The organism is Streptococcus sanguinis (assembly GCF_900475275.1).
Classification (GTDB): domain Bacteria; phylum Bacillota; class Bacilli; order Lactobacillales; family Streptococcaceae; genus Streptococcus; species Streptococcus sanguinis_N.
This window is the reverse complement of the sequence record NZ_LS483364.1, coordinates 2,202,501-2,257,501: the sequence shown is the minus strand read 5'-3', so window position 1 is coordinate 2,257,501 and position 55,001 is coordinate 2,202,501. Positions and strand designations below refer to the sequence as shown.

Here is a 55,001-nt window from a genome sequence, read left to right as displayed (position 1 = left end):
AACAACAATGCTGGTGGCGCTACTCCATAATCATCAAATCATCTAAACATAGAGATTTCTCTACTCCGACTGCTTTAGCAGTCGGATATTACCAAAGTAGTTGTCAGACTGTGACAACTATTTTGGCAATATCAAAAGTAGAAATATTAGGAGAAGACTAAAATGAAAGGAAAAAAAAGACAGGGGTCTACGTTGCCCATGGTTATTGTGACCATTGTGATTCTGGTCGCTATGATTGGTATTTTAGCATCTATCGTAGATACTGGGCAAACCCAAACTCAGCGCATGTTTAGCTACCTAAAAGCTAAGTACACAGCGACTTCTGGTACGCAGTTGGCTTTAGGAGCTTATTTTGAGGATGAAGATGCTTCTCCTTTGAAAGCTGAATTCAAGAAGAGAGCAGAGGGGCAGCCGAACTCAGCAGGTCCGATTAGATCAAAACATAAGTTCAAAGATGGTGGTGAGGCAGAAATCGAGATGACTGGAGCTTTTGTAGGAGCTACTAGTGGACCAGAAAATTACTACATTACGATTAAGTCAAGGTCTAAGCTCCCCAATAGTGAGGACTATTATGAACATATCGTTAAATTTAATTGGGCAAGCAGTGGTATCCGTTCAGAAGAAGGCCACTTGATTTCGTCTAAGAAATAAAAAATAGGTAGGAATGATGAAACAAATACAAAAAGGTTTTACCCTAGTGGAGATGATTATGGCTATTATGCTCATGAGTATGATAGCGCTCATCATCGGAGTTATATTTAACACTATGTTTTCTGGTCGGGAGCTCATTGAGCGTGAAGCAAGCATTCAAGCGGAAATGCGAACGTCTATGCAGCATGTTGACCGTACCATTGGCAAGGCAACCTCAGTCTTTATCTTGGATGATAGCAAGTACAAGGGTAGCAAGGAAGGCTTGACTAAGGAGTGGAGCTATATCGGTCTGTCAGCTGACGGGAAAAAGGTTCTTAACTATGTTTGGGATAAGACGAAACAAGATTGGAATGTCAGTGAATTAGGAACAAAATCCCTTTATAATATGAAGCTGGACTTAGAATTTAAAACTGACGGTGCCTATCAAGATAACCGTCTAATTAATTACAATCTGACTGGGAAATATCCAGATTCTAATAATAAGTTTTCGATAGATACAGCCATGTCAGCCCTCAACAGTAAGCAGGTCTTTTCAAAAGTCGGTAAAGGGAAAAAGGGCATCGCTCTGGCTTATAGAAACGATCCGATTGAAGGACAGGTGAATGTTGCTATTTCTTTTGTTTTTGATAGTTCTGGCTCGATGGAAAGAGATATGAAAGGTAGAAAAACGAATGTAGTAAAGGATCGACGAATTAGCATTTTGCGAGAGAAAGCAATCGAAATGGTGAAAGAACTGAAAGAAATAGGCAATGTTAGTGTTAACTTATCAGGTTTTTCACATTATGGTTTTTATGTTCAAAAAGATTTTTCTCAACTAGATAAAGGAACAGAACAAATAGAGAAAAGTATTAACAGTTTACCGACCCGAGGAGTTACTAACCCTGGTGATGGTCTCCGTTATGGAATGGTTAGTTTGCAGCAACAGCATGTCCAACTTAAGTATGTCGTTTTACTGACAGATGGTATCCCCAATGCTTATATAGTAGACCCTAGTGCTAATTATCCTGGAAATAAAGTATGGATTCGAGGAGGAGATATAGTAGATTACCAAAATCCAATATATAATTTGTCCACGAAAGTGGATAATTTCCAAGTTGGTTATTTAGACGGTGCTAAGTACAGTGAACAATTTTCTAGACTAGCTTATGATCAAGACTCCTCTGACAGTGCTTTTCGAGCTAAGACAATCGGCTACGCTGGGGAAGTATCTAAAAAGTTTGGCAAAGACATAAGGCGAGTTAATCTTATAGGGTTTTCTGGAGTAAAGCAAGAGGTTGCATATGGTGAAGCTCTAACAGAAGCTATTCGCGAAGGTGTTGTGGACGCGCAATATGTGTCGGCTACTGATGCTGAAGAGTTAAAAAAGACTTTTTCAGATATTAAAAAACAGATTCAGCAAGATCTTTGGTTTGTTTCTGGTCCATAGAAAGGAGAAGAGATGAAAAGATTACAGAAACGTAAGGGTATAACGTTAGTTGAAGTATTAATTTCTCTTATTCTAATAGGTGTCATTGCTGCGGGACTTTTGACATTCTTTGCCGGCAGTTATCACAATATTCTGGGGCAACGCAAGCAAAATACTATCAACTTTGATATCCAACAGGACTTTGAAACTCGCTTGTCAGAAATTAAGAAGAATAGCGGCAAGGGGACAGAGGTGGAAACTTTCTCCTACCGGATTGGAAATGGCTCTTTGCAGAATATAAAAGTGACAGGTCAGACTCTTTCTTATAATAAAAATAACCAAACTAAAAATATACATCTTTTTGCAGCAAATGCAAAAGAGAGTGTTCTTCAAATTCCAGAAGATTTAGATGTAAAAGTTCCAGATTCTAAAAGATTTTATTATATTGGGGAAACTACTAAACCTGGCTCCGTTGGACTTGCTGATAGTCAGCAAGGAAGCAAAGCGAGGATTTATACAGAGTCTGGATGGTTTCTTAGTGATCGTAGCATTGGGAATGGTCTTCCTGGCATTGTACCAGTTGGGACAATTGGTCAAGTTGGTGATACAATCGGTTCCGCGACCGTTCTTCCTGAAATGCCTACTGACTTTCGACAACTTTCTAAGAAAGGAAATGGAGTTTACATTACTGATAACATGCGAGGACGCTATCTAACCTTTGCGGCACGGGTTATTAACTCCTACGGTCGTGTCGGTAACTACCAAGAAGCTGAGCGTATTTGGGTTATGGGACTGCCTGTAACAAATAATTTAGATATACATACGGACGCCGATTTAGCGCTTCTGAAAAAAAATAGCACATTTTCAATGCTACCGAGTGATGCTCAAATTTACACCAATACGGACGTACGTGACTATGCTCATGATAAGTCTTTGGATTCACTTAAGATTTCTAATGTGCCTGTTCTTAATTATTATGAAGATGTGATTCGTCAATCAAGACAGTTTATAGCACCTCGCGATAAGTATTCGTTGACTTTTGAAAAACGAGATTTTAGAAATGGGAACTCAAATACGACATCAATCTTAATTGGGAATAGAACGCAAATAGGCTCGTTGTTAACTTATAAGTTGGATAATACTTTAAGTTGGGCAATTAACTTGGAAGATAGCGGTAAAATTGCAATAAAAACAGTAGATAATACTGCAGCTAATAATGGTGGTCAGCAGTATGCAAATGCTAAACTAGATTTTACAAAAGATAATTCTATTCAGGTTCGTAGTTCTACTAAAAATGATATTCTAACACTTGAAATTTTTGTCAACGGAGCATTGAGTCATACACAGCAACTATTTTTGAATCAAAATGGTGTTCGTCATAATGTTGAAACAGGTCAAATTGTATTTGGTGGAAACACCTATATAAATGAGTTCGCGATTTATAAAACAGCGTTAAACGACGGTGATATACAAAAACTTGCTAAATATTTTAGTGAGAAATACAAGGCAAGTGAATAAAGAAAAAGTTTTAGAAAAATATGGGAGATTAGGAGATTATGGCAAAAAATATGTTTTCGTCCAAGGGGCGCAGAAGAGCTCTGGACGAAGAAGACAATGAGAAAAAAGGCTCATTTTTAGGAAAATTAAATAAACCGCTCTTCTCATCAAAAGGGAAACATAAAGAACACTTATCTATTCAAGGAGTTCAAATCAAGTCAGATCGTCAAGAAGACTTTGACGATGAGGAAAAGTCAACGGCAAAAGGGAGCTTCTTAACCAAGCTCAACAAGCCGCTCTTTTCTAAGAATAGTGGCAGTGATGATATGCCTGCTAAGTCTGGAAATCGTTCGCTCTTTGCTAAGAAAGGCAGTGGTGCGGCGAGCCAACCGGTCACTAGAATGCATGCACCTTACACTATGTTTGGTAAACCAATTAAGGGCAATCTGATGGCTATTGACTTCACTGACGAATCAGTCTATCTGGTTGTTGCTAGACAGAAGCGCAATGAGCTGGAGATTATCAAGATGGCATCTGCCAATCTGCCAGAAGGTGTTGTACTGAATAGTGAGATTATCGACCCAATTACTCTCAAAAACATTATCAGTGACCTGATGGAGCAGCATGCAATCACTGCTAAGTATGCATTCTTTGCACTTGGCAATACCAATATCATCGCCCGTTCGGTTGATGTAGCCGCTAGTGTGCAGAATGATGAGGATATTGAGGGCTTGGTATCTTACGAGCTCCAGCAATATCTGGATATCGATCCGACTTCTTATGTTATTCAATTTCAAGAGCAGGAGTCTAATTCAGCTTTTCCGCTTGATGAAGATACTCGCTCACTCATGGTCTATGCTGTGCCAAAAGGCGTGGTAGAGCAATATCTAGGCTTGGCTGAGAATTTGAAGCTGACACCTTATGTCTTTGACCTTCAGTCTAATACCTTTGAAAAATGGCTGGAACGCGTACAAGCGATTAACAATCGCGCCAAGAAGCTGACCAAGGAAAATGTCGGCATGGTACATCTGAGCAAGAGCTTCATCGGTGTTTATCTCTACTCAGAAGGCAAGTTTGTGACCAGCAACTATCTCAACCGTGGCTACAAGGACATCCTGAGCTATGCAGACGACGCTAGTCTACTGCAGAAGCTTCCAGCAGTGGCTTCAGATGATCTGGATACAGGTCTCTTGAAGAGGGCCTTGGATGAGTGGGTGGCTGATGCTAAGAACCACATTCTCAATACTGAAAACTTCTTTAGCGGATCAACCGGTCTCAACATTGACAGTTTCTACGTCTTTGGTGACCAAGATATCTGTTGGCAGTTGGCAGCTATTCTGAAGCAGAGCATGAATCGGGAATTCATCTCAATTGATAACGTAGATTATGAGAATGTACTGTGGGAAGGTTCTGCCGAGTTTAATGCGGAGTTCATTCCGGCTACAGCCATGTTGATTAGGAGAGCAAACTAATGCGGAGAGATTTAAACTACTTTTCAAAATATCATGTGGCACCGGCTAAAACCAGTCCACTAAAACTTGCTGCTATTTCCGCTTTTGCTGGAATTGCAGCGATTATGATTGTGCTGATTGGCTTCTTCCAGTTTAGCGCTATGCACCTCCAAGGCGAGATTGACCGAGCGGAGCAGACACTCAAGAGTCCAGAGATGGCTCAAGAGCTGAAGGCAGTCTCTGAGACTGAAGATAAGATTGTTACGGTCAAGAATGACGAACTTCTCTTTACCAGCCTGGAAGGTGACTTCCGCCGCCTGCATCGAGTAAACAAAGCCTTTATGGACTTCCTTAATAAAAACGTGACACGGAACCTGGTCTTTGACGATATCAAGATTAATAACGACAATGTAGAAATCAATGGTTCGTCTCAAGAGCATCTTTCTATCGCTAAGTTTGAGGAAGAGCTTCGTAAGTCTGAGAAGTTTAACCATATTTTTGTGGACAACATTACTCGCGAGGAAAAGGATAACAATACAGTGTACAAGTTTAACATTAAAATTTTGACGAAGGATGTAGATTTCAATGAAGAGCAAAAATGAGAAAGAAAAGAAAAAAATCCTGAGTAATTTAAATGAGCGTGACAAGAAATTGTTGGCCTGTGTCGGAGGAGTAGCGGTCCTTGCTGGTGGAGGGTATCTGGTAACAAATTCTTATACACGGATGGCGCAGTTAGCTGAAGAGCATGCAACTATCTCGACAGAGTTGGAAGGCAAGAATGCCAAGATTAGTCAGAGAAAGTCTCTTACCAAACAGCTCCAAACTTTGAATGCTAAGACTCTGGATCAGGCTAAGAAATACTATGGTACGACCAATCAAGGGGAGTTCATTTTCTTGATTGATAAGTTGGTCAACGAAAGCGGTATTAAATTCAAGTCTGTCAACTACACTGAGAGCACAGAGTTGGAACTCCAGCAGGAGGGATTGGCTGCGACTTCGTCCAAGGGGCAAAACTCCAATTCTTCTGGTACGACTAGCAGTTCAAGCTCAAGTGAGACGTCTTCTTCATCCAGTGCGACTTCTAGCTCGTCTGGTACATCGTCCTCATCTTCATCTAGCAGCAGCTCTTCATCAGATGCGAATACTGCAACAACAACTGCAGCTAATACAGCGACACCAGGGAACGGAACGACCAATAATACCAACATCACTCAGATGACAGCGGATATTGAGTTCGAAGGAACTTATACACAGGTTCTGAAATTGTTGGAATTGATTGATGGCAATCAACAAAAAATCGTTTCCAGCGAACTGGAATTGGGCGGAAAGAAAAGTCTATCTAGCACAGAGGAAAACAAAAACCCTGATCTAACCAGTGGTAAAATCAAGCTGCGTTTCTATCAAGTTAAAGACGTCGAGCGCTATGTGACTCTGGAGAGTAATGTCGATAAGACGCCTATTCAGTTTGCTAACTGGGAGTCTCCATTTGCGATTCCGACTTGGCAGGCAGGCTCTATATCTGTAACAACAGCTGGTGGCGGCACAGATGCAACCGGCAATAAGGGCAGTTTGGGGGCCGCAACAACCAATACAACTAGCAGCGCGAATGCTAACAGCAGTACCAATCTAGCTCCGTCTTATCTGGAGCAGCTTAGCACTCAGTCTAGTCGGAACGATGGTCTGTCAGCTTATTACAATTCATCAACTATCTACCGCTTTGAATCACCACTGAAGCTGATTCAGTCAGGCGGCAGCAATCAATATGATGTGACAGTTGACAATACGGACTTTCTTGAGGGTTCAGGTTCCAATGTGGTTAAGATTCCAGCAACCAAGTCTTCTACTATGTATGAAATGGAATTTGCAGCACCGTATGTATCCTTGAACAATAAGCCTGATGCTATCAGCTTCTCTCTATCTCTGTCTAATCAATGGCAGGGCAAGATTGGCTTGATTGTCAAGAATGCCAGCGGGCAGAAAATTTACCTTCATGTCATTCGTCCAAACAGCTGGACTGGCTGGCGCGAAGTCAGCTTCGATCCTGAAAACATTCCAGGATTCAGCTATCCAATGACTATTGTGGGTTACTACTTTGAAACTCCGAGCGGAGAAAGCCCTGAAACAACTATGAAGCTGGATAACCTATCTGTGAATAACTTGGTAGTTAGCTAAAACACTTTGAAAAAATACCAAATCAGTCTATGATTTAAAATTTCAAGAGCATGACTAAATTTTTTCTTAAAAAAATGCTAAAAACCAAGTTATTAGACTAGTATTCACGGTGCATTTATAGTAAACTAAAACATAGAGATATTTGAAGTATAATACAAGCAAACTCAGAATAGACGCCCGAGTCTATTTTGGGTTTTAATGGAGTTTATGGAAAAACAAAATCAAGACTGGTTTTGCATTGAAAAAGTTTAATATCATTTAGAAAGTGGGGGGTGTCGAAAATACTCAAATGGCATATTTTTTACCTTTTGGAGCAGGGCTTATAGCGCTGCATACGATTAGCATTTTATTTGTTTCTAGGATTTCTTTAATAAAGCGCCTTTTTCTCGTAGTATGGGTCATGCTATTTGCGATTGGTGCTCCATTCCTCTTTCAACAAGTTCCCGGCATAGCCTTTGTTGGACTCTGTGCCTTGGCCTTGGCTGTCTATATGGTGCTGCTCTTTTCACAGGAGCTAGCTCCAGTCAAGAAGAGAGCAACTGCTTCTGCGCGAAGCAGAAGCCAGAAGCACGCCAAGAGCACACGCAAGAAAGTGGAAGCGACGAGCGCAGGCTTGTCATCTGCTAGAGATTTGAACTTTTCCAATGCTTCAACCGGTAGGATGAGAAAGGAAAGTAAAGAAAGGGTTCAGGCTGAGGAAAGTCCGGCAAGGCAGAGAGTATCTGCTTCTGGTCGCACTCTAGCAGACCGTTCTATCAAAAAAGATATGACAAGATTTGAGAAAGTAAAACCTCTCTACCCTGTTGATAACTTGGCTACAGCTCCTGCCTTTGGAGAATATGAGCCAAACAGTCAGCTAGCGGCAGCTGAGGTCGGTATGGTGGGTATGGACCACAGATCACAAAAGGCCAATGATGAATTTTTGCAGTCTCTGCTTCATCATCGCAAGGGCTCTACTAAGATTAAGGTGGCCAACTCTCTGATTCAGCCTACGGAAGCAAATGCAGCCGGCAATCAAGGCTATACAGATATAGATGATCCAGCCTTTGAGACAGCTGTTCTGTCTAAGATTAGACCGATGTCCTATACTGAGTCTAGCTATGGCAACTTCAGACCGCAGGCGGTTGAGGTGACAGGTGTTGTTTCTCAAGATGAGGAAGAATTCTTCACTGAGCAAGAACAAGCTCAGCAGCCAGTGGCAGAAGAAGTAGGCAACAGCCTGGAAGATGTTTTTGCTGCTACGGGAGATATCAAGCCAGTTAGAGCAGAAGAGTCGAGAGCAGCAAACAGCTTAGAATCTCTCTTCTTTGCTGAGTCGGATGTTGAGCCACAAGCTAAGATGGATTCCGCCTTCAGTCAAGCAGCTGCAGAGCCAGAGTTTTCTGCTTCTGAAGAGTCTATGGTTAGCCGTGATCGTGCTGATATTCAGGGTTATCAAGATATTCTCAGTCAGATTCAGCATGATTTGCTGGGATCTGAAGAGGAAGATTTGACTGCTGAAGTGGCAGAGACTTGGGAGGAAGAAAGTAACTTCGCACCTGCAGCAGAAACGTTTGAGTTTGAAGCAGCTGCTGAACCAACAGTTGTTCAATCAGTTTCTGAAGACGCTCTTTGGACACAGGCTGAGCCTGTTCAAGAAGCAATTGCAGATGAGACAGAAGAAGACCTGCTCAAGGGAATTGCTGACATCCTCAAAGCTGAGGAAGCACAAATCAAAGCAGCTCCGGTCGTTCCGGCTACAGATGAGACAGAAGAAGATTTGCTTCAGAAAATCACTGACATCCTCAAGGCTGAGGAAGCAGCAGAAGCAAGACCAGCTGCAGCAACTGCGGGAGATAAAGAAGTCTATTTCCAATTCCTTCTACTGGAAAGTCAGGAATTATTGGCTTCTAATGCAGTTCAAGAAGCTGAGAGTTATCTGAAAGAAATTGTCCAAGGCAGCTCAGATCAAAATCTTCGTCAAGAAGCGTTCAACATGTTGGACAAAATCGTGAAAAATTAATACTATATAAACATACAATTGATTGTAATCAATTAGAAGGGTTTTAGGGGAAATTATGAAAAGTTGTAAAACAATCACAGGGACCGTTGTCATTGAGATTGAAAAAGGGATGGGACTGGGTGAAGTCCATGAAGTCTTTGTTGACGAGGGGGTCAATCTGACTTTTGTCATTAAGTCAAAGCAGTCTGAACAGCCTTTTGCCTTGCTGTCTAGCAAGAACATCCAAGGCATCGGTGACTTTGCGGTCATGGTAGAGAACAGCTCAGTCTTTCAGGAACTGGAAGAGGCAGATCTGAAGGTCTTAAACGACAAGCAGGGTAGCGTCTTTGACGAAATCGTCATCACAATTGATGGAAACAAGGTGGGAACTGTTGTTGACTATCATATTGACGAAAAGAATGAAATTGGTTACTTGGTGGTTAATTCTGAAGATGCCAGCGAGGAAATTCAGATTCCTAAATCACGCATCTTGATGATTGGTAAAGAGTACATCATCCTCAATGATGAAAAAAAGACAGCTCCTCATCTTGAAGCAGATGTAGAAATGGGCCGTCTGGCTGCAGCAGATCTGCTCCATGAGACTGAAGCTGCAAAACCTGCCGAAAAAATTGAGGAAGTAGTTGCTGAAGCACCTGTATTCGAGCCAGTTGTAGATGAAAAAGTAGATGTAAAAGAAGAAGCTGCGACAGATTTGACAGAGGCCTTGGTTGCTGTAGGTCTAGGAGCTGCTGCTCCTGAGTTGGAGTTTTCTGAAGCAGTCGTAGAGACAGCAGAAGAACCAGAAGTTCAAGACTTGGTACAAGAAACAACAGCTCCAGCTGAAGAAGAAGTTGAAGAAACAGATGCAGCGCTGAGTCTGGATGCTGCTTTGGAAGAAGTATTGGCAGCCCCTGCTGAGGAAGTAGAAACAACTATCAGCACAGCTCCAGTTGCTGAAGAAGAATCAGGAGCAAAGAAAGCTGTTAACGACTTTATCGATCGGCAAAAACGTCTTTTGGTAGGCAAAACACTGCAAAAAGATCTTGTTAATGCAGATGGAGGAGTTATCCTGAATGCCGGAGATACTGTTTCAGATGACATCATTGATTTTCTTCGCCGTATCGACCGTAAATTCCTTATCCGCTTAGCTGAATGCGTAGTATAAGGTTGGGATGAGATTCATGTCAAGAAGAAAAAGAAAGGTTTCATCAAAATATCAAAAACTACTTCCAGCAGCGACACTTGCTGCCTTTCTGCTGGGTAGTTTATTTTATGTCATTTTTGTCTTTAATCCAACGATTGACCTGAGTATCAATGGCCGTCCCTCTATGAAGGTACGCTCTCGGAGCGAAGCTGAGATTGAAGTTTACAGAGAACTGCCCTATAAGGCTACATTTCAGCTGTCTACAGGGCAACACTTCTCTGTAGATATGCGATTTTTAGGACTGAGCTATTTCACAGAAGAAGAGCTCAAGCGGCTGGATAATATCTCAGCTAAGACCGTCTGGGATAAGTTTACACCGTTTTTCGATACCAAGGAAAACCTGCAGATTTCCATCTATCCTAATCGTCTTTTTTGGCTCAGACCTTTAAATGATGTCTTGGCTGCCCATCCTGATGTTCTCAGTCAGCTTCCAACGACCAATCATCTGGTCATGGACGGCGAGTCTAATGTAAAGGTGGGAGACAAGTCTAATGGCTATAAGATTGACCCTGCTGCTTTTATCCAAGCATCTGAGGAGATTGCCAAGACTGGTAAATTTGATGATGTCAAGGTTGAGAGTACGCCTGTTGAAGCAGAAGATCAAAGTGAGCTTCTGAGCCAATATACGCACTTTATAGAGCGTAAGGAAGTACCACTGCCGACTAACGCTGCCCAAGCTCAAAACATGAAGACAGCCTTTTACAAGCTGCAGAATGTTTACTTGGCTCCTGGCGAGACCAAGTCTATCTCAGAGTTGCTGGGCGCTTTGAATGCAGAGTCTGGCTATCTGCTAGTCAAGGGTAAAGATAATAAAGAAGTTTACGGTCAGGGTGCTGAGCAGATTGTAGATGCCATTCAGCAGCTCGCCTTTTCACGGACCAATGTTATTTCCTATCGAGGACAGTATTTCAACATCGGAACGCCTGCTGAAGGTTTGACCGAATTGACCATTCAAAATAATACAGAAACAGATATGGTATTTTCATTAAGTTTGGAGGAGGGGCAAGTATCCATCATTCTGGCATCTAAGTGATACTCAAGGGAGGTCGAAGTTTGACATAGTCACCTGAGATTTTCAAAGAGTATAAAAAGGGAAAAATTATGATTGCAAGTTTAGTATTTATATTAGGTGTCGTATTTGGGAGCTTTTTCAATGTCGTCATCTACCGTGTGCCACTGGAAAAGAGCATTGCCAAGGGTCGATCTATGTGTCCGTCCTGCGGTCATGTCTTAACTTCGGTGGAGCTGATTCCGGTTGTGTCGATTATCATGCAGGGCTTTAAATGTAATCACTGCAAGGAGCCGATTTCACCGCGCTATCTCATTGTGGAGCTCCTGACGGGTATGCTCTGGCTGGCCTCTTATCTGATCTTTCAATATCAGGGGCCATGGATGGTTGTTTCAGCCTGCCTCTTGGTGTCGCTTTGTCTCATCATCGGTTATATCGATTTTGATACTCAGTACATCTCGGACTCGGTTCTGCTGGTTTTCTGGCTGGGCCGCATGGCTGTTACGTTTTTTACCAGTGAATTCAATTGGGAACTGCTCTTTTCGCTGCTAGTCGGCGCTGGACTCTACTCTCTCATTTATTTTGGGGCCAAGGCTTATTACAAGAAAGAAGCTTTCGGGATGGGAGACATTCTTTACTTGGCTGCCCTGAGCAGTTGGTTTAGCCCCTTGAATACGCTGATTTTGGGATATGGTTCTTTCTTTGTAGCTGGAGCGATTCTCTTAATCGCAACCATCTTTAAGAAATTCAAATTTAAGTTGAAAGAAGAAGTCCCTTTTGGTCCTGCTATGAGCATCATGGCAGTCATCCTATATTTCTGGGGAGGAATCTAGGAAACCAAAAGCAACAATAGAAATGGATAGAAAAAATGTTTAGGAAGAAAAAAGTTATCATAGCATTAGCGACAGCTACTGTCCTTTCAGGCAGTGTGCTGCCTGTCAGCCGCCTAGAGGCAAATGAAAAGGCCAGTCTGGATCCGTCTTTAGTGCAGGTGTCAGATCAGTTTCAGGCCAAGAAAACAGGAGCAGTCGTCTTTTCAGAAGATGTAACAGTGCCTAGCACAGTGTCAGCCGATTTCATTGATAGTCGTTTGGCTGGCACGCCGATGGCTGGATTGGGAAAAGCTTTCAAAAAAGCAGAGAAAGATCATGGAGTTAATGCAATTTTTCTCGTAGGGCTGGCTATTCACGAATCGGATTACGGCCGCAGTCAGATTGCTCAGGCCAAGCACAACCTGTTTGGTTTCATGGCTTATGACTCCAGTCCTTTTTCCAGTGCAGGAAATTTCGCAACATTTGACGATGGTATAGATACAGTTGCCCGCTATCTCAGCGAGCACTATCTCAAGCCTGGCGGTCAGTTCTACAATGGTAAGAGCATGGCTGCTATCAATGTAAGATACGCATCTGACAAAACTTGGTCAAGCAAGATTATGATTCGTATTCGAAATTTTTTGAAAAAAGGTTAAGGAGGCTGGGACAATCATGTCTCAGCTTGCTTTATTATAGAAAGAATTTCTTTTGGTGAGGTGATTGACGGGGTTTTTCTTGTTCTCTGGGGCTCTAAAAATTCCTAATCATCCTCTCAGGACTAAAAAATAAAAGCTTGCTTCTGCGACATCGTCTTTTATGGCGAAAAGGACTTAATTAGGGGATTTATGAAAAGAAAGTTTGACGTAAGCGATGTGTTAAAGGAAGCCTGGGGACTGACTGTTGATTACTTTTTTGTATGGACAGCAGGGCTTGCTATCATTCAACTGCCATTTTTTATTCTGGGGCTGTTAATTCTATTTTTTTCTCCATTGACTTCTACATTTCTTCCGAGTATAATTCTGCTGGGATTTCTATGTTCTTTTGTGATTGCTTATATCCATAAGTTTTCCTTGACCATGGTTCGTAATCCGCAGATGGTGCGAAGAAACTTCTGGAGGGCTGTTGGCTACAGTATTTCTGATGGCTTTTTTGGGCGTTTGCTTTCTATGTCTATTTACGTATTCATGTTTGTCTTGGCTATGTTACTTCTTTTTGTATACTTCTATAATGCCTTGATGTCAGATGCAAATTTTCGAGAGAATATGGGAACTTGGATGATTTGGGTTGCAAATAACCAAGAGAAGATGGCTAGTATGCTCTTCCTGCTTTTTTTGATAGCACCAATGTTTAACTTGTTATTCCATTTGTTTTACAGTTATTTTATCGTCTCTCACTTCTTCTTGTTGCCTTATATTATTCAAGATACCAACTCCTCTGATAACCTATTGCGTCCTCTATCAGCCTTTGGCAGCTTGCGCAAGTCCTTTTCTTGTATTAATGGTCAGAGGGGGCGTTACTTACTGGTAGAGCTTGTCTTAAAGCTTATTCCTGTAGTATTGGGTCTGATAGAAATTTTGAGTTTACTTTTTAGTGCTGCTGTGTCTAATATTGTGGGAATGATTGTTAGTATGATAAATGGCTTTTTGCTGATTTATGCCTTGGCAGCCCGCTCGGTTATGGCTGACATCCTGATGTCTTATGATCGGGAAATAGTTAATTTTGGGGATTAATATTTATGAAAAAAATTAGAAAGGGTTTTAGGATTTAGGATAATGAACGATGAATGATGTAAAAGTAACAAGGGTTTTCAGAGAAGCTTGGATTTTTGTTACAGAATATTATTTTGTCTGGCTGAAAGGCCTTTTGCTGGTCGGAATCCCGCTTGCAGTACTGGGCTGGTTTCTTTTTCCGCTGGTTTCGAGTTGGTCTTACCGGTCCATTTTAGTCTTGACCTGTTTGGCATTTATAATTGCTTTCGGTTTTGCTTACGTCAATAAATTTGCCTTGACAGTGATACGAAATCCGCAGATGGTTAAGCTCTATTTTGGCTATGCGGTTTGGTACAGTATCTCAGATGGCTTGCTTACTCGCCTCTTTTATTCCTTCATTGTCAGTGCAGTCCAGGTTCTGATTTTGTACATGGGTTGGTCGGCAATCGGCATCAATCTTGGGGTGGCTAGTCTCTTTGCCTTTTATCGGAGAGCAGTAAGTCCAGAGGCCATTGTGATTTTCCAGTTTCTCTTTCCTTTCTTGTTCATGGTCTTTTACCTGCTCTTCACTTATCTGGTTGATTCGCACTTCTTTTTGTTGTCCTATATCATTCAGGATACTAGCTCAAGAGACAATCTGGCCAAGCCGCTTTCTTTTTATGGCTGTTTGAGAAAGTCAGTCCTACTGATGAAGGAGCGCAGGGGTCGTTATGTTCTGCTCAGCTTTTTTCTCGCTTCTTTTGGTGGGTTGATTGGCTTGGGTACTCATCTCCTGATGGATCTGATAAGGCAGTATATTGGTCCCTTGCTGGGGGAACTGGATGATTTACTTGGCTTGATTCAGATGATTCCTGTCCTAGTTTTCAGTAGCTTTTACTGTGTATTTGTTCTGGTTGTTCGGACAGTTTTTGCTGATACTCTGATGGAAAATGATGCAGAAGTGGTGGATTTTGGTGATTAATTTAGGAAGTAGCAAGACCAGACAATACTTGATAGAAACAAGAGGAAGGATATGAAATCAGTAACAAGAATCTTAATAACAGCTTTGGTGCTAACTGGGATTGGCTTTATTCCTCTCCCTTATGAATTAGAGACCGTGAGGCCGGCTTTGAATGCCAAAGACTTTGTCCAAGTTCAAGGAGGAACTGATAAAGGAAAAGGTAAAATCTATGTCATGGCTGTTGGTGTTTCCAAGGCCCGAGTGTTCAGTCTCTTTTTGACTCTGCTGCCTAATTACAGGCTGGAAACAGAGTATGTCTCTGTTCCTGAAAACTATTTCGATAAGGAAAAGGGACGGGAAGAGCGAGAGAACAGCACTATGGGATCTTCCCATCTCAATGCCTTGCAGGTGGCTTATCAGGCTGCTGGTCGTACAGTTGAGATTAGGCATAAAGAGATTTACGTAGGTGGCATCAGCAGCGAGACGCCTCTGTCAAAGGAGTTGCAGCGAGGCGATGTGATTTTAAAGATTGACAATCAGACTTACACTAGCCCATACGACATCGTTGATCAGATGGAACAGCGGACAGTCGGCGATGTGGTATCAATTGAGTACAGTCGTAATGGTGTAATCGGTTTGGCTAGCGGTCCTGTAATTGTGGATGAGACAACTGGTAAGCCTGGTTTGGGAATCGAATTGGGTTCTAAAGCCAGTGTTGCCATGAATCCTCTGACGGAGTTTAAGAGCAACGGTGTAGCAGGTCCATCTGGAGGACTCATGTTCAGTCTGGAGCTTTACAATCAGCTCGTGTCTGAAGACATTACTAAAGGAAAAACTATTGCTGGTACTGGAACGATTGACCACAAGGGAAATGTTGGCCGGATTGGCGGGATAGAGATGAAGGTCATGGCTGCAGATAAGGCAGGCGCGGAAATTTTCTTTGTTCCTGATGATACCATTGACGCCGATATTGCCCAGTACAATCCCAAGTTGCGCTCTAACTACCATGAGGCACTTCGTGCTTCTATCAAAATCAAGAGTAAAATGAAAATCGTCCCTGTCAAAACCTTCAACGAAGCTTTGAACTATCTCAGAGAGATGGAATAAGGGACTTTGCTATTCTTGAATAATCAATAAAAACATAGGACCTTGCTGGTTATTTATCTGGCAAGGGCTTTTATTATAGAATTTTTTCAAATAATTGCCACCTTAGCACATAAATACTTGATTTATAAATCGCTGTGTGATATATTTATAACATAAAGGGTGTTAAATATTTCTAACACCAGGAAAGGAGTCTATCATGAAAAATAGTCAAAAAACGGGTGGTCTCATTGCGATGATTGCCGCAGCTCTCTTTATTGATTTTACTGTTTTATTTGGTTCTAATCTTAGTTGGGGACCCAAGTTGATTATTGTTGGTATTTCAGTATTAGGTCAGATTATAGCTATTTGGGGCTGGCTACACATGAAACCATGGCCGGGGAAGAGTCAGAAAGGTAAGGAAAAGACTATTTTTGACTTGTCTGCTAAGCTGTACACGATGCTTCTGTTTGCAGCAACCATTTTTTATACAGTAGGGATTTGGGTTGCGACCCCAAGCGTAAGATCTGGCATTAAAGAATGGATTTTGGGAGTTGGTCTCGTTATTGAAGTGATTGTATTTGGTTTTTTCTCTTTGAAAAATGTCAAGGAAACTCCAGATGAACGTTTCTATGCTAATCTAGCTAAGGCAGCTAGCTTGATGTTTGTCTTTATACTAGGCGCACTGATGATCCTAGCAGTTATCATTGGATACATGGGGTCTCTCACTCTTTACATGGGCCAGATCTTTATTAGCATAGCTGCCTTGATTTGCATCTTTGCAGTTGTCTATCTTATCTCAGAACGGAGAGGATAACTATGGCCAAAGAAAGCAAGATTGTCACTAATCTCAAATCCATTCGTGAGTCCAAGGGCATGACCCAGCAGGAGCTAGCCGACCGCATCGGCATGAGGCGAGAGACAATTCTGCACTTGGAAAATAACCGCTACAATCCATCGCTGGAAATGGCTCTCAAAATTGCTCAAGTTTTTAATCTAAAAGTAGAAGACCTCTTTGAACTCAGACAGAAAGAGGAGGCATAATTCTTTTGAGATCTAGTATTAAGTTTGTTGTTTAGCTAGGGCTTGAAACAAAAAGAAAAAAACCTTTGAAACGTTGATTTCAAAGGTTTTTTGTTATATAAATTACTTAACTTCTGTAAACACAACGTGCTTGCGAAGTTTTGGTGAGTATTTCTTCAATTGAAGACGGTCTGGTGTGTTGCGCTTGTTTTTAGAAGTAAGGTACAAGCGTTCACCAGATTCTTTGTGTTCAAGTGTGATATTTACGCGCATGGTAGCTCCCTTCTATTATTCTGCTGCAGCAGCTTTGGCAATCTTACGGCCCTTGTAGTATCCTTTAAGGGATACACGGTGAGAGCGTGAGTAATCACCAGTAGTTTCATCAAAAGTTACAGTTGGAGCTGTCACTTTGTAGTGAGTGCGGCGTTTGTTTTTCTTCGCTTTGGAAGTGCGACGTGCAGGTACTGCCATTGTTTGTTTCTCCTTTTAGATTGTGAATTCGATTCAATTTGATGATTTTCATCAACTTTAATAGTATAACAAAACTTTTTTGTAAAGTAAAGTTACTTGACAGATTTTTTTAAATCTTTTCTGCTTAGGTTTTTAAAAGAAACCGGTTTTTCCGTATGCTATAATAGGAACAAAGGAGGCGGACTATGAAAGCAGCATTAAAATTACTTGGTCTATTCTGGCTGGGAATCATGTGTATTGTTTTAATCTTTTGGGGAGTGAAAAGTTTTCGTGATTATCAAACTATGAAAGATGTGGAAAAGCATTTGACTATGGATTTCCAAAGAATGGGATACAAGGGGAAAGTGACAGTCAAAAACTACGATAGACCGGCAGGTTATGGGGAGACCATGGACTTTAACTATAAAGAAAAGATTGATGGAAGACTTTTGACCTTCTCAGATAGCGTGGATTATGATCCGACAACTAAGCAATACGAAGCTTCAAGATTAAGTCCCGTACCTGAGGAAACTGAGACAGGCTTAGATGATAGCATTCAGTTGGAAGCCATGTGGCAGCAGCCTTATGTTCAGAATCAGTTTAAGAAAATGAAGTCGGTCTTCAAAAAGCTAGAAGATGAGGATCTGACTTTAAAAGAAATTTCAGGTGAAACAATAGAAGTGCTTCGTCAGGATGACAATCAAATAACCTCAGAAATGCTGGATGCTGGGCAAGCAGAGCTAGTTCAGGATTTCCAAAAGAACAGGCAGAAAGGCCTGCCTCTCAATGGTTATTATAATGTTGATGTCAAGTCTTATCTGCAAAAACATACTCTGCAGCTTCGAGTGAACTATGAGTTATTGGTTGATGATTTATATGATGAGAAAGCTATAGATAAGTACCCCGGAGTCTTTTTCCAGAAGCTTAAAAACTTAGACTACAGTCATTTTTGGGATGGTTATTACCTAGTAGGCTATGATTTGAGAGAGCGTTCTGGTAGCGGTATAGACGGGAATTCTGAGGTGATTGTGTTGGATATCCGTGGGGGTAAATTGGTCCGGACTTTTAGTGTTTTTTAGAGTTTGACTATTTTTGAGAAGAATTTGTTTGTTTCAGGAATTAAGCTGATAAGTTTTAATTGCTTGGGATTTTTGAGGAAAATTCATTTTTGAATCTTCTGAAAATTTAAAAATTTTCCTCTGTAAAATACAGCCTAAGTGTGGTATAATAAAGCACAAAGATTACTGCAATGAAAGGGAAAGATATGACAGATAAGGATATTCGTCACAGAAGTAAGATTTATGACAGTATGGTTAAATCTCCTAACCGTGCCATGCTTCGCGCGACGGGGATGACTGATAAAGATTTTGAAACGCCTATTGTTGGGGTGATTTCCACTTGGGCGGAAAATACACCCTGTAACATCCACTTGCATGACTTGGGCAAGCTGGCCAAGGAAGGTATCAAAGCAGAGGGTGCTTGGCCTGTTCAGTACGGGACTATTACGGTTGCGGACGGGATTGCCATGGGAACGCCAGGCATGCGCTTCTCTCTGACCTCACGCGACATCATCGCAGACTCCATCGAAGCTGCCATGGGCGGGCACAATGTGGATGCCTTTGTAGCTATCGGGGGCTGTGATAAGAATATGCCAGGCTCCATGATTGCCATTGCTAATATGGATATCCCTGCTGTCTTTGCCTACGGCGGAACGATTGCACCGGGGAATCTGGACGGCAAGGATATTGACTTGGTTTCTGTCTTTGAAGGAATCGGGAAATGGAACCATGGTGACTTGACAGCTGAGGAAGTACGACGCATTGAGTGTAATGCCTGCCCTGGCCCTGGTGGCTGTGGTGGTATGTATACAGCCAATACTATGGCGACGGCTATTGAAGTTCTGGGCATGAGCCTGCCAGGCTCTTCTTCTCACCCAGCTGAGTCCAAGGACAAGCAAGAAGATATCGAAGCAGCTGGTCGTGCTGTTGTGAAAATGCTGAAAATGGGGCTGAAGCCGTCTGATATTTTGACACGTGAAGCCTTTGAAGATGCAATCACAGTGACCATGGCTCTGGGTGGTTCTACAAATGCTACTCTGCACTTGCTGGCCATGGCGCACGCGGCCAATGTTGAGCTGACGCTTGATGACTTTAATGTCATTCAAGAGAAAGTGCCACATTTGGCTGACTTGAAACCGTCAGGTCAGTATGTCTTCCAAGACCTTTATGAGGTTGGTGGAGTGCCGGCTGTGATGAAATATCTCTTGGCGAACGGCTTCCTGCATGGCGACCGCATTACTTGTACAGGTAAAACGGTGGCAGAGAATCTAGCAGAATTTGCTGATTTGACACCGGGTCAAAAGGTCATTATGCCACTTGAAAATCCGAAGCGGGCAGACGGTCCATTGATTATCTTGCATGGTAATCTGGCTCCAGACGGCGCTGTTGCTAAGGTTTCTGGTGTTAAAGTACGCCGTCACGTCGGACCAGCCAAGGTCTTTGACTCAGAAGAAGCTGCTATTGATGCGGTACTGGCCGATGAGGTGGTCGATGGCGATGTGGTTGTAGTTCGTTATGTTGGACCAAAGGGTGGCCCTGGTATGCCAGAAATGCTGTCACTTTCTTCTATCATCGTAGGGAAAGGTCAAGGAGACAAGGTGGCCCTTCTAACAGATGGTCGCTTCTCAGGCGGTACTTACGGCTTGGTTGTTGGACACATTGCTCCAGAAGCTCAGGATGGTGGTCCGATTGCCTATCTTCGTACAGGCGATATGGTCACGGTTGACCAAGATACCAAGGAAATCTCTATGGCAGTCTCTGACGAAGAGCTGGCGAAACGTAAGGCAGAAACGACTATTCCACCGCTTTATAGTCGCGGGGTACTTGGTAAATATGCTCACATGGTATCGTCTGCCGCTAAAGGTGCTGTTACTGACTTCTGGAAACCAGAAGAAACAGGTAAGAAATAGCCTATATATGACAAAAGAACCCGCTAGTTTTTCTAGCGGGTTTGGTGTTTTTATTTTAAATGTAGATAAACTAAGTTCCTTCTTATCTAGGACTGATTCCCAGAGCAATGCGGCCGAAGCGGCTGATACGGGTGATTTTCCAAGCAGGAGACCAAGTAACCTCGACAGAGGCACTTTCAATCTCTTCAATTTTCTTAAGAGAGTCCATGATGGCGATGGGCAGACTCTCAGCACAATCACAGGCTGTATCGGTAAAGGTCATAACAACCTTGCAGTGGCCGGTTTCGTCTAAGTTGATTTCATAAATCAGCCCTAAGTTATAGACATCCAGCTCTACATCCGGATCGTAAATACGCTCGAGCTTCTCCACCAACTTATCCTGAATGGCAGCTGCTCGGTCGTTGATTTTGATGTCGTCTCTCATAGCTATTCCCTTCTATTCTGAGTTGAATTGTTTTTATTTTCTCACAATTCAGACTTTTTTTCAAGCTATTTTGGAACGTGAAAACGGATTTAGTTCTTCCAAATGAAAAATCCCTTTCGGACTCCTCAAAATGGCGGACTTATGATAGAATATAAGTACTAAAGAAGGCGGAGGTCAGAAGATGAAATTACAAAAACCTAAAGGAACTCAGGACATTCTTCCTCAAGAATCAGCCAAGTGGCAGTATGTAGAAGACTTTGCCCGCAAGACATTTAGAAAATACAATTATGGCGAAATCCGCACGCCGATTTTTGAGCACTATGAGGTCATTAGCCGCTCTGTCGGGGACACGACAGACATTGTGACTAAGGAAATGTATGACTTCTATGATAAGGGGGACCGCCATATCACGCTGCGTCCAGAGGGGACAGCGCCTGTGGTGCGTTCTTATGTAGAGAACAAGCTTTTTGCTCCTGAAGTGCAAAAGCCTGTCAAAGTCTACTATATGGGCTCTATGTTTCGCTATGAGCGGCCTCAGGCTGGCCGTCTGCGGGAGTTTCACCAGATTGGAGCAGAGTGCTTTGGTTCTAGCAATCCTGCGACAGACGTAGAAATGATCGCCATGGCTGCCCAATTCTTCAAGGATATTGGTATCACCAATGTCAGCTTGGAGCTAAATACACTGGGTAATCCTGAGAGTAGAGCAGCTTATCGTCAGGCCTTGATTGATTATCTGACTCCACTGAAGGCGAGTCTGTCTGCAGATAGTCAACGTCGCTTGGAAGAAAATCCCCTGCGCGTGCTGGATTCTAAAGAGCCTGAGGATAATGTGGCCGTAGAGGGTGCGCCTTCTATTCTGGACTATTTGGATGAGGAGAGCAGTACCTACTTTGAGGCTGTTCGCTCTATGCTAGAGACCTTGAAGATTCCTTATGTCATCAATACCAACATGGTCCGTGGTTTGGATTATTACAACCACACGATTTTCGAGTTTACAACTGAGGTGGCAGGCAGTCAGCTGACTATTTGTGCTGGCGGCCGTTATGATGGGCTGGTTGCTTACTTTGGTGGCCCTGAAACGCCAGGTGTTGGCTTTGGTATGGGCTTGGAGCGTTTGCTTCTCGTATTGGACAAGCAGGGTGTGGAGCTTCCGATTGAGGCGGGACTAGACGCTTATATTGCTGTTTTAGGGGCTGGTGCCAATGGCAAAGCTTTGGAATTAGTGCAGGCTCTCCGCACACAGGGCTTTGCGGCAGAGAGGGATTATCTAGACCGCAAGCTCAAGGCTCAGTTTAAGTCGGCTGATATCTTTAAAGCCAAAACTCTTATCACCTTGGGTGAAAGCGAAGTGGAAAGTGGCCAGGTAACTGTTAAGAACAACCATAATCGTGAAGAGATTACTGTTAGCCTAGACCAAATCCAAGAAAACTATCAGCTTATTTTTGAGAAATTGGGGTTTTAAGCAAAGTATATAATTTTGTTTTACAAAGAGAATGTTACAGTTTTGTTACAGGGATATGATATAAAGCAACAAGTGGATAATATTTTGGTATAATAGTCATATTCTATTAATTTAAAAGGAGAAACAATGAGAAAAATCCTTAAATTTGGTGTATTGCCTGCCTGTGTTCTTTTGCTTGGAGCTTGCTCAATGCTACCAAAGTCAGAGAAGAAAAAATCAGAAGATGTGAAGACAGAACAATCATCTTCATCCTCATCTGAGAAAGAAACGAATGAAAAGCGAATTGAGAAAGATGCCGATATCATTCTGCGAGCAGTCTTTACAGATCATTCTTCAGGTTTTACAACCTTAATGGGGACTTCTGTTGACAAATGGAAGAAAGGAATTTCTCAAGCCTACGTAGACGAAAACATATCCAAATATACGCCAGAAGAAGATTATACTATTGATTTAAAGACTGAATCATTTACTCCATCAAAAACATTAGAGTTGTTTGATCAGGCTCGCTTTAAAGTCTTGGCAACTATTGGGGATGACTTCGAGATTACTGGTGTTGAGGATGATGAAGAGACTGCAACAGTAACATTTAAGTCTCGTGCTATTGCAACTCGTGATTTGGCAAATGTGATTAATCTTGCTAAAGCGAGTCTCTTTGAAAATGGAATTGAAGATGTAAAAGAGTTGGAAGATTCGACTAATCCAGATCTTGAAAAACGTCTAGCTCTACTTAATAACTTCCTTTTCTACTATGCCTTTGATCGTATGAATGAGGACTTTGGTTACATTGAACCTCGTGAGTTTACAATAGAGTTAACTAAAACAAAGGAAGGTCGCTACATTCTTACTGATGAGAGCTTCCTTGAATTACGGAAATCTATTTTTGTGAATGAGTATTCGTCTAATGATGCTGAAACACGTAAAGGTAATAAAACAACTGATTCTGGGTCAAAATCTGACTCAAGTTCATCTTCATCATCTGATAAATCAAAGATTTAATTTATTTAGCTAAGGATTCTCCTTAGCTTTTTGAATCCAGCTCTGATGTTAGATCTATTTTTAGGTTTCTATAAACAAATTTGTTTATAGAAACCCAGATGGCTTATGCTATAATAGTCTATAGAAAGTCGAGGGAATGATGAAGAAAATATTATTGGTGGTTGTGGTACAGGGCTTGGCTATCTTTGTGATTACAGGGCTGCTTTGTTATTTTATGCGGGGGGATTTTTTCTTCCGTGCTTTGGCGCCGATTTTTGGTTTGGCAGCGGGAGGGTTTCGCTTCTTGACGGCCATGGTGACAAAAGCATTTGCGCCCAGTCTCTATGAGGATAGCAAGAAAAAGGAATAATCTATAGAGTAGACAGTGGGTCTGAGGTCGTTTGCCTCAGGCCTTTTGTCATAATTGTCAGCATTAGTCATGAAGAGCTTTAATATTTTTCAGAAAAAGAACGGACAGAAGGGCTTTCTTAGGCTCTTTGTGGTAAAATAGTAACAGAATTAAAAATTTGGAGAGTAAAGATGAAACGTTCTATGTATGCTGGGCGTGTTCGCAAGGAGCATGTTGGTCAGGAAGTCACTTTAAAGGGCTGGGTAGCTCGCCGTCGGGATTTGGGCGGTCTGATTTTCATTGATTTGCGCGACCGCGAAGGCATTATGCAGCTAGTCATCAATCCTGAGACAGTGTCTGCAGAGGTCATGTCAACAGCGGAAAGCCTGCGCAGTGAGTATGTGTTGGAAGTGACTGGTAAGGTAGCTGCGCGTGAGCAGGCCAATGACAAGCTGGCGACAGGAAGCGTGGAGCTGCATGTGGAGAATCTGACTGTCTTAAATACAGCCAAGACGACGCCTTTTGAAATCAAAGACGGCATTGAAGTGAATGACGATACGCGTTTGCGTTACCGTTATCTGGACTTGCGCCGGCCAGAGATGCTGGAGAACTTCAAGCTCCGTGCCAAGGTGACTCACTCTATCCGCAATTATCTAGATGAACTGGAGTTCCTTGATGTGGAAACACCTTTCCTAGCTAAGTCAACGCCTGAAGGAGCGCGTGATTACTTGGTTCCTAGTCGGGTTCATCAGGGGCACTTTTACGCTCTGCCTCAGAGTCCGCAGATTACCAAGCAGCTCTTGATGAACGCTGGTTTCGACCGTTATTATCAGATTGTTAAATGCTTCCGTGATGAGGACTTGCGTGGTGATCGTCAGCCAGAGTTTACTCAGGTGGACTTGGAGACTTCTTTCTTGTCTGATCAGGAGATTCAGGACATTACAGAAGGCTTGATTGCTCGTGTTATGAAAGAGACCAAAGGTATTGATGTTTCTCTGCCTTTCCCTCGTATGAAGTATGATGATGCCATGGCTCTTTATGGGGTTGATAAGCCTGATACTCGTTTTAAGATGTTGTTGCAGGACTTGACAGATCTTGTCAAGGGAGTTGACTTTAAGGTCTTTTCAGAAGCTCCAGCTGTCAAGGCCATCGTCGTGAAAAATGCTGCAGATAAATACTCTCGTAAGGATATTGATAAGCTGACAGAGCAAGCGAAACAGCATGGTGCTAAGGGTCTTGCTTGGTTGAAAGTGGCTGATGGTGAGCTGACTGGTCCAGTTGCTAAGTTCTTGACAGATCTGACAAGTCCGTTGACAGAAGCTTTACAGCTTGAAAATAATGACCTAGTTCTCTTTGTGGCTGATACTTTGGAAGTGGCAAACGCAGCTTTGGGAGCTCTTCGGGTGCGCTTGGCTAAAGAGCTGGACTTGATTGACCCAGATACATTTAACTATCTTTGGGTGGTGGACTGGCCCATGTTTGAATGGTCAGAAGAAGAGGAGCGCTACATGAGTGCCCACCATCCTTTTACCTTACCTCAGAAAGATTCTGAGCAAGAGCTGGAAGGCGACCTGAGCAAGGTACGGGCTGTGGCTTATGATATCGTCCTCAATGGTTATGAGTTAGGCGGCGGCAGTCTTCGGATCAACCAGAAAGACTTGCAAGAGCGGATGTTCAAGGCGCTTGGCTTCTCAGCTCAAGAAGCTGCTGAGCAGTTTGGCTTCCTTCTGGAGGCTATGGACTATGGTTTTCCACCGCATGGCGGCTTGGCTTTGGGCTTGGACCGCTTTGTGATGCTGCTGGCTGGTGAAGAAAATATCCGCGAAGTCATCGCCTTTCCAAAGAATAACAAGGCTTCTGATCCAATGACACAGGCACCTAGTCCAGTATCGGTCGCTCAACTAGAGGAATTGAGTTTACAAGTGGAAGCACATGAAAAAGACTAATTTTTACAAACTCTTTCGCTATTATGTCCGCAGGTTTGCTTATAATTTTAAGATTTTGCGGTCTTTAAAGAGTATCTCGCGTGAGAAGTACGATGAGAAGATTTCTGCCTCACTTGTCTATGGCTTTTTGTCGGCTGTTGCAGTTAATTTCTTCTTTCAGCCGGGGCATGTTTATTCCAGCGGGGCGACTGGTCTGGCGCAGGTCATTACTGCCCTCAGTACTCGTTTCTTTGGTTTTACCATTCCGGTTTCTGTGACTTTTTACGCCATCAATATTCCGCTGATGATTCTGGCCTGGTACCAGATTGGGCATAAGTTTACCATTTTCACCTTTATCACGGTTACGATGAGCTCACTTTTTATCCAGTTTGTGCCGGAAGTAACCTTGACTGATAATCCTATTATTAACGCCCTTTTCGGCGGTGTGGTCATGGGCACGGGGATTGGCTTTGCCCTTAAGTCCAGCATTTCCAGTGGTGGGACTGATATTGTCAGTCTGACTGTTCGGAAAAAAACAGGCCGAAATGTCGGGAATATTTCCCTGATTGTTAATGGGATTATTATGCTGATTGCGGGTTTGACCTTTGGCTGGGAATATGCGCTGTACTCCATGATTACTATTTTTGTATCAAGCCGGGTGACGGATGCGGTCTTTACCAAGCAGAAGCGTATGCAAGCCATGATTATCACCAGCCATCCAGACAGAGTGATTGATAAGATTCACAACAAGCTGCATCGTGGGGCGACAGTTATTCATGGCGCCGAGGGAACTTATAATCATGAGAAAAAAGCTGTTCTGGTGACAGTTATTACCCGAGCTGAGTTTAATGAATTCAAGCAAATCATGAAGCAGACCGACCCAGCTGCCTTCGTTTCCGTCGCAGATAATGTCCATATCTTAGGACTCTTTGTGGAGGAGTGAAGATATTCATTAAGCTTGGGAATGCGAAGTAGTATAGTGTGGGAGTTTGTTCTTAAAACGAGCTTTTGTGATAGGAGATTCATATGCGGTAGGACAATAGTCCCACCGCTTTCTATTCTCTATGATGGAGGGTGGGAATCTTAAGTAAGAAAGGATATACAAATGCAGGAGATTTTCAGATTATGACGACTTATAAAAAAATCATGAATATCGCCTTGCCGGCTATGGCGGAGAATTTTTTGCAGATGCTCATGGGAATGGTCGACAGCTATCTGGTGGCCAGTCTTGGGCTGATTGCAATCTCTGGTGTCTCGGTGGCCGGCAACATCATTACGATTTATCAGGCAATCTTTATCGCTCTGGGTGCTGCTATTTCCAGTCTCATCTCCAAGACTCTGGCTCAGGGGGACAAGGAGCGTCTGGCCTATCATACAGCTGAGGCTATCAAGCTGACGTTGCTTCTGAGTCTTCTGTTGGGGCTGATTTCCCTGCTCTTTGGCAGGCAGATGCTGGACCTTCTGGGGACGGAAAAGGCGGTGGCTGAAGCAGGCGGTCTATATCTGGCTCTGGTTGGTGGGACTATTGTTCTGCTAGGCTTGATGACTTCCTTTGGAGCTCTGGTGCGGGTCACACGCAATCCAAGATTCCCCATGTATATCAGTCTTCTGACTAATGTCCTCAATGCCTTCTTTTCCGGTCTGGGGATTTACGTCTTTCGGCTTGGTATTGTCGGTGTAGCGTTGGGAACGGTGCTGGCTCGTTTGGTCGGTGTGCTGATTCTCTGGCGGGAGCTGGATTTGTCCACAATTCGCTGGAGTTGGGGCTTAGATAGAGAGCTCTTGCGCCTGTCTCTGCCAGCTGCTGGAGAGCGGCTCATGATGCGGGCGGGTGATGTAGTGATTATCGCCATTGTGGTCGTCTTTGGGACGGATGCAGTAGCGGGGAATGCCATCGGTGAAGTTCTGACGCAGTTTAATTATATGCCAATCTTCGGGGTCGCAACAGCAACAGTCATGCTTGTAGGCCATGCAGTAGGTGAGGGAGATATGAAAGAGGTCGGTCTGATTCGTCAGCGGACCTTCTGGCTGTCTTTTGCTTGCATGCTGCCCGTGGCTCTAGGAATTTTTGCTTTTGGTCGGCCGCTGACCTTGCTCTATACGGACAATAGCGGAGCTATCACAGCCAGTCTTTCGGTCATGCTTTTCTCCCTGCTGGGAACTCCCATGGCAGTTGGAACCGTGATTTACACAGCTATCTGGCAGGGGCTGGGGAATGCCAGACTGCCCTTTTATGCCACGACTGTTGGCATGTGGCTGATTCGCATTATTGCCGGTTACTTGCTGGGTGTGACCTTTGGTTTGGGTCTGCCGGGAGTCTGGACTGGGATGCTCTTGGACAATGGCTTCCGCTGGCTATTTTTAAAGGTTTTATTTGACAGAAAAATGAGGAAAATCACATGACAAAAGCGTTTATTTGGGATTTGGACGGCACCTTGCTGGACTCCTACGATGCTATTTTGGCGGGGATTGAGGAAACCTATGCTCACTATGGTCTGGACTTCGACAGGGCGAGTATTCACAGCTATATCCTAAAGCACTCTGTCCAGAAGCTCTTGGAAAAAGTAGCGTCTGAGAAGGGGCTGGATGCTGCCGAGATGAATGCCTTCCGTGGAGCAAGCCTAAAGGAGAAAAATGCTCAGGTCCATCTGATGGAAGGAGCAGCGGAGATACTGGCTTGGGCTGAGGAGCAGGGCATTGCCCAGTTCGTCTATACCCACAAGGGACTCAATGCCCATCAAATCTTGCAAGACTTGGGCATTCATGATTATTTTACAGAAATTATCACAACAGCCAACGGCTTTGAGCGCAAGCCCCACCCAGAGGGTGTTGACTATCTGCTTGAGAAATATGGCCTGGACAAGCAGGAAACCTACTATATCGGCGACCGGACGCTGGATGTGGATGTCGCTGCCAACAGTGGCATCCAGAGCATTAACTTCTGTGACTACCGACCAGAAATCAATCAGAAAATAGAGAAGTTGATGGATATCAAGCAATTATTTACAAGATAAAAAGCAGACCAGAACTGATCTACTGTCAGTCTAGCCTGCTTTTTCTTTTACATATGCTCAATGTGAAGTTCTAGCAAGAACTCAAGAGCCTCAGGAGAACAGTTTTCTTTTTCAATTGCGAAACCAGTGTTCTCTCCTATCAAGATATAAAAATCTTGCTTTGTCATAATTACTTTGACAATATCATCATAGGTATAGCGAAATTCACCACGTATGTTTCTTGCTATAAAAGCCTCTCTGTCAAATATCAGAGTGACTTCCATGTTCTGAAATAAAGGATTTTTTTGATAAGCTCTCTTTATCTGATAATTCATGCCAAAATAGTACATAGAGGCGAAAATGGGGGGAGCCAATATTATAGATATTATCTTTTCCTCTAATGGACCGAGCATTACGTAGGCGAACAGCCCGATTATCAGTATGATTATGTATAATACAAATCCTTTTCGTCGTATGAGAATAGCCCATGAAAATCTTTTATAAACTTCTTCAGTCATAAGAGTTGTAATACGGATTGGAAACATCTTTTACCTCCAGTTTCCATTATTATAACATATATGAGCGATAAGATTTAGCCGAGCCTTGCTAGGCGATACGATATTTTATAGGAGGTGAGTGATTTTTTCGTTTTTATCTAAAACTAGCACATCTGGCATGGAAAGGTTATGCCAAAAGTTGTAATCAATTCTGGAATCGAATGCGCTTAGTAAAATGCAGATAAGGTTACCATGGGAGTTAATGATAATCTCTTCGTTTTGGTGTTCGCTTTCCAGTTCATGAAGAAAGGCTAAGGCTCGCTGTTGAGCTTGTTGATTAGACTCGCCACCAACAAATGAAAAAGTCGGCTGTGACCAAAGTTGCATGAGGGCTTCTTCAAAGTCTTGGTCGGCAATCGCTTGACTACTTAGCTTTCGCTCTATTAGCCGTTTGTCGGTTTGAATAGCGAGTTTCAGGCTCTGAGCCAAAGGTTCAACCGTCTGGATGGCTCTTCGGTAAGGACTGGAATAAATGGCGGTAATGGGTTTGTCTGCTAAAAAGTCAAGCTGCGCCAAGGATTCTTGCCCTTTGTCTGATAATGGTCGGTTGATTTCATCAGGTGTATAGTTAGAATGCGCATGACGGATAAAATAGTAGGTATTGTTCATAAAATGATTATAGCAAAATTTAAATCTCAATTCATTTTCTACCTATTTTCCACGCCGCCTTTTCTGTCTTTGTCGGCCTTTCGTGTTATAATAAACCTATGGAAAAAAAGAACAAATTATTATTAATCGACGGTTCGTCCGTTGCTTTTCGCGCTTTTTTTGCGCTTTATAATCAAATCGACCGTTTCAAGAGTCCATCGGGCCTGCATACCAATGCTATTTACGGCTTCCACCTCATGCTCAATCATCTCTTGGAGCGCGTGCAGCCGACTCATGTTCTGGTAGCTTTTGATGCTGGCAAGACGACCTTCCGGACCGAGATGTACGCCGACTATAAGGCTGGTCGGGCCAAGACACCGGATGAATTTCGTGAGCAGCTGCCTTTTATCCGTGAAATGCTGCAGCACCTAGGCATTCACTTCTATGATTTGCCTCAATACGAGGCGGATGACATCATCGGAACCTTGGACAAGATGGCTGAAAAGACAGCTGTGCCTTACGATGTGACCATTGTCAGTGGCGATAAAGACTTGATTCAGCTGACGGATGATAATACCGTGGTGGAAATTTCCAAGAAAGGCGTGGCCGAGTTTGAGGAATTTACCCCAGCTTACCTCATGGAGAAGATGGGCATCACGCCAGAGCAGTTCATTGACCTTAAGGCGCTGATGGGCGACCAGTCGGATAACATCCCCGGCGTGACCAAGATCGGCGAGAAGACTGGTCTCAAGCTCCTTTTGGAGTATGGCTCTTTGGAAAATCTCTATGAAAACATTGATCAGCTCAAGGCTTCCAAGATGAAGGAAAATCTGATCAATGACAAGGACAAGGCTTTCTTATCAAAAACCCTAGCCACCATCAATACTCAGGCTCCGATTGAAATCGGGCTGGATGATTTGGTTTATAAGGGTCCGCAGTTAGATACTCTGAGTAAGTTCTATGACGAGATGGGCTTCAAGCAGCTCAAGGCTCAGCTAGGAACTGGTCAAGAGCCGGTAGAAGTCAAACCAATTGAATTTACCAAAGTGACTGAGGTGACAGCGGATATGCTGGCACCAGAGCAATTCTTCTATTTTGAAATTTTGGGTGACAACTACCACAAGGAAGAGATTGTCGGTCTTGCCTGGGGCGATAGCCGTCAGATTTATGTCGGCTCTAGCGATTTACTGCAGCAGCCTCTCTTTCAGGAATTTTTGACAAAAACAGCTCTGAAAACCTACGACCTCAAGCGGACCAAGGTACTGCTCAGTCGTTATGGCATCGAACTACCAACAGCGTCTTTTGATGCGCGCCTAGCCAAGTATCTGCTTTCGACGGTCGAGGATAATGAGCTGGCGACTATTGCTCGCCTCTACGGCCAAACAATTCTGCCGACGGATGACGAGGTTTATGGCAAGGGGGCCAAGCGTGCTTTGCCGGAGCAAGAGCAGCTCTTTGAGCATCTAGCTCGTAAGGTTCAGGTACTGCTGGAAACAGAAGAGCCAATGAAAGACCAGCTCCGTTCCCACGATCAGTTGGATTTGTTGCTTGAAATGGAGCAGCCGCTGGCCTTTGTCCTAGCCAAGATGGAGATTGCAGGGATCAAGGTTGAGCGGGAAACCCTGCAAGGTATGCAGGCGGAAAATGAAAAGACGCTGGAAAGTCTGACTCAGGAGATTTATGATCTGGCTGGTCAGGAGTTCAATATCAACTCACCTAAACAGCTGGGGACCATTCTCTTTGAGGATATGGGGCTGCCACTGGAGTACACCAAAAAGACCAAGACGGGCTACTCGACAGCGGTGGATGTGCTGGAGCGTTTAGCTCCCATTGCACCGATTGTGTCTAAGATTCTGGAATACCGTCAAATCAGCAAGCTCCAGTCCACTTATATCATCGGCCTGCAGGAGGCGATAGCGGCTGACGGTAAGATTCACACTCGCTATGTTCAGGATTTGACTCAAACGGGCCGCTTGTCCTCGGTTGATCCGAACTTGCAGAATATCCCCGTTCGTTTGGAGCAGGGGCGTCTCATTCGCAAGGCCTTTGTGCCAGAGTGGGCAGACAGCGTACTTCTCAGCTCGGATTATTCCCAGATTGAGCTGAGGGTGCTGGCTCACATTTCGCAGGACGAGCATCTGATTGCTGCCTTTCAACATGGAGAAGATATTCACACGGCTACCGCCATGCGGGTCTTTGGTATTGAAAAGGCAGAGGATGTGACACCTAATGACCGCCGTAATGCCAAGGCTGTCAACTTCGGAGTTGTTTATGGAATTTCCGACTTCGGACTGGCCAATAATTTGGGAATTTCCCGCAAGGCTGCCAAAGATTATATTCAGACTTATTTTGAGCGTTTCCCAGGAATCAAAAATTATATGGAAACCATCGTTCGCGAAGCGCGTGATAAAGGCTATGTAGAGACCATTTATCATCGCCGTCGTTCTTTGCCAGATATCAATTCCCGTAACTTTAACATCCGAAATTTTGCGGAGCGCACAGCTATTAACAGCCCGATCCAAGGCTCCGCTGCAGATATTCTCAAAGTCGCTATGATTAATCTGGACCGAGCTCTGACAGAAAAGAATTTCAAGTCTCGCATGCTCTTGCAGGTTCACGATGAAATCGTGCTGGAAGTGCCAAATGAAGAACTAACAGCCGTCCGCCAGCTAGTCAAAGAAACCATGGAAGCTGCGATTGAGCTGGCCGTTCCACTAGTGGCTGATGAAAATGCCGGCCAAACTTGGTACGAGGCGAAGTAAGATAAGATACAAAGAGCGTCAAAACCGACTGAAAATTAGGCAGCCGGACGAAGGAGCGATGCTCCTAGAACGGATGATCTATTTTCCAAGGTTTTAGCTCGTGTTCAGTTTAAGATATCAAGGGCGTAAAACACAAAGTGAAAATAGAAAGCTGACACAGCATTCGATGAATGCGAGGAAGCTTGTCTTTTTCACACGGTACTTAGACTAGATTCTGTTAAAACATGAATACTACAAAACTACCCAACTTTATTATGAATGAGGAGGAAGCCTATGACTTATCATTTTCAAAATCCCAGTGATGCCATCGTCAAGCATTATTTGAAAAACAGCAAGGTGATTGCTGTTGTCGGACTGTCTGACCGCGAAGAAACGACCAGTAACCGTGTGTCCAAAGAGATGCAAGATCGGGGCTATCGTATTATTCCAGTCAATCCGCGGGCAGCGGGCAGTCAGATTTTTGGTGAGACTGTTTATGCCAGTCTCAAAGACATTCCTTTTCCGGTGGATATTGTCGATATATACCGCCGCAGTGAGTTTTTGCCGGATGTGGCACTGGATTTTTTGCAGTCGGATGCCAAGATTTTCTGGGCTCAGTTGGGCTTGGAGAGTGAGGAGGCTGAGCAGATTTTGCGGGCAGCTGGTCGGGACGACATTGTCATGGACCGCTGCATTAAACGCGAGCATACACGCTTGATTCTGGGCGAATAAGATGGCCGAGTTAGTTATCATTCGTGGAAATTCCGGCTCTGGCAAGTCTAGTCTCGCTGGGAAACTGCAGACTCACTACGGCCGAGGGACTCTCCTGATATCGCAAGATACGGTTAGACGGGACATGCTCAAGGAAAAAGTCGAGCCTGGAAATTTGTCTATTGACCTGACGGAAACACTAGCTCGCTTCGGCTACGAGCATGATTTGCTGGTTCTGGTAGAAGGATTTTATGAGACAGACATTTATGGACAGATGCTAGAACGGTTGAAAAAAATCTTCGTTCCGCAGGTCTTTGCTTACTACTATGACCTATCCTTTGAAGAAACAGTCCGTCGCCATCAGACTAGAGCGAAGCAAGAAGAATTTACCCCAGCCGACATGAAGCGCTGGTGGAAAGACAGAGACTTCTTGGGCTGGGAAGAGGAAGCCTTTTTCACAGATGATGATTCACTAGAGGCAGCTTTTGACAAAATCTGCTCTGCCCTTGACAAGATAGACTCTGATAGTAAATAAAAAAACAACTCACAAGCTTAGGACAAGGAGTTCCCTGCTTGCGGGTTGTTTTCGTTTAGAATAGCTTTTTCTTTTTTCAACTCTTCGTAGAAGAGAATGTAAGCAGTCGCTGTATAAGGGAGAACCATAATATTCAGTACACCGTAAGTCATTCTGGCCAGTAAATTCCAGCCGATGAAGCTCAGATCTAGCATAAATAGCTTTCCCTTGTAGCCCTTCATGAGCTTCCGACTTTGACGGATAGCAGAGAAAGCCCCCAAGTAGGTGTCAGTCTCAAGCTGGTCATATAGGATCAGCTCTGCTTGAGAATATGCGTAGTACTGAGGAATGGTGATGCCTAGACCAACCAATATCAAGAGGCTTCCCAGTAACATACTAGGGGTGTATTGAAGAATCTGCTGTCCTACAGCACTTTGAGCCGTCACTACTGTATGGGCTGGGATTTTTTCCGAAATAGAGATGATTTTATAAGCATTAAAGATTGCTAGAAGACTCCCGCAGAACATAGGAATATTCCAAAGAAAAATCAGCAGCTGCTTGAGTAAAACCGTCTTGAAGACAGGTGTGAAAGTCTTGCTGGTAAAAAGCTGGCCAATATCTGAAAAGCCAACGTCATCCTTTGTCTTACGAAGAACCTTCATCATGGTATAGCTGGCAGAAAGCAGTAGCAAGGTCAAGATAAACTGAATTGTTGTCGGGAAAAGATTTTTGCTAATGAGAAGATAGATGGACTGGCTAAAAGTTAGGTTGGGAATGGAATCTCTTAGATTGTCATTGAGGGAAAGTAAGATGCTGAGGATGCTGACAAGGGTTGGGGCCGCAAACAAAAGAAAAATCCCCCTCGTTTGACTGCGGACGGTACGAGCCTGAGCTCTGATGTTACTTAGATTCATAATTCCTCCATTTGGATTTGTCTGTTACATTATATCATACCCCGTGACAGATAGAAGTTTTTTTGGTAAAATCATACGGTATCTTGTGAGCCCTTGCTGCTCATTATATAGAAGAAAAATCGCTGGGACTGTTTTTCCCAGCAGGAGGAAACATGTCAACATCACCGATTCAGTATCGTTTGATTAAAAAAGAAAAGCATACAGGTGCTCGTTTGGGGGAAATTATCACGCCTCACGGGACTTTTCCGACGCCTATGTTTATGCCGGTTGGTACCCAGGCGACGGTCAAGACCCAGTCACCAGAAGAGCTCAAGCAAATGGGTTCTGGTATCATCTTGTCCAATACTTACCACCTTTGGCTGCGGCCGGGCGATGAGCTGATTGCTCGTGCAGGTGGCTTGCACAAGTTCATGAACTGGGATCAGCCAATTCTGACGGATAGCGGTGGTTTTCAGGTCTATTCTCTAGCTGACAGCCGCAATATCACAGAAGAAGGAGTAACCTTTAAGAACCACCTTAATGGTTCCAAAATGTTCCTGTCACCAGAAAAGGCCATCTCCATCCAGAACAATCTAGGCAGTGACATTATGATGTCCTTTGATGAGTGTCCACAGTTCTACCAGCCCTATGACTATGTCAAGAAGTCTATTGAGCGGACCAGCCGTTGGGCAGAGCGTGGCCTCAAGGCCCACAGCCGTCCGCACGACCAAGGTCTCTTTGGGATTGTTCAAGGGGCTGGCTTTGAAGATTTGCGTCGCCAGTCTGCTCAAGACTTGGTCAGCATGGATTTCCCAGGCTACTCAATCGGAGGGCTGGCTGTTGGTGAGTCTCACGAAGAGATGAATGCGGTGCTGGACTTCACAACGCCTATGCTGCCTGAAAATAAGCCCCGCTATCTCATGGGAGTTGGAGCGCCAGATAGCTTGATTGATGGGGTTATCCGTGGCATTGATATGTTTGACTGCGTCCTACCGACTCGGATTGCCCGAAACGGTACCTGTATGACTAGCGAAGGGCGTCTGGTTGTTAAAAATGCCCAGTTTGAGGAAGATTTCACGCCGCTGGACCATGACTGCGACTGCTACACATGTAGCAACTACACGCGGGCTTATATCCGCCACTTGCTCAAAGCGGACGAAACCTTTGGGATCCGCCTGACCAGTTATCACAACCTCTACTTCTTGGTAAACCTTATGAAGAAGGTTCGCCAAGCTATCATGGATGACAACTTGCTTGAATTCCGTGAAGACTTTATTGAGCGCTACGGCTACAATAAATCCAGCCGAAATTTCTAAGAATCTCCATTTGAAAGGAGAAGCCATGTCTGATGAAGAAACATTACTGAAAAGATTGATAGCTTATCTGTCAGGCGACCAAAACCATACCCTGCGTATTTACGGTCACGGTGCTTCGGGGAAGTCAACTTTTGCTCGAAAGCTCCAGCTAGCTTTGGGTGAGGAACGAGCCAATCTGCTGGAAACAGATCCTTATGTAATTACTGGGGAGTATCGAGATTTGCTCAGTTCCAAAGATTTTCCTCATCAAAAAGTCACAGCCTGTATCCCAGCTGTTCATGAGCTCGGGAGTCTGGAGCGAGATATTTGCGCCTTGCAGTCTGGTCTGGATATTCTGACCATTGGCACAGCTTGGTCACCTAGCTTACGTTTATCAGCCCAAAAGCCGGTTTTAATAGTAGAAGGCATGTCGGCTGCCTTTTTGCCTGAAAGTTTGTTTGATTTGTCGATTTGCTTTTACACGGACGACCAGACTGAGTTAGAGCGCCGCTTGGCAAGAGATGTGGCTGTGCGAGAGCGCAGGCCAGATTGGATAAAGCAGACGCATCTAGCTAGGCGAGAGCAATATATACACTTTTATCAGCCCTATTTAGCAGCTGCCGGCCTTGTCATCTGCCAGTCGGGCAATAGCTTTCGTATCGAAAAGGACAGTCCCTTGTTATAAAACAAAGTAGCCAAGGGTAAATTTTCGTTTCTAATCTCACTGATGTGCGTCAGTGGGATTTTGTATTTTCTGAATACAAACTAGAATAAATAGGTTAAAAATCTAAATTTTCTTCTCTATAATGATTTACAAGACTTATAAATTATTTAGAAAACACTTTCATAAAAAATTATCCTAAAAATCATTAAAAAATTACTCAAATCCCTTGCAATGACTGGTTCTTTGTGTTAAGATACTATGGTGCTGTAAAAATACAGTGTGTAGCTTTGATGCAAGAGGTTGCGACACGCTCGGTTGCATTGCCACGCAATCGCCTGTCGGTTTTCTTGTGGAGCTAGCCTATTATCTTAAATAGACGAAAAGGAGAAAAAGATGGCAAACAAAAAAATCCGCATCCGTTTGAAAGCTTACGAACATCGTACACTTGATACAGCGGCTGCAAAAATCGTAGAAACTGCTACTCGTACTGGTGCTGAAGTTGCGGGTCCAATCCCACTTCCAACTGAGCGCAGCCTCTACACAATCATTCGTGCGACTCACAAATATAAAGACTCTCGCGAACAATTTGAAATGCGTACTCACAAACGTTTGATCGACATCATCAATCCAACTCAAAAAACAGTTGACGCTTTGATGAAATTGGATCTTCCAAGTGGTGTGAACGTAGAGATTAAACTTTAATCTAAAGCTTGATCTAAACCAGAGCATGAAAAACGCTCGTTAAAAACTTTTTGAAAAAAATATAGAAAAGGAAACATTTTCTCATGACAAAAGGAATCTTAGGGAAAAAAGTGGGAATGACTCAAATCTTCACTGAAGCTGGCGAATTAATCCCTGTAACTGTTGTTGAAGCAGCTCCAAACGTTGTTCTTCAAGTTAAAACAGTTGAAACAGATGGTTACAACGCAGTTCAAGTTGGTTTTGATGACCTTCGTGACGTATTGAGCAACAAACCTGCCAAAGGCCATGTAGCGAAAGCTAACACAGCTCCTAAGCGCTTCATTCGTGAATTCAAAAACATTGAAGGCTTGGAAGTAGGAGCAGAAATCACTGTCGATACATTCGAAGCTGGTGATGTTGTTGATGTAACAGGAACTTCAAAAGGTAAAGGTTTCCAAGGTGTTATCAAACGCCACGGCCAATCTCGTGGTCCAATGGCTCACGGTTCACGTTACCACCGTCGTCCTGGTTCAATGGGACCAGTTGCGCCAAACCGCGTGTTCAAAAACAAACGCTTGGCTGGACGTATGGGCGGTAACCGTGTAACGATTCAAAACCTTGAAATCGTACAGGTTGTTCCAGAGAAGAACGTTATCCTGATTAAAGGTAACGTACCAGGTGCTAAGAAATCTCTTATCACTATCAAGTCAGCAGTTAAAGCTGGTAAATAATAAAGAAAGGGGAAATCAGTCACAATGGCAAACGTAAAATTATTTGACCAAACTGGTAAAGAAGCTGGTGAAGTAGTTCTGAACGATGCGGTCTTTGGTATTGAGCCAAATGAATCAGTTGTCTTTGATGTTATCATCAGCCAACGCGCTAGCCTTCGTCAAGGAACTCACGCTGTTAAAAACCGTTCTGCAGTATCAGGCGGCGGACGCAAACCATGGCGTCAAAAAGGAACTGGACGTGCTCGTCAAGGTTCTATCCGCTCTCCACAATGGCGTGGTGGTGGTATCGTATTCGGTCCAACTCCTCGTTCATATGCTTACAAACTTCCACGTAAAGTTCGTAGATTGGCATTGAAATCAGTTTACTCTGAAAAAGTTGCTGAAAACAAATTCGTAGCTGTAGACAGCCTTTCATTTACAGCTCCAAAAACTGCTGAGTTTGCAAAAGTGCTTGCTGCACTGAGCATCGATACGAAAGTCCTTGTTATCCTTGAAGAAGGAAACGAATTCGCTGCACTTTCAGCTCGCAACCTTCCAAACGTGAAAGTTGCAACTGCAACAACTGCAAGCGTTCTGGACATCGTAAACAGCGATAAACTTCTGGTTACTCAGGCAGCTATCTCTAAAATTGAGGAGGTTCTTGCATAATGAATTTGTACGACGTAATCAAAAAACCTGTTATCACTGAAGGTTCAATGGCTCAGTACGAAGCAGGCAAATACGTATTTGAAGTGGACACTCGCGCTCACAAACTCTTGATTAAGCAAGCTGTTGAAGCTGCTTTTGAAGGAGTTAAGGTTGCTAACGTTAACACTATCAATGTAAAACCAAAAGCAAAACGCATTGGACGCTACACTGGTTTTACAAACAAAACTAAAAAAGCTATCGTAACACTGACAGCTGATTCTAAAGCAATCGAGTTGTTCGGTGCAGAAGAAGAATAATCTAAGGAGGAAATATCGTGGGAATTCGTGTTTATAAACCAACAACAAACGGTCGCCGTAATATGACTTCTTTGGATTTCGCTGAAATCACTACCAGCACTCCAGAAAAATCTTTGCTTGTTTCTTTGAAGAGCAAGGCTGGTCGTAATAACAACGGTCGCATCACTGTTCGTCACCAAGGTGGCGGCCACAAGCGTCACTACCGTTTGATTGACTTCAAGCGTAACAAAGACGCTGTTGAAGCAGTTGTAAAAACAATCGAGTATGATCCAAATCGTTCAGCAAACATCGCTTTGGTTCACTACACTGACGGTGTGAAGGCTTATATCATCGCTCCTAAAGGTCTTGAAGTTGGTCAACGTATCGTTTCAGGTCCTGAAGCAGATATCAAAGTCGGAAACGCTCTTCCGCTAGCTAACATCCCAGTTGGTACTTTGGTTCACAACATTGAGTTGAAACCAGGCCGTGGTGGAGAATTGGTTCGTGCTGCTGGAGCTTCTGCTCAAGTATTGGGTCAAGAAGGTAAGTACACTCTTGTTCGTCTTCAATCAGGCGAAGTTCGTATGATTCTTGGTACTTGCCGCGCTACAGTTGGTGTTGTCGGAAACGAACAACATGGACTTGTAAACCTTGGTAAAGCAGGACGTAGCCGTTGGAAAGGTATCCGCCCAACAGTTCGCGGTTCTGTAATGAACCCTAACGATCACCCACACGGTGGTGGTGAAGGTAAAGCACCAGTTGGTCGTAAAGCGCCATCTACTCCATGGGGCAAACCTGCTCTTGGACTTAAAACTCGTAACAAAAAAGCGAAATCTGACAAACTTATCGTTCGTCGTCGCAACGAGAAATAATTTAAAACAATCTATCCGCCAGCTCGGTAGCGCTGCTTAGTCAGCGCAGGCCGCTGTGGTACTTATTTAAAGGAGAAAATATAAAATGGGACGCAGTCTTAAAAAAGGACCTTTCGTCGATGAGCATCTGATGAAGAAAGTTGAAGCTCAAGCTAACGACGAAAAGAAAAAAGTCATCAAAACTTGGTCACGTCGTTCAACGATCTTCCCAAGTTTCATTGGTTACACAATCGCAGTTTATGACGGACGTAAACACGTACCTGTTTACATCCAGGAAGACATGGTAGGTCACAAGCTTGGTGAATTTGCGCCAACTCGTACTTACAAAGGTCACGCTGCAGACGACAAGAAAACACGTAGAAAATAAGGAGAACATAAATGGCAGAAATTACTTCAGCTAAAGCAATGGCTCGTACAGTGCGTGTTTCACCTCGTAAATCTCGTCTGGTTCTTGACAATATTCGTGGTAAAAACGTCGCTGACGCAATCGCAATCTTGAAATTCACTCCAAACAAAGCTGCTGGCATTATCGAAAAAGTTTTGAACTCTGCAATCGCTAATGCTGAAAACAACTTTGGTTTGGAAAAAGCAAACTTGGTAGTATCTGAAGCTTTCGCAAACGAAGGACCAACTATGAAACGTTTCCGTCCGCGCGCTAAAGGTTCAGCTTCACCAATCAACAAACGCACAAGCCACATCACTGTGGTCGTTGCAGAAAAATAAGGAGGTAACATCGTGGGTCAAAAAGTACATCCAATTGGTATGCGTGTCGGCATCATCCGTGATTGGGATGCCAAATGGTATGCTGAAAAAGAATACGCGGATTACCTTCATGAAGATCTTGCAATCCGTAAATTCGTTCAAAAAGAATTGGCTGACGCAGCGATTTCAACTATTGAAATTGAGCGCGCAGTAAACAAAGTAAACGTTTCTCTTCACACTGCTAAACCAGGTATGGTTATCGGTAAAGGTGGAGCAAACGTTGATGCACTCCGTGCAAAACTCAACAAATTGACTGGAAAACAAGTCCACATCAACATCATCGAAATCAAGCGTCCTGACTTGGATGCGCACCTGGTTGGTGAAGGAATTGCTCGCCAGCTTGAGCAGCGTGTTGCTTTCCGTCGTGCTCAAAAACAAGCTATCCAACGTACAATGCGTGCAGGAGCTAAGGGAATCAAAACTCAAGTATCAGGTCGTTTGAACGGTGCAGATATTGCCCGCAGCGAAGGTTACTCTGAGGGAACTGTTCCGCTTCACACTCTTCGTGCGGATATCGATTACGCTTGGGAAGAAGCTGATACTACTTACGGTAAACTGGGTGTTAAAGTCTGGATCTACCGTGGAGAAGTCCTTCCAGCTCGTAAAAACACTAAAGGAGGTAAATAACCAATGTTAGTACCTAAACGTGTTAAACACCGTCGCGAATTCCGTGGAAAAATGCGCGGTGAAGCTAAAGGCGGAAAAGAAGTAGCATTTGGAGAATACGGTCTTCAAGCAACTACTAGCCACTGGATTACTAACCGCCAAATCGAAGCTGCCCGTATCGCTATGACTCGTTACATGAAGCGTGGTGGTAAAGTTTGGATTAAAATCTTCCCACACAAATCATACACTGCAAAAGCTATCGGTGTACGGATGGGATCTGGTAAAGGTGCTCCAGAAGGTTGGGTTGCGCCAGTTAAGCGTGGCAAAGTAATGTTTGAAGTTGCTGGCGTTTCAGAAGAAATCGCTCGCGAAGCGCTTCGCCTTGCAAGCCACAAACTTCCAGTTAAATGTAAATTCGTAAAACGTGAAGCAGAATAAGGAGAAGGCATGAAACTTAATGAAGTAAAAGAATTTGTTAAAGAACTTCGTGGTCTTTCTCAAGAAGAACTCGCGAAGCGTGAAAATGAATTGAAGAAAGAATTGTTTGATCTTCGTTTCCAAGCAGCTGCTGGCCAATTGGAGCAGACAGCTCGTTTGAAAGAAGTGAAAAAACAAATCGCTCGTATTAAAACTGTTCAATCAGAAGTTAAATAATAGACTAGGGAAGGAGAATTTCAATGGAACGCAATAATCGTAAAGTTCTTGTCGGACGCGTTGTTTCTGACAAAATGGACAAAACAATCACAGTTGTAGTTGAAACTAAACGTAACCACCCAGTCTATGGTAAACGTATTAACTACTCTAAGAAGTACAAAGCACATGACGAAAACAATGTTGCCAAAGAAGGCGATATCGTTCGTATCATGGAAACTCGTCCGCTTTCAGCTACAAAACGCTTCCGTCTTGTAGAAGTCGTTGAAGAAGCGGTTATCATCTAATCAAACCAGAAAGGAGAAAACTTAAATGATTCAAACAGAAACTCGTTTGAAAGTTGCCGACAACAGCGGCGCTCGCGAAATCTTGACAATCAAAGTTCTTGGTGGCTCAGGACGTAAGTTCGCTAACATCGGTGATGTAATCGTTGCGTCTGTAAAACAAGCTACTCCTGGTGGTGCGGTTAAGAAAGGTGACGTTGTAAAAGCTGTTATCGTTCGTACTAAATCAGGTGCTCGTCGTAAAGATGGTTCATACATCAAATTTGACGAAAACGCTGCAGTCATCATCCGTGAAGACAAAACTCCTCGCGGAACTCGTATCTTCGGCCCAGTTGCTCGTGAATTGCGTGACGGTGGCTTCATGAAGATCGTATCATTGGCTCCAGAAGTACTTTAATCAAAAAATTAACAAACACAGTCCCCTGACAAAAGTCAGGGTGCCCTATGGGCGTAAGAATTAAGAGGAGAAATAAATGTTTGTAAAAAAAGGCGACAAAGTTCGCGTAATTGCTGGTAAAGACAAGGGTGTTGAAGCGCTTGTTGTTACAGCTCTTCCAAAAGTAAACAAAGTTGTTGTTGAAGGTGTAAACATCGTTAAGAAACACCAAAAGCCAAATAACGAAAACCCTCAAGGTGCTATCGTGGAAAAAGAAGCACCAATCCATGTGTCAAACGTTCAAGTTCTTGACAAAAATGGTGTTGCAGGACGTGTTGGCTACAAGTTTGTAGACGGCAAAAAAGTTCGTTACAATAAAAAATCGGGCGAAGTGCTTGACTAATCACGAAGGAAAGGAGAAGTATAATGGCAAATCGTTTAAAAGAAAAATATCTTAAAGAAGTAGTTCCTGCTTTGACTGAAAAGTTCAACTACTCATCTGTTATGGCTGTGCCAAAAGTGGATAAAATCGTTTTGAACATGGGTGTCGGTGACGCTGTATCAAACGCTAAAAACCTTGAAAAAGCTGCTGAAGAATTGGCTCTTATCTCAGGTCAAAAACCACTTATCACTAAAGCTAAAAAATCAATCGCCGGCTTCCGTCTTCGTGAAGGTGTAGCGATCGGTGCTAAAGTAACCCTTCGTGGCGAACGTATGTATGAATTCTTGGATAAATTGGTTTCAGTTTCTCTTCCACGTGTTCGTGACTTCCACGGTGTACCAACAAAATCTTTTGATGGACGCGGAAACTATACACTTGGTGTGAAAGAGCAATTGATCTTCCCAGAAATCAACTTTGATGACGTTGATAAGACTCGCGGTCTTGACATCGTTATCGTAACAACTGCTAACACTGACGAAGAGTCACGCGAATTGCTTACAGGCCTTGGAATGCCTTTTGCAAAATAATATAGGAGGTAAAACAAATGGCTAAAAAATCAATGATTGCTAAGAACAAACGCCCAGCTAAGTTCTCTACGCAAGCTTATACTCGTTGTGAAAAATGTGGCCGTCCACATTCCGTTTACCGCAAGTTTAAACTTTGCCGTGTTTGCTTCCGTGAATTAGCATACAAAGGACAAATCCCTGGCGTTACCAAAGCATCTTGGTAATATCATGATAAAAAGAGCGTAACAACCACAGCAAAAATAGGAAATTTGGTGAAGGAGCGATGCTCCAAAACAAATTTATCTTTTTTGCCCAGGTTGTAGCTCGTGTTCAAATAAGAGTTATCTTGTTCGAATGTGTCAATACAATCTGAGCCTAGCTCAATCATTAACTAGCAAGTGCAGCTTGCAAACTACTAGTAAGAGGAGAAATATAAAATGGTTATGACTGACCCAATTGCAGACTTTCTGACACGTATCCGTAATGCTAACCAAGCAAACCACGAAGTGCTTGAAGTGCCTGCATCAAACATCAAAAAAGGGATTGCTGAAATCCTGAAGCGTGAAGGTTTTGTAAAAAACGTTGAAATCATCGAAGATGACAAACAAGGCATCATCCGTGTATTTCTTAAATACGGACAAAATGGTGAAAAAGTTATCACTGGTTTGAAACGCGTTTCAAAACCAGGTCTGCGTGTTTACAAGAAACGCGAAGATCTTCCAAAAGTTCTGAACGGACTTGGAATTGCTATCCTTTCAACATCTGAAGGCTTGCTGACTGATAAAGAAGCACGCCAAAAGAATGTTGGTGGTGAGGTTATCGCTTACGTTTGGTAATATTTAGTTCCCAATTTCTTTGTGACTCTTCGTTATCGTCTCTTGCCTAACCCAAAGTTATGCCTGCGAGACGATTCCTAGATTCACTTTGAAATTGAAACCTAAATGTTCCTTTAAATCGAGAAATCGATTTAAGCCCCGTGAAAACTGGTCGCTTGCGGCCTGACAATCTAACAGGAGAATATATACATGTCACGTATTGGTAATAAAGTTATCGTGTTGCCTGCTGGTGTTGAGATCAGCAACAAAGACAACGTTGTAACTGTAAAAGGACCTAAAGGAGAACTGACTCGTGAGTTCTCAAAAGATATTGAAATCCGTGTGGAAGGAACTGAAGTAACTCTTCACCGTCCAAACGATTCAAAAGAAATGAAAACAATCCACGGAACAACTCGTGCCCTTTTGAACAACATGGTTGTTGGTGTATCAGAAGGATTCAAGAAAGAACTTGAAATGCGCGGGGTTGGTTACCGTGCACAACTTCAAGGCAAAAAGCTTGTACTTTCAGTTGGTAAATCTCATCCAGACGAAGTAGAAGCACCAGAAGGCATCACTTTTGAACTTCCAAACCCAACAACTATCGTTGTCAGTGGAATTTCAAAAGAAGTAGTCGGACAAACTGCAGCTTACGTACGTAGTCTGCGTGCTCCAGAGCCATACAAAGGTAAAGGTATCCGCTACGTTGGTGAATTCGTTCGCCGCAAAGAAGGTAAAACTGGTAAATAATCTTGTCTGGCTGATTTTTTCAGCCAAACAAGCTGTTTCCCAAGGTTGTGCATGAGCACAAGATTAAAATTAAGAGGTGAAAATTGTGATTACGAAACCAGATAAAAATAAAATCCGCCAAAAACGCCACCGTCGCGTTCGCGGAAAACTCTCTGGAACTGCTGATCGCCCACGTTTGAACGTATTCCGTTCTAATACAGGCATCTACGCTCAAGTGATTGATGACGTAGCGGGTGTAACGCTCGCAAGCGCTTCAACTCTTGACAAAGAAGTTTCAAAAGGAACTAAAACAGAACAAGCCGTTGTTGTTGGTAAGCTCGTTGCTGAACGTGCAGTTGCTAAAGGTATTTCTGAAGTCGTCTTCGACCGCGGTGGATATCTCTATCACGGACGTGTAAAAGCTTTGGCTGATGCAGCTCGTGAAAACGGATTGAAATTCTAAGAGGAGGACACTAGAAAATGGCATTTAAAGACAACGCAGTTGAACTTGAAGAACGTTTAGTTGCCATCAACCGTGTTACAAAAGTTGTTAAAGGTGGACGTCGTCTTCGCTTTGCAGCTCTTGTAGTTGTTGGTGATCGCAATGGTCGTGTTGGCTTCGGTACTGGTAAAGCTCAAGAAGTACCAGAAGCAATCCGCAAGGCAGTTGAAGATGCGAAGAAGAATTTGATTGAAGTACCAATGGTTGGCACAACAATTCCTCACGAAGTTCTTTCAGAATTTGGCGGAGCGAAAGTATTGCTTAAGCCAGCTGTTGAGGGTTCTGGAGTTGCTGCTGGTGGCGCGGTTCGTGCCGTCATCGAGTTGGCAGGTGTAGCAGATGTTACATCTAAATCTCTTGGCTCTAACACTCCAATCAACATCGTTCGCGCAACTGTTGAAGGTTTGAAACAATTAAAACGCGCTGAAGAAGTTGCTGCCCTTCGTGGTATTTCAGTTTCTGACTTGGCATAAGAAAGGGGATAACATGGCTCAAATTAAAATTACTTTGACTAAGTCTCCAATCGGACGCATCCCGTCACAACGTAAAACTGTTGTAGCACTTGGACTTGGCAAATTGAACAGCTCAGTTATCAAAGAAGATAATCCAGCAGTACGCGGTATGATTACTGCAGTATCACACTTGGTAACTGTTGAAGAAGTTAAATAAGCTTTGCTGGTTTAACAACTTTAAATTAAAATACGTTAGGGGATGGGATTTTCTCAGCCCCTAAAACTAAATATATGTATAGGCGAGTTTATATAGGAGACACCTTTTCTCCTATATGAGCGCTAGCATTTTACAAAAGAGGAGAAATAATATAATGAAACTTCATGAATTACAACCTGCTGCAGGTTCTCGTAAAGTCCGCAACCGTGTTGGTCGTGGTACATCATCTGGTAACGGTAAAACATCTGGCCGTGGTCAAAAAGGTCAAAAAGCTCGTAGCGGTGGCGGCGTTCGCCTTGGTTTTGAAGGTGGACAAACTCCATTGTTCCGTCGTCTTCCAAAACGTGGTTTCCTGAACATCAACCGCAAAGAATATGCGATTGTTAACCTTGACCAACTGAACGCCTTTGAAGATGGCGCTGAAGTAACACCAGTTGTTCTCATCGAAGCAGGTATTGTAAAAGCTGAAAAATCAGGTATCAAGATTCTTGGTAACGGAGAATTGACAAAGAAATTGACTGTTAAGGCAGCTAAATTCTCTAAATCAGCTGAAGAAGCTATCACTGCTAAAGGTGGTTCAGTGGAAGTCATCTAAGCGAGGTGACCTATGTTTTTCAAACTATTAAAAGACGCATTTAAAATCAAACAGGTACGGTCTAAGATTCTGTTCACGATTTTCATCATCTTAGTTTTCCGTATCGGTACAACCATAACGGTTCCAGGGATTAATGCCAAAGCCTTAAGCAATTTGAATGATTTGCCATTCCTGAATATGCTGAGCTTGGTCTCTGGTAACGCCATGCGCAACTTCTCTGTCTTTGCACTTGGAGTCAGTCCTTACATCACAGCTTCGATCGTTGTTCAGCTGCTGCAAATGGACTTGCTTCCGAAGTTTGTAGAGTGGGGCAAGCAAGGGGAAGTGGGACGGAGGAAGCTGAATCAAGCGACTCGTTATATCGCCCTAGTTTTGGCCTTTGTGCAGGCAATTGGGATTACTGCTGGTTTTGATACTCTCTCAAGAGCTAATCTGGTTGCCAATCCTAATGTTCAGACCTACGCTTTGATTTGCGTTCTTCTAGCAACTGGTTCAATGATTGTAACTTGGCTAGGTGAGCAGATTACAGACAAGGGTTACGGAAATGGCGTTTCCATGATTATCTTTGCTGGTATCGTTTCAGCTATCCCTGATATGATTAAAGGTATCTATGAAGATTACTTTGTCAATATCCCTAGTAATCGTTTGACTTCATCCTTCATTTTTGTAGGGATTCTGATTGTGGCAGTCCTGCTTATCATTTACTTTACAACCTTTGTACAGCAGGCTGAATATAAAATTCCAGTTCAGTATACGAAAGTAGCGAAGGGTGCACCTTCTAGCTCCTATCTGCCACTGAAAGTCAATCCAGCTGGGGTCATTCCAGTAATCTTTGCCAGCTCGATTACAGCTGCACCGGCAGCGATTTTCCAAGTTGTCAGTGCCTTGGGCTATGACGCAGATTGGGTTAAGACAGCTCAGTCACTTTTGGCAACAACGACCATTAGTGGTATGTTCATGTACGCCTTCCTGATTGTCCTCTTTACATTCTTCTATACTTTTGTACAGATTAATCCAGAGAAGACAGCAGAAAATCTGCAAAAGAGCGGAGCCTACATTCCAGGTGTTCGTCCGGGTAAAGGAACAGAAGACTATATGTCTAAGCTGCTGCGTCGTTTGGCAACAGTTGGATCTCTCTTCTTAGGTTTCATTTCTATCCTGCCTATTTTGGCTAAAGATGTATTTGGATTGACAGATGCCGTTGCTCTTGGAGGAACCAGTCTCTTAATCATCATCTCAACCGGTATTGAGGGAATGAAACAGTTAGAAGGCTACCTGCTGAAGAGAAAGTATGTCGGCTTTATGGATACTTCAGAGTAAGGGACTTTTTGAATAGCTTTTCTAATGAGAAGCCCGTTCAGATAACCTTTCTTGAACCGAAAATAAACAAAATAAAAGGGGACAGAGTAGACTCACCCCCTTCTATTTTGTTTTTAAACGAGTTTATTAATCGGTTTAATAGATTGCTTTAAAAACAAAAAAGGAGACCAATCATGAATCTTTTGATTATGGGCTTACCAGGTGCTGGTAAAGGAACTCAAGCTGCTAAAATCGTTGAGCGCTTCAATGTTGCACATATTTCAACTGGAGATATGTTCCGTGCAGCGATTGCTAACCAAACAGAGATGGGCGTTTTAGCCAAGTCATATATTGACAAGGGCGAGTTGGTTCCAGACCAAGTGACAAACGGCATTGTCAAAGAGCGCTTGAGCCAGGATGATATTAAGCAAACAGGCTTCCTCTTGGATGGCTATCCGCGCACGATTGAGCAAGCAAATGCCTTGGATCAAACGCTAGCAGAGCTTGATTTAGCTTTGGACGGAGTTATCAATATCGAAGTGGATCCTAACAGCTTGCTGGAGCGTTTGAGCGGTCGGATTATCCATCGTGAAACAGGTGAAACCTTCCACAAGGTCTTCAATCCGCCAGCAGACTACAAGGAAGAGGATTATTACCAGCGCGAAGATGACAAGCCTGAGACAGTTAAACGTCGTTTGGATGTCAATATCGCACAAGGTCAGCCGATCATTGATCACTATCGCAGCAAAGGTCTAGTCCATGATATTCAAGGAAATCAAGATATTAATGATGTCTTCTCAGCTATCGAAAAAGTCTTGACAAATTTGAAATAAAAGCGTTTTTCCTGCTTGCAATATTTGACAAGTAGTGATACAATGAATTAGTCTGACTTATAATTGTTACCTCTGTGCTCAGAGGGATCAAATCGAAATTTATGGAGGTACTTTTGCGTGGCAAAAGACGATGTGATTGAGGTTGAAGGTAAGGTAGTTGATACAATGCCTAATGCAATGTTTACGGTTGAACTTGAAAATGGACATCAGATTTTAGCAACAGTTTCTGGTAAAATTCGTAAAAACTATATTCGTATTTTAGCGGGAGACCGTGTGACTGTAGAAATGAGTCCTTATGATTTGACACGTGGACGGATCACATACCGCTTTAAATAATCGAAAAACTTGGAGGGAAAAAATGAAAGTAAGACCATCGGTCAAACCAATTTGCGAATACTGTAAAGTTATTCGTCGTAATGGTCGTGTTATGGTAATTTGCCCAGCAAATCCAAAACACAAACAACGTCAAGGATAAGATAGAAAGGAGAAAAAATGGCTCGTATTGCTGGAGTTGACATTCCAAATGACAAACGTGTAGTCGTTTCACTGACTTATGTGTACGGTATCGGACTTCCAACTTCTAAGAAAATCTTGGCAGCTGCTGGAGTTTCAGAAGACATCCGTGTAAAAGATCTTACAATCGAACAAGAAGATGCTATCCGTCGTGAAGTAGATGCGATTAAAGTTGAAGGTGACCTTCGTCGTGAAGTAAACTTGAACATCAAACGTTTGATGGAAATCGGTTCATACCGTGGAATCCGTCACCGTCGTGGACTTCCTGTCCGTGGACAAAACACTAAAAATAACGCCCGCACTCGTAAAGGTAAAGCTGTTGCGATTGCAGGTAAGAAAAAATAATATAAGGAGGTAAAAAGTCTTGGCTAAACCAACACGTAAACGTCGTGTGAAGAAAAATATCGAATCCGGTATTGCTCATATTCACGCTACATTTAATAACACTATTGTTATGATTACTGATGTGCATGGTAACGCGATTGCTTGGTCATCTGCTGGAGCTCTTGGATTTAAAGGTTCTCGTAAATCTACACCATTTGCTGCCCAAATGGCATCTGAAGCAGCTGCTAAATCTGCACAGGAACACGGTCTGAAATCAGTTGAAGTTACTGTAAAAGGTCCAGGTTCTGGTCGTGAGTCTGCTATTCGTGCTCTTGCTGCCGCTGGTCTTGAAGTAACAGCTATTCGTGATGTGACTCCTGTACCACACAATGGTGCTCGTCCTCCAAAACGTCGCCGTGTATAATCACCAACCGTTACACTGCTTTTCGTTTAAGAGGGAGTATAGCAAATGATTGAGTTTGAAAAACCAAATATAACAAAAATTGATGAAAATAAAGATTATGGCAAGTTTGTAGTAGAGCCGCTTGAGCGTGGTTATGGTACAACACTGGGAAATTCTCTTCGCCGTGTGCTTTTGGCTTCACTTCCAGGTGCTGCTGTTACTTCAATTAATATTGAAGGTGTTTTGCACGAGTTTGATACGATTTCCGGTGTCCGTGAAGACGTGATGCAAATTATTCTGAACGTCAAAGGGATTGCTGTAAAATCTTACGTCCAAGACGAAAAGATTATTGAACTGGATGTTGAAGGACCAGCAGAAGTAACTGCCGGAGACATTTTGACAGACAGTGATATTGAAATTATAAACCCTGATCATTATCTCTTTACAATCGGAGAAGGCGCAAGCTTTAAGGCAACGATGACTGTCAATAGTGGTCGTGGTTATGTGCCTGCTGATGAGAATAAGAAAGATGATGCACCAGTGGGAACACTTGCGGTGGACTCTATCTATACGCCAGTGACAAAAGTTAATTACCAAGTTGAGCCAGCTCGTGTTGGTAGCAACGATGGTTTTGACAAACTAACCCTTGAAATTTTAACGAATGGAACAATTATTCCAGAAGATGCTTTGGGACTTTCAGCCCGCATCCTTACGGAACATTTGAATCTCTTCACTAATCTGACAGAAGTAGCTATCGCTGCAGACGTTATGAAGGAAGCAGAAAAGACTTCTGATGACCGCATTTTGGAACGGACCATCGAAGAATTAGATTTGTCAGTTCGCTCATACAACTGTTTGAAACGTGCAGGTATCAATACTGTATTTGATTTGACAGAGAAATCTGAGCCTGAAATGATGAAAGTTCGTAACTTGGGACGCAAGAGTCTGGAAGAAGTAAAAGTTAAACTTGCTGATCTCGGTCTGGGGTTAAAAAACGATAAATAAAGGAGGAATACATGGCTTACCGTAAACTAGGACGCACTAGCTCACAACGTAAAGCAATGCTTCGCGATTTGACTACTGATTTGCTGATCAACGAATCAATTGTGACAACTGAAGCTCGTGCTAAAGAAATCCGTAAAACAGTAGAAAAAATGATTACATTGGGCAAACGTGGAGACTTGCACGCTCGCCGTCAAGCAGCAGCTTTTGTTCGCAATGAAATCGCATCAGAAAACTATGATGAAGCAACAGAAAAGTATACTACAACTACTGCTCTTCAAAAATTGTTCTCTGAGATTGCACCACGCTATGCAGAGCGCAACGGTGGATATACTCGTATCCTGAAAACTGAACCGCGCCGTGGAGATGCTGCGCCAATGGCAATCATCGAATTGGTATAAGATCATCAATCTTTGTTGAGTGTTATGATGATGGAATAGAATTTCTATTCTTAGTCTAGCTCTGGTCTACCGCTAGGATTTTTTCCTAGCGGGAACACTCATCATATAGGTGATAATAGGTAGACGCTTGTTTACGAAATTGCTTTTAAGACAAAAACAATTTCGTAAGCAGGCGTTTTTGTATGAGGCTAGGAAAATACCTGAAATTTTGTTATAATACTCTAACACTATCAAAAATTTATAGGAAATGGAAATGACTGATTCAATCCAAATTTTAAAAGAACGCTATTTAAAGAATATCAAAGGAAATCCAACTGTCTACATTGGCATTGAGTTAGAATTTCCTATTGTCAATAGCCAGGGTGGAGCGACCAATACAAATGTTGCCAAGAATCTCTTGAAACGTCTGTTGGAAGAGTATGATTTTGAGGCAGAACGATTTGATAGAGATGGGAATCCTATCCAACTGAAATTTACTAAAAATGAAGACAGAATTCTTTTTGAGGTTTCTTACAATACTTTGGAATTTGCTTTTGCCAAGGCTTCCAGAATTCAAGAAGTTGAAGAGCGTTTTAATAACTATCTGAACATTATTCAGCCAATTCTGCGCGAAGAAGACCATGAAATTCAAGGAGAAGGTATTCATCCTTTCTGGGCAGAAAATGATAATAGTCCAGTTAAGTATCCAAGATATGAAATGTTGATGCAGTATTTAGCTATGGGAAAGAACATGGATGGTCTGCACAATTATCCAGAATATGGTGCTTTTATTTGTGGGAGTCAAGTTCAGCTGGATGTCTCAAGAGAAAATTATTTAACTGTTATCAATGTCTTCAATCAAATTGAAGCCGCTAAGGCATACCTCTTTGCCAATTCAGAGTTTTCAGATTCTTCTTGGGATACAAAAATAGCTCGGGATATTTTCTGGGAGCAATCGATGCATGGCATTTTACAGGAAAATGCAGGCGTTAATTCGAAAGACTTTCAAACAGAAGATGATTTTTTTGCTTATCTTAGTAAATCAGCGGTTTTCACTGCTGAACGGGAAGGTAAATCCTACTATTTCTATCCAATAGCTGCTAATGAATACATGAGTCAGAAAACTATTGAGGCTTATAGCCTTTCAGGTGAAAAAATAAACTTGACTCCAAGGGAAGCAGACTTCAAGAATCATAGAAGTTACCAGTATCAAGATTTGACGACACGGGGGACAGTAGAGTTTCGGAGCGTCTGCACCCAGCCTTTTAATAAAACTTTTGCTTCTGCCGCTTTTCATCTTGGTATTTTAGAAAACTTGGAAAATGTGAAAGCCTATTTACAAGACGCTCCCTTCTTTCAGGAGGAAGGCCGGGATTACAAAGCTTTAAGAAGAAAGTTTTCTAAAAAAGAGTTGTCTGCAAGTGAAAGAGAGCATATTTATGAATTCACAAAGAGTTTGCTTCAGCTGGCTAGAGCTGGTTTATTAGCTCGTCAACTAGGTGAGGAAGCTTATCTTCCCTCTCTTTAATAGAGGCTAGCCTCTGATGAATAAAAAATTCTAGAAAAAAATGAAAAAAGATTAAAAAAGGTATTGACAGTTGGTGGGTATAGGTGATATACTAATATAGTTGTCGCGAAAGACAAAGCCCTTTGAAAACTGAACAAGACGAACCAAGTGCAGGGTGACATAGAGATATGTAACCTGTCAAAAAAAACGAAAATAAATCTGTCAGTGGACAGTAATGAGTGCGAACTCAAACTTTTTAATGAGAGTTTGATCCTGGCTCAGGACGAACGCTGGCGGCGTGCCTAATACATGCAAGTAGAACGCTGAAGAGAAGAGCTTGCTCTTCTTGGATGAGTTGCGAACGGGTGAGTAACGCGTAGGTAACCTGCCTGGTAGCGGGGGATAACTATTGGAAACGATAGCTAATACCGCATAAAATTGATTATTGCATGATAATTAATTGAAAGATGCAATTGCATCACTACCAGATGGACCTGCGTTGTATTAGCTAGTTGGTGAGGTAACGGCTCACCAAGGCGACGATACATAGCCGACCTGAGAGGGTGATCGGCCACACTGGGACTGAGACACGGCCCAGACTCCTACGGGAGGCAGCAGTAGGGAATCTTCGGCAATGGGGGGAACCCTGACCGAGCAACGCCGCGTGAGTGAAGAAGGTTTTCGGATCGTAAAGCTCTGTTGTAAGAGAAGAACGGGTGTGAGAGTGGAAAGTTCACACTGTGACGGTATCTTACCAGAAAGGGACGGCTAACTACGTGCCAGCAGCCGCGGTAATACGTAGGTCCCGAGCGTTGTCCGGATTTATTGGGCGTAAAGCGAGCGCAGGCGGTTAGATAAGTCTGAAGTTAAAGGCTGTGGCTTAACCATAGTATGCTTTGGAAACTGTTTAACTTGAGTGCAGAAGGGGAGAGTGGAATTCCATGTGTAGCGGTGAAATGCGTAGATATATGGAGGAACACCGGTGGCGAAAGCGGCTCTCTGGTCTGTAACTGACGCTGAGGCTCGAAAGCGTGGGGAGCAAACAGGATTAGATACCCTGGTAGTCCACGCCGTAAACGATGAGTGCTAGGTGTTAGGCCCTTTCCGGGGCTTAGTGCCGCAGCTAACGCATTAAGCACTCCGCCTGGGGAGTACGACCGCAAGGTTGAAACTCAAAGGAATTGACGGGGGCCCGCACAAGCGGTGGAGCATGTGGTTTAATTCGAAGCAACGCGAAGAACCTTACCAGGTCTTGACATCCCTCTGACCGCTCTAGAGATAGAGTTTTCCTTCGGGACAGAGGTGACAGGTGGTGCATGGTTGTCGTCAGCTCGTGTCGTGAGATGTTGGGTTAAGTCCCGCAACGAGCGCAACCCCTATTGTTAGTTGCCATCATTCAGTTGGGCACTCTAGCGAGACTGCCGGTAATAAACCGGAGGAAGGTGGGGATGACGTCAAATCATCATGCCCCTTATGACCTGGGCTACACACGTGCTACAATGGCTGGTACAACGAGTCGCAAGCCGGTGACGGCAAGCTAATCTCTGAAAGCCAGTCTCAGTTCGGATTGTAGGCTGCAACTCGCCTACATGAAGTCGGAATCGCTAGTAATCGCGGATCAGCACGCCGCGGTGAATACGTTCCCGGGCCTTGTACACACCGCCCGTCACACCACGAGAGTTTGTAACACCCGAAGTCGGTGAGGTAACCGTAAGGAGCCAGCCGCCTAAGGTGGGATAGATGATTGGGGTGAAGTCGTAACAAGGTAGCCGTATCGGAAGGTGCGGCTGGATCACCTCCTTTCTAAGGAGTCCGTAAGGACACACGGAATGCACTTGGGTCTTGTTTAGTTTTGAGAGGGCTATGTGGGGCCTTAGCTCAGCTGGGAGAGCGCCTGCTTTGCACGCAGGAGGTCAGCGGTTCGATCCCGCTAGGCTCCATTATCTAGTTTTACTAGATAAAGAACTTGTCCATTGAAAATTGAATACCGATATCAAATAGTAACAAGAAAATAAACCGAAAACGCTGTGAAAATTAATGAGTTTAAGACTGAAAGGTCAAAAATAAGGTTAAGTTAGTAAGGGCGCACGGTGGATGCCTTGGCACTAGGAGCCGAAGAAGGACGTGACAAACGACGAAATGCCTCGGGGAGC

Annotated in this window: 67 protein-coding genes, 1 tRNA gene and 2 rRNA genes (2 of these 70 cut by a window edge); 64 read left to right on the top strand and 6 right to left on the bottom strand. The window is 43.3% G+C overall.

The genetic code is table 11. The annotated features are described in order from the left end of the window. The 17 genes from DQM55_RS11330 to DQM55_RS11250 all read left to right on the top strand — a co-directional run. On the top strand, positions 1-30 hold the 3' portion of the coding sequence (locus tag DQM55_RS11330; RefSeq protein WP_049542296.1) for a prepilin-type N-terminal cleavage/methylation domain-containing protein. 471 nt of this gene lie to the left of the window's left edge; the window shows 30 of its 501 coding nt (coding positions 472-501); the start codon falls outside the window, past its left edge; the stop codon is at positions 28-30. Between the two features lie 132 nt (positions 31-162). Beyond that, the gene (locus tag DQM55_RS11325) at positions 163-651 is read left to right on the top strand and encodes a hypothetical protein (protein WP_111676825.1); all 489 of its coding nucleotides are present in this window, start codon (positions 163-165) and stop codon (positions 649-651) included. Between the two features lie 13 nt (positions 652-664). Further along, positions 665-2,077 (top strand): VWA domain-containing protein, encoded by a 1,413-nt coding sequence (locus tag DQM55_RS11320; protein ID WP_111676823.1) that lies wholly within the window; start codon positions 665-667, stop codon positions 2,075-2,077. Positions 2,078-2,089: 12 nt separating this feature from the next. Beyond that, the gene (locus DQM55_RS11315; protein ID WP_111676821.1) at positions 2,090-3,574 is read left to right on the top strand and encodes a type II secretion system protein; all 1,485 of its coding nucleotides are present in this window, start codon (positions 2,090-2,092) and stop codon (positions 3,572-3,574) included. Positions 3,575-3,612: 38 nt separating this feature from the next. Next, entirely contained in the window at positions 3,613-5,025 is a 1,413-nt protein-coding gene (gene pilM / locus DQM55_RS11310; protein WP_111676819.1) for a pilus assembly protein PilM, read from the top strand. Beyond that, entirely contained in the window at positions 5,025-5,606 is a 582-nt protein-coding gene (locus DQM55_RS11305) for a PilN domain-containing protein (RefSeq protein WP_002899352.1), read from the top strand. Before pilM ends, DQM55_RS11305 begins: the two co-directional genes overlap by 1 nt. Next, a complete protein-coding gene (locus DQM55_RS11300) occupies positions 5,590-7,176 on the top strand; it encodes a hypothetical protein (RefSeq protein WP_111676817.1) in 1,587 nt (528 codons plus the stop codon). The genes DQM55_RS11305 and DQM55_RS11300 overlap by 17 nt, the downstream gene beginning before the upstream one ends. Before the next feature lie 289 nt (positions 7,177-7,465). Further along, the gene (locus DQM55_RS11295; protein WP_462885207.1) at positions 7,466-9,178 is read left to right on the top strand and encodes an SSA_2305 family type IV pilus system protein; all 1,713 of its coding nucleotides are present in this window, start codon (positions 7,466-7,468) and stop codon (positions 9,176-9,178) included. A 55-nt stretch (positions 9,179-9,233) separates the two neighbouring features. Beyond that, a complete protein-coding gene (locus tag DQM55_RS11290) occupies positions 9,234-10,322 on the top strand; it encodes a PRC-barrel domain-containing protein (RefSeq protein WP_111676813.1) in 1,089 nt (362 codons plus the stop codon). Positions 10,323-10,329: 7 nt separating this feature from the next. Beyond that, positions 10,330-11,394 (top strand): VanW family protein, encoded by a 1,065-nt coding sequence (locus DQM55_RS11285; protein ID WP_111676811.1) that lies wholly within the window; start codon positions 10,330-10,332, stop codon positions 11,392-11,394. A 68-nt stretch (positions 11,395-11,462) separates the two neighbouring features. Beyond that, the gene (locus DQM55_RS11280) at positions 11,463-12,203 is read left to right on the top strand and encodes a prepilin peptidase (RefSeq protein ID WP_111676809.1); all 741 of its coding nucleotides are present in this window, start codon (positions 11,463-11,465) and stop codon (positions 12,201-12,203) included. A gap of 35 nt (positions 12,204-12,238) precedes the next feature. After that, positions 12,239-12,838, top strand: a complete 600-nt coding sequence (locus DQM55_RS11275) for a glucosaminidase domain-containing protein (RefSeq protein WP_002922913.1) — start codon at positions 12,239-12,241, stop codon at positions 12,836-12,838. A gap of 189 nt (positions 12,839-13,027) precedes the next feature. Then, entirely contained in the window at positions 13,028-13,912 is an 885-nt protein-coding gene (locus DQM55_RS11270; protein WP_111676807.1) for a hypothetical protein, read from the top strand. 49 nt (positions 13,913-13,961) lie between these two features. After that, positions 13,962-14,852 (top strand): hypothetical protein, encoded by an 891-nt coding sequence (locus DQM55_RS11265; protein ID WP_002894163.1) that lies wholly within the window; start codon positions 13,962-13,964, stop codon positions 14,850-14,852. A gap of 51 nt (positions 14,853-14,903) precedes the next feature. Beyond that, positions 14,904-15,938, top strand: coding sequence for a SepM family pheromone-processing serine protease (locus DQM55_RS11260; protein WP_002894161.1), 1,035 nt, complete (start codon positions 14,904-14,906; stop codon positions 15,936-15,938). Between the two features lie 196 nt (positions 15,939-16,134). Continuing rightward, positions 16,135-16,731, top strand: a complete 597-nt coding sequence (locus DQM55_RS11255) for a DUF3796 domain-containing protein (RefSeq protein ID WP_111676805.1) — start codon at positions 16,135-16,137, stop codon at positions 16,729-16,731. A gap of 2 nt (positions 16,732-16,733) precedes the next feature. Further along, on the top strand, positions 16,734-16,958 hold the full coding sequence (locus DQM55_RS11250) for a helix-turn-helix transcriptional regulator (RefSeq protein ID WP_111676803.1): 225 nt from the start codon (positions 16,734-16,736) through the stop codon (positions 16,956-16,958). A gap of 102 nt (positions 16,959-17,060) precedes the next feature. Here DQM55_RS11250 and rpmG read toward each other — a convergent pair whose 3' ends face one another. Beyond that, positions 17,061-17,210 (bottom strand): 50S ribosomal protein L33, encoded by a 150-nt coding sequence (rpmG, locus tag DQM55_RS11245; protein WP_001265622.1) that lies wholly within the window; start codon positions 17,208-17,210, stop codon positions 17,061-17,063. A gap of 15 nt (positions 17,211-17,225) precedes the next feature. Continuing rightward, positions 17,226-17,408, bottom strand: a complete 183-nt coding sequence (gene rpmF / locus DQM55_RS11240; RefSeq protein WP_002894148.1) for a 50S ribosomal protein L32 — start codon at positions 17,406-17,408, stop codon at positions 17,226-17,228. A 185-nt stretch (positions 17,409-17,593) separates the two neighbouring features. Between rpmF and DQM55_RS11235 the strand changes: the two genes are divergently transcribed. Both DQM55_RS11235 and ilvD read left to right on the top strand, forming a co-directional pair. Then, positions 17,594-18,466: a hypothetical protein gene (locus DQM55_RS11235; protein WP_111676801.1), complete on the top strand. Its 873-nt coding sequence runs from the start codon at positions 17,594-17,596 to the stop codon at positions 18,464-18,466. Positions 18,467-18,651: 185 nt separating this feature from the next. Continuing rightward, positions 18,652-20,355: a dihydroxy-acid dehydratase gene (gene ilvD / locus DQM55_RS11230; RefSeq protein ID WP_023917059.1), complete on the top strand. Its 1,704-nt coding sequence runs from the start codon at positions 18,652-18,654 to the stop codon at positions 20,353-20,355. Positions 20,356-20,437: 82 nt separating this feature from the next. On the opposite strand, the gene DQM55_RS11225 is transcribed toward ilvD, so the two are convergent. Next, positions 20,438-20,779 carry a metal-sulfur cluster assembly factor gene (locus tag DQM55_RS11225; protein ID WP_011837671.1) on the bottom strand — a complete coding sequence of 114 codons (342 nt, stop codon included), beginning with the start codon at positions 20,777-20,779 and terminating at the stop codon, positions 20,438-20,440. A gap of 181 nt (positions 20,780-20,960) precedes the next feature. Between DQM55_RS11225 and hisS the strand changes: the two genes are divergently transcribed. The 7 genes from hisS to DQM55_RS11190 all read left to right on the top strand — a co-directional run bounded on the left by hisS (position 20,961) and on the right by DQM55_RS11190 (position 28,504). Continuing rightward, the gene (hisS, locus tag DQM55_RS11220; RefSeq protein ID WP_111676799.1) at positions 20,961-22,241 is read left to right on the top strand and encodes a histidine--tRNA ligase; all 1,281 of its coding nucleotides are present in this window, start codon (positions 20,961-20,963) and stop codon (positions 22,239-22,241) included. A 126-nt stretch (positions 22,242-22,367) separates the two neighbouring features. Beyond that, positions 22,368-23,237, top strand: coding sequence for a hypothetical protein (locus DQM55_RS11215; protein ID WP_111676797.1), 870 nt, complete (start codon positions 22,368-22,370; stop codon positions 23,235-23,237). A gap of 136 nt (positions 23,238-23,373) precedes the next feature. After that, positions 23,374-23,586, top strand: a complete 213-nt coding sequence (locus tag DQM55_RS11210) for a hypothetical protein (protein ID WP_002908242.1) — start codon at positions 23,374-23,376, stop codon at positions 23,584-23,586. A 170-nt stretch (positions 23,587-23,756) separates the two neighbouring features. After that, a complete protein-coding gene (gene aspS / locus DQM55_RS11205; RefSeq protein WP_111676795.1) occupies positions 23,757-25,511 on the top strand; it encodes an aspartate--tRNA ligase in 1,755 nt (584 codons plus the stop codon). Beyond that, a complete protein-coding gene (locus DQM55_RS11200; RefSeq protein WP_004190308.1) occupies positions 25,498-26,433 on the top strand; it encodes a YitT family protein in 936 nt (311 codons plus the stop codon). The genes aspS and DQM55_RS11200 overlap by 14 nt, the downstream gene beginning before the upstream one ends. Positions 26,434-26,615: 182 nt before the next feature. Further along, positions 26,616-27,893 (top strand): MATE family efflux transporter, encoded by a 1,278-nt coding sequence (locus tag DQM55_RS11195; protein WP_111676793.1) that lies wholly within the window; start codon positions 26,616-26,618, stop codon positions 27,891-27,893. Then, positions 27,890-28,504 (top strand): HAD-IA family hydrolase, encoded by a 615-nt coding sequence (locus DQM55_RS11190; protein ID WP_004189508.1) that lies wholly within the window; start codon positions 27,890-27,892, stop codon positions 28,502-28,504. Before DQM55_RS11195 ends, DQM55_RS11190 begins: the two co-directional genes overlap by 4 nt. A gap of 47 nt (positions 28,505-28,551) precedes the next feature. Here the strand turns inward: DQM55_RS11190 and DQM55_RS11185 are convergent, their stop codons facing one another. Both DQM55_RS11185 and DQM55_RS11180 read right to left on the bottom strand, forming a co-directional pair. After that, complete coding sequence (locus DQM55_RS11185; RefSeq protein WP_004189510.1) at positions 28,552-29,028, bottom strand: YcxB family protein; 477 nt, start codon at positions 29,026-29,028, stop codon at positions 28,552-28,554. Positions 29,029-29,106: 78 nt separating this feature from the next. Beyond that, positions 29,107-29,649: a histidine phosphatase family protein gene (locus tag DQM55_RS11180; protein WP_111676792.1), complete on the bottom strand. Its 543-nt coding sequence runs from the start codon at positions 29,647-29,649 to the stop codon at positions 29,107-29,109. 98 nt (positions 29,650-29,747) lie between these two features. Here DQM55_RS11180 and polA point away from each other — a divergent pair, with 98 nt between their 5' ends. From polA to DQM55_RS11165, 3 genes are all read left to right on the top strand, one after another. Beyond that, positions 29,748-32,390 (top strand): DNA polymerase I, encoded by a 2,643-nt coding sequence (polA, locus tag DQM55_RS11175; protein ID WP_111676790.1) that lies wholly within the window; start codon positions 29,748-29,750, stop codon positions 32,388-32,390. A 273-nt stretch (positions 32,391-32,663) separates the two neighbouring features. Further along, positions 32,664-33,101, top strand: coding sequence for a CoA-binding protein (locus tag DQM55_RS11170; protein WP_111676788.1), 438 nt, complete (start codon positions 32,664-32,666; stop codon positions 33,099-33,101). 1 nt (position 33,102) lies between these two features. Then, positions 33,103-33,615, top strand: coding sequence for a kinase (locus tag DQM55_RS11165; RefSeq protein WP_111676786.1), 513 nt, complete (start codon positions 33,103-33,105; stop codon positions 33,613-33,615). A 17-nt stretch (positions 33,616-33,632) separates the two neighbouring features. Here DQM55_RS11165 and DQM55_RS11160 read toward each other — a convergent pair whose 3' ends face one another. Next, a complete protein-coding gene (locus DQM55_RS11160) occupies positions 33,633-34,508 on the bottom strand; it encodes a DUF975 family protein (RefSeq protein WP_111676784.1) in 876 nt (291 codons plus the stop codon). A gap of 152 nt (positions 34,509-34,660) precedes the next feature. On the opposite strand from DQM55_RS11160, the gene tgt reads away from it, so the two are divergent. The 35 genes from tgt to DQM55_RS10985 form a co-directional block, all read left to right on the top strand. Beyond that, the gene (tgt, locus tag DQM55_RS11155; protein ID WP_060976418.1) at positions 34,661-35,803 is read left to right on the top strand and encodes a tRNA guanosine(34) transglycosylase Tgt; all 1,143 of its coding nucleotides are present in this window, start codon (positions 34,661-34,663) and stop codon (positions 35,801-35,803) included. 25 nt (positions 35,804-35,828) lie between these two features. Further along, entirely contained in the window at positions 35,829-36,467 is a 639-nt protein-coding gene (locus DQM55_RS11150) for a uridine kinase family protein (RefSeq protein WP_111676782.1), read from the top strand. Between the two features lie 372 nt (positions 36,468-36,839). Beyond that, entirely contained in the window at positions 36,840-37,148 is a 309-nt protein-coding gene (rpsJ, locus tag DQM55_RS11145; protein ID WP_002894478.1) for a 30S ribosomal protein S10, read from the top strand. A gap of 83 nt (positions 37,149-37,231) precedes the next feature. Continuing rightward, positions 37,232-37,858, top strand: coding sequence for a 50S ribosomal protein L3 (gene rplC / locus DQM55_RS11140; RefSeq protein ID WP_002894479.1), 627 nt, complete (start codon positions 37,232-37,234; stop codon positions 37,856-37,858). A gap of 24 nt (positions 37,859-37,882) precedes the next feature. Further along, positions 37,883-38,506 (top strand): 50S ribosomal protein L4, encoded by a 624-nt coding sequence (rplD, locus tag DQM55_RS11135; RefSeq protein WP_002894480.1) that lies wholly within the window; start codon positions 37,883-37,885, stop codon positions 38,504-38,506. Further along, the gene (locus DQM55_RS11130) at positions 38,506-38,802 is read left to right on the top strand and encodes a 50S ribosomal protein L23 (protein WP_111676780.1); all 297 of its coding nucleotides are present in this window, start codon (positions 38,506-38,508) and stop codon (positions 38,800-38,802) included. The genes rplD and DQM55_RS11130 overlap by 1 nt, the downstream gene beginning before the upstream one ends. A 17-nt stretch (positions 38,803-38,819) precedes the next feature. Next, the gene (rplB, locus tag DQM55_RS11125) at positions 38,820-39,653 is read left to right on the top strand and encodes a 50S ribosomal protein L2 (protein WP_002894482.1); all 834 of its coding nucleotides are present in this window, start codon (positions 38,820-38,822) and stop codon (positions 39,651-39,653) included. 85 nt (positions 39,654-39,738) lie between these two features. Next, a complete protein-coding gene (gene rpsS, locus DQM55_RS11120; protein WP_000533766.1) occupies positions 39,739-40,020 on the top strand; it encodes a 30S ribosomal protein S19 in 282 nt (93 codons plus the stop codon). Positions 40,021-40,031: 11 nt separating this feature from the next. Continuing rightward, a complete protein-coding gene (gene rplV / locus DQM55_RS11115) occupies positions 40,032-40,376 on the top strand; it encodes a 50S ribosomal protein L22 (RefSeq protein ID WP_002894484.1) in 345 nt (114 codons plus the stop codon). Positions 40,377-40,388: 12 nt separating this feature from the next. After that, positions 40,389-41,042: a 30S ribosomal protein S3 gene (gene rpsC / locus DQM55_RS11110; RefSeq protein WP_002894486.1), complete on the top strand. Its 654-nt coding sequence runs from the start codon at positions 40,389-40,391 to the stop codon at positions 41,040-41,042. A gap of 3 nt (positions 41,043-41,045) precedes the next feature. Continuing rightward, positions 41,046-41,459, top strand: coding sequence for a 50S ribosomal protein L16 (gene rplP, locus DQM55_RS11105; RefSeq protein ID WP_000960948.1), 414 nt, complete (start codon positions 41,046-41,048; stop codon positions 41,457-41,459). A gap of 9 nt (positions 41,460-41,468) precedes the next feature. Beyond that, entirely contained in the window at positions 41,469-41,675 is a 207-nt protein-coding gene (gene rpmC / locus DQM55_RS11100; RefSeq protein WP_002894488.1) for a 50S ribosomal protein L29, read from the top strand. Positions 41,676-41,698: 23 nt separating this feature from the next. Continuing rightward, positions 41,699-41,959, top strand: coding sequence for a 30S ribosomal protein S17 (gene rpsQ / locus DQM55_RS11095; protein WP_000440801.1), 261 nt, complete (start codon positions 41,699-41,701; stop codon positions 41,957-41,959). Positions 41,960-41,984: 25 nt separating this feature from the next. Then, positions 41,985-42,353, top strand: a complete 369-nt coding sequence (gene rplN, locus DQM55_RS11090; protein ID WP_002894494.1) for a 50S ribosomal protein L14 — start codon at positions 41,985-41,987, stop codon at positions 42,351-42,353. Between the two features lie 76 nt (positions 42,354-42,429). Continuing rightward, positions 42,430-42,735, top strand: a complete 306-nt coding sequence (rplX, locus tag DQM55_RS11085) for a 50S ribosomal protein L24 (protein WP_002894497.1) — start codon at positions 42,430-42,432, stop codon at positions 42,733-42,735. 23 nt (positions 42,736-42,758) lie between these two features. After that, positions 42,759-43,301, top strand: coding sequence for a 50S ribosomal protein L5 (gene rplE / locus DQM55_RS11080; RefSeq protein ID WP_002894499.1), 543 nt, complete (start codon positions 42,759-42,761; stop codon positions 43,299-43,301). 17 nt (positions 43,302-43,318) lie between these two features. Next, positions 43,319-43,504 (top strand): type Z 30S ribosomal protein S14, encoded by a 186-nt coding sequence (locus tag DQM55_RS11075; protein WP_001085697.1) that lies wholly within the window; start codon positions 43,319-43,321, stop codon positions 43,502-43,504. A gap of 213 nt (positions 43,505-43,717) precedes the next feature. Next, on the top strand, positions 43,718-44,116 hold the full coding sequence (gene rpsH, locus DQM55_RS11070) for a 30S ribosomal protein S8 (RefSeq protein ID WP_002899666.1): 399 nt from the start codon (positions 43,718-43,720) through the stop codon (positions 44,114-44,116). Between the two features lie 189 nt (positions 44,117-44,305). Further along, the gene (gene rplF / locus DQM55_RS11065) at positions 44,306-44,842 is read left to right on the top strand and encodes a 50S ribosomal protein L6 (RefSeq protein WP_002894503.1); all 537 of its coding nucleotides are present in this window, start codon (positions 44,306-44,308) and stop codon (positions 44,840-44,842) included. 85 nt (positions 44,843-44,927) lie between these two features. After that, positions 44,928-45,284, top strand: a complete 357-nt coding sequence (gene rplR, locus DQM55_RS11060; protein ID WP_009659213.1) for a 50S ribosomal protein L18 — start codon at positions 44,928-44,930, stop codon at positions 45,282-45,284. Positions 45,285-45,301: 17 nt separating this feature from the next. Continuing rightward, positions 45,302-45,796 carry a 30S ribosomal protein S5 gene (gene rpsE / locus DQM55_RS11055; protein WP_002894506.1) on the top strand — a complete coding sequence of 165 codons (495 nt, stop codon included), beginning with the start codon at positions 45,302-45,304 and terminating at the stop codon, positions 45,794-45,796. A 13-nt stretch (positions 45,797-45,809) separates the two neighbouring features. Beyond that, a complete protein-coding gene (gene rpmD, locus DQM55_RS11050; protein ID WP_002894509.1) occupies positions 45,810-45,992 on the top strand; it encodes a 50S ribosomal protein L30 in 183 nt (60 codons plus the stop codon). A gap of 154 nt (positions 45,993-46,146) precedes the next feature. Next, on the top strand, positions 46,147-46,587 hold the full coding sequence (rplO, locus tag DQM55_RS11045) for a 50S ribosomal protein L15 (protein WP_002901833.1): 441 nt from the start codon (positions 46,147-46,149) through the stop codon (positions 46,585-46,587). A 12-nt stretch (positions 46,588-46,599) separates the two neighbouring features. Beyond that, positions 46,600-47,907: a preprotein translocase subunit SecY gene (gene secY, locus DQM55_RS11040; protein ID WP_111676779.1), complete on the top strand. Its 1,308-nt coding sequence runs from the start codon at positions 46,600-46,602 to the stop codon at positions 47,905-47,907. A 173-nt stretch (positions 47,908-48,080) separates the two neighbouring features. Beyond that, the gene (locus DQM55_RS11035) at positions 48,081-48,719 is read left to right on the top strand and encodes an adenylate kinase (RefSeq protein ID WP_111676777.1); all 639 of its coding nucleotides are present in this window, start codon (positions 48,081-48,083) and stop codon (positions 48,717-48,719) included. 117 nt (positions 48,720-48,836) lie between these two features. Further along, entirely contained in the window at positions 48,837-49,055 is a 219-nt protein-coding gene (gene infA / locus DQM55_RS11030) for a translation initiation factor IF-1 (protein ID WP_001029883.1), read from the top strand. A gap of 22 nt (positions 49,056-49,077) precedes the next feature. After that, a complete protein-coding gene (rpmJ, locus tag DQM55_RS11025) occupies positions 49,078-49,194 on the top strand; it encodes a 50S ribosomal protein L36 (RefSeq protein ID WP_001808836.1) in 117 nt (38 codons plus the stop codon). Between the two features lie 17 nt (positions 49,195-49,211). After that, complete coding sequence (rpsM, locus tag DQM55_RS11020; protein WP_002894516.1) at positions 49,212-49,577, top strand: 30S ribosomal protein S13; 366 nt, start codon at positions 49,212-49,214, stop codon at positions 49,575-49,577. Between the two features lie 19 nt (positions 49,578-49,596). Continuing rightward, positions 49,597-49,980, top strand: coding sequence for a 30S ribosomal protein S11 (gene rpsK / locus DQM55_RS11015; RefSeq protein ID WP_001118385.1), 384 nt, complete (start codon positions 49,597-49,599; stop codon positions 49,978-49,980). Positions 49,981-50,025: 45 nt separating this feature from the next. Then, complete coding sequence (locus DQM55_RS11010; protein WP_002894519.1) at positions 50,026-50,964, top strand: DNA-directed RNA polymerase subunit alpha; 939 nt, start codon at positions 50,026-50,028, stop codon at positions 50,962-50,964. An 11-nt stretch (positions 50,965-50,975) separates the two neighbouring features. Then, positions 50,976-51,362, top strand: a complete 387-nt coding sequence (rplQ, locus tag DQM55_RS11005) for a 50S ribosomal protein L17 (RefSeq protein ID WP_002894521.1) — start codon at positions 50,976-50,978, stop codon at positions 51,360-51,362. Positions 51,363-51,609: 247 nt separating this feature from the next. Next, complete coding sequence (locus tag DQM55_RS11000) at positions 51,610-52,869, top strand: glutamate-cysteine ligase family protein (RefSeq protein ID WP_111676775.1); 1,260 nt, start codon at positions 51,610-51,612, stop codon at positions 52,867-52,869. Between the two features lie 234 nt (positions 52,870-53,103). Beyond that, positions 53,104-54,651 (top strand): 16S ribosomal RNA (locus DQM55_RS10995). A gap of 64 nt (positions 54,652-54,715) precedes the next feature. After that, positions 54,716-54,788 (top strand) — tRNA-Ala (locus DQM55_RS10990). Between the two features lie 127 nt (positions 54,789-54,915). Next, positions 54,916-55,001: ribosomal RNA gene (locus DQM55_RS10985) — 23S ribosomal RNA — on the top strand (it continues 2,810 nt past the right edge of the window). Together the 16S and 23S rRNA genes with 1 tRNA gene alongside form the textbook arrangement of a ribosomal RNA operon.

Excerpts from the sequence above, each read along its gene's own strand:
- DQM55_RS11270 (WP_111676807.1), top strand. The coding sequence starts at position 13,028 with ATGAAAAGAAAGTTTGACGTAAGCGATGTGTTAAAGGAAGCCTGGGGA.
- rpsS (WP_000533766.1), top strand. The coding sequence starts at position 39,739 with ATGGGACGCAGTCTTAAAAAAGGACCTTTCGTCGATGAGCATCTGATG.
- DQM55_RS11295 (WP_462885207.1), top strand. The coding sequence starts at position 7,466 with ATGGCATATTTTTTACCTTTTGGAGCAGGGCTTATAGCGCTGCATACG.
- rpsE (WP_002894506.1), top strand. The coding sequence starts at position 45,302 with ATGGCATTTAAAGACAACGCAGTTGAACTTGAAGAACGTTTAGTTGCC.
- tgt (WP_060976418.1), top strand. The coding sequence starts at position 34,661 with ATGTCAACATCACCGATTCAGTATCGTTTGATTAAAAAAGAAAAGCAT.
- DQM55_RS11305 (WP_002899352.1), top strand. The coding sequence starts at position 5,025 with ATGCGGAGAGATTTAAACTACTTTTCAAAATATCATGTGGCACCGGCT.
- polA (WP_111676790.1), top strand. The coding sequence starts at position 29,748 with ATGGAAAAAAAGAACAAATTATTATTAATCGACGGTTCGTCCGTTGCT.
- pilM (WP_111676819.1), top strand. The coding sequence starts at position 3,613 with ATGGCAAAAAATATGTTTTCGTCCAAGGGGCGCAGAAGAGCTCTGGAC.
- DQM55_RS11150 (WP_111676782.1), top strand. The coding sequence starts at position 35,829 with ATGTCTGATGAAGAAACATTACTGAAAAGATTGATAGCTTATCTGTCA.
- aspS (WP_111676795.1), top strand. The coding sequence starts at position 23,757 with ATGAAACGTTCTATGTATGCTGGGCGTGTTCGCAAGGAGCATGTTGGT.
- DQM55_RS11210 (WP_002908242.1), top strand. The coding sequence starts at position 23,374 with ATGATGAAGAAAATATTATTGGTGGTTGTGGTACAGGGCTTGGCTATC.
- rpmG (WP_001265622.1), bottom strand. The coding sequence starts at position 17,210 with ATGCGCGTAAATATCACACTTGAACACAAAGAATCTGGTGAACGCTTG.
- rpmC (WP_002894488.1), top strand. The coding sequence starts at position 41,469 with ATGAAACTTAATGAAGTAAAAGAATTTGTTAAAGAACTTCGTGGTCTT.
- rpsH (WP_002899666.1), top strand. The coding sequence starts at position 43,718 with ATGGTTATGACTGACCCAATTGCAGACTTTCTGACACGTATCCGTAAT.
- DQM55_RS11315 (WP_111676821.1), top strand. The coding sequence starts at position 2,090 with ATGAAAAGATTACAGAAACGTAAGGGTATAACGTTAGTTGAAGTATTA.
- secY (WP_111676779.1), top strand. The coding sequence starts at position 46,600 with ATGTTTTTCAAACTATTAAAAGACGCATTTAAAATCAAACAGGTACGG.
- hisS (WP_111676799.1), top strand. The coding sequence starts at position 20,961 with ATGAAATTACAAAAACCTAAAGGAACTCAGGACATTCTTCCTCAAGAA.
- DQM55_RS11265 (WP_002894163.1), top strand. The coding sequence starts at position 13,962 with ATGAATGATGTAAAAGTAACAAGGGTTTTCAGAGAAGCTTGGATTTTT.
- DQM55_RS11285 (WP_111676811.1), top strand. The coding sequence starts at position 10,330 with ATGAGATTCATGTCAAGAAGAAAAAGAAAGGTTTCATCAAAATATCAA.
- DQM55_RS11255 (WP_111676805.1), top strand. The coding sequence starts at position 16,135 with ATGAAAAATAGTCAAAAAACGGGTGGTCTCATTGCGATGATTGCCGCA.
- rplV (WP_002894484.1), top strand. The coding sequence starts at position 40,032 with ATGGCAGAAATTACTTCAGCTAAAGCAATGGCTCGTACAGTGCGTGTT.
- DQM55_RS11200 (WP_004190308.1), top strand. The coding sequence starts at position 25,498 with ATGAAAAAGACTAATTTTTACAAACTCTTTCGCTATTATGTCCGCAGG.
- DQM55_RS11130 (WP_111676780.1), top strand. The coding sequence starts at position 38,506 with ATGAATTTGTACGACGTAATCAAAAAACCTGTTATCACTGAAGGTTCA.
- rpsQ (WP_000440801.1), top strand. The coding sequence starts at position 41,699 with ATGGAACGCAATAATCGTAAAGTTCTTGTCGGACGCGTTGTTTCTGAC.
- DQM55_RS11320 (WP_111676823.1), top strand. The coding sequence starts at position 665 with ATGATGAAACAAATACAAAAAGGTTTTACCCTAGTGGAGATGATTATG.
- DQM55_RS11190 (WP_004189508.1), top strand. The coding sequence starts at position 27,890 with ATGACAAAAGCGTTTATTTGGGATTTGGACGGCACCTTGCTGGACTCC.
- DQM55_RS11000 (WP_111676775.1), top strand. The coding sequence starts at position 51,610 with ATGGAAATGACTGATTCAATCCAAATTTTAAAAGAACGCTATTTAAAG.
- DQM55_RS11235 (WP_111676801.1), top strand. The coding sequence starts at position 17,594 with ATGAAAGCAGCATTAAAATTACTTGGTCTATTCTGGCTGGGAATCATG.
- DQM55_RS11180 (WP_111676792.1), bottom strand. The coding sequence starts at position 29,649 with ATGAACAATACCTACTATTTTATCCGTCATGCGCATTCTAACTATACA.
- DQM55_RS11300 (WP_111676817.1), top strand. The coding sequence starts at position 5,590 with ATGAAGAGCAAAAATGAGAAAGAAAAGAAAAAAATCCTGAGTAATTTA.
- rplQ (WP_002894521.1), top strand. The coding sequence starts at position 50,976 with ATGGCTTACCGTAAACTAGGACGCACTAGCTCACAACGTAAAGCAATG.
- DQM55_RS11195 (WP_111676793.1), top strand. The coding sequence starts at position 26,616 with ATGACGACTTATAAAAAAATCATGAATATCGCCTTGCCGGCTATGGCG.
- rpmJ (WP_001808836.1), top strand. The coding sequence starts at position 49,078 with ATGAAAGTAAGACCATCGGTCAAACCAATTTGCGAATACTGTAAAGTT.
- DQM55_RS11275 (WP_002922913.1), top strand. The coding sequence starts at position 12,239 with ATGTTTAGGAAGAAAAAAGTTATCATAGCATTAGCGACAGCTACTGTC.
- DQM55_RS11250 (WP_111676803.1), top strand. The coding sequence starts at position 16,734 with ATGGCCAAAGAAAGCAAGATTGTCACTAATCTCAAATCCATTCGTGAG.
- rplD (WP_002894480.1), top strand. The coding sequence starts at position 37,883 with ATGGCAAACGTAAAATTATTTGACCAAACTGGTAAAGAAGCTGGTGAA.
- DQM55_RS11170 (WP_111676788.1), top strand. The coding sequence starts at position 32,664 with ATGACTTATCATTTTCAAAATCCCAGTGATGCCATCGTCAAGCATTAT.
- rpmD (WP_002894509.1), top strand. The coding sequence starts at position 45,810 with ATGGCTCAAATTAAAATTACTTTGACTAAGTCTCCAATCGGACGCATC.
- rpsJ (WP_002894478.1), top strand. The coding sequence starts at position 36,840 with ATGGCAAACAAAAAAATCCGCATCCGTTTGAAAGCTTACGAACATCGT.
- rplN (WP_002894494.1), top strand. The coding sequence starts at position 41,985 with ATGATTCAAACAGAAACTCGTTTGAAAGTTGCCGACAACAGCGGCGCT.
- DQM55_RS11260 (WP_002894161.1), top strand. The coding sequence starts at position 14,904 with ATGAAATCAGTAACAAGAATCTTAATAACAGCTTTGGTGCTAACTGGG.
- DQM55_RS11185 (WP_004189510.1), bottom strand. The coding sequence starts at position 29,028 with ATGTTTCCAATCCGTATTACAACTCTTATGACTGAAGAAGTTTATAAA.
- rplO (WP_002901833.1), top strand. The coding sequence starts at position 46,147 with ATGAAACTTCATGAATTACAACCTGCTGCAGGTTCTCGTAAAGTCCGC.
- DQM55_RS11075 (WP_001085697.1), top strand. The coding sequence starts at position 43,319 with ATGGCTAAAAAATCAATGATTGCTAAGAACAAACGCCCAGCTAAGTTC.
- ilvD (WP_023917059.1), top strand. The coding sequence starts at position 18,652 with ATGACAGATAAGGATATTCGTCACAGAAGTAAGATTTATGACAGTATG.
- rplF (WP_002894503.1), top strand. The coding sequence starts at position 44,306 with ATGTCACGTATTGGTAATAAAGTTATCGTGTTGCCTGCTGGTGTTGAG.
- DQM55_RS11165 (WP_111676786.1), top strand. The coding sequence starts at position 33,103 with ATGGCCGAGTTAGTTATCATTCGTGGAAATTCCGGCTCTGGCAAGTCT.
- DQM55_RS11160 (WP_111676784.1), bottom strand. The coding sequence starts at position 34,508 with ATGAATCTAAGTAACATCAGAGCTCAGGCTCGTACCGTCCGCAGTCAA.
- DQM55_RS11035 (WP_111676777.1), top strand. The coding sequence starts at position 48,081 with ATGAATCTTTTGATTATGGGCTTACCAGGTGCTGGTAAAGGAACTCAA.
- rplP (WP_000960948.1), top strand. The coding sequence starts at position 41,046 with ATGTTAGTACCTAAACGTGTTAAACACCGTCGCGAATTCCGTGGAAAA.
- rpsM (WP_002894516.1), top strand. The coding sequence starts at position 49,212 with ATGGCTCGTATTGCTGGAGTTGACATTCCAAATGACAAACGTGTAGTC.
- rplX (WP_002894497.1), top strand. The coding sequence starts at position 42,430 with ATGTTTGTAAAAAAAGGCGACAAAGTTCGCGTAATTGCTGGTAAAGAC.
- DQM55_RS11290 (WP_111676813.1), top strand. The coding sequence starts at position 9,234 with ATGAAAAGTTGTAAAACAATCACAGGGACCGTTGTCATTGAGATTGAA.
- DQM55_RS11215 (WP_111676797.1), top strand. The coding sequence starts at position 22,368 with ATGAGAAAAATCCTTAAATTTGGTGTATTGCCTGCCTGTGTTCTTTTG.
- DQM55_RS11225 (WP_011837671.1), bottom strand. The coding sequence starts at position 20,779 with ATGAGAGACGACATCAAAATCAACGACCGAGCAGCTGCCATTCAGGAT.
- rpmF (WP_002894148.1), bottom strand. The coding sequence starts at position 17,408 with ATGGCAGTACCTGCACGTCGCACTTCCAAAGCGAAGAAAAACAAACGC.
- DQM55_RS11010 (WP_002894519.1), top strand. The coding sequence starts at position 50,026 with ATGATTGAGTTTGAAAAACCAAATATAACAAAAATTGATGAAAATAAA.
- rplC (WP_002894479.1), top strand. The coding sequence starts at position 37,232 with ATGACAAAAGGAATCTTAGGGAAAAAAGTGGGAATGACTCAAATCTTC.
- DQM55_RS11325 (WP_111676825.1), top strand. The coding sequence starts at position 163 with ATGAAAGGAAAAAAAAGACAGGGGTCTACGTTGCCCATGGTTATTGTG.
- DQM55_RS11280 (WP_111676809.1), top strand. The coding sequence starts at position 11,463 with ATGATTGCAAGTTTAGTATTTATATTAGGTGTCGTATTTGGGAGCTTT.
- rplE (WP_002894499.1), top strand. The coding sequence starts at position 42,759 with ATGGCAAATCGTTTAAAAGAAAAATATCTTAAAGAAGTAGTTCCTGCT.